The sequence below is a fragment of the Actinoplanes sp. NPDC051494 genome (genome assembly GCF_044454705.1).
GTDB lineage: Bacteria > Actinomycetota > Actinomycetes > Mycobacteriales > Micromonosporaceae > Actinoplanes.
In genome coordinates this window covers 1-57671 of sequence record NZ_JBITDZ010000004.1, presented here as the reverse complement: position 1 = coordinate 57671, position 57671 = coordinate 1, and the positions used below count along the sequence as shown (strand labels likewise).

Annotated in this window: 45 protein-coding genes and 1 pseudogene; 21 read left to right on the top strand and 25 right to left on the bottom strand. The window is 70.3% G+C overall.

The genetic code is table 11. The features are described from left to right. Positions 1 to 296 precede the first annotated feature (296 nt). The 4 genes from ACIA6A_RS16980 (at position 297) to ACIA6A_RS16965 (ending at position 4222) form a co-directional block, all read left to right on the top strand. The gene (locus ACIA6A_RS16980; RefSeq protein WP_396098600.1) at positions 297 to 962 is read left to right on the top strand and encodes an SDR family NAD(P)-dependent oxidoreductase; all 666 of its coding nucleotides are present in this window, start codon (positions 297 to 299) and stop codon (positions 960 to 962) included. 344 nt (positions 963 to 1306) lie between these two features. After that, positions 1307 to 2677, top strand: a complete 1371-nt coding sequence (locus tag ACIA6A_RS16975) for an alpha/beta hydrolase (RefSeq protein ID WP_396098599.1) — start codon at positions 1307 to 1309, stop codon at positions 2675 to 2677. An 89-nt stretch (positions 2678 to 2766) separates the two neighbouring features. Then, the gene (locus tag ACIA6A_RS16970; RefSeq protein WP_396098598.1) at positions 2767 to 3648 is read left to right on the top strand and encodes a sugar phosphate isomerase/epimerase family protein; all 882 of its coding nucleotides are present in this window, start codon (positions 2767 to 2769) and stop codon (positions 3646 to 3648) included. 43 nt (positions 3649 to 3691) lie between these two features. After that, positions 3692 to 4222, top strand: coding sequence for a nuclear transport factor 2 family protein (locus ACIA6A_RS16965; protein WP_396098998.1), 531 nt, complete (start codon positions 3692 to 3694; stop codon positions 4220 to 4222). A 144-nt stretch (positions 4223 to 4366) separates the two neighbouring features. Here ACIA6A_RS16965 and ACIA6A_RS16960 read toward each other — a convergent pair whose 3' ends face one another. The 5 genes from ACIA6A_RS16960 to ACIA6A_RS16940 all read right to left on the bottom strand — a co-directional run bounded on the left by ACIA6A_RS16960 (position 4367) and on the right by ACIA6A_RS16940 (position 9742). Then, entirely contained in the window at positions 4367 to 5083 is a 717-nt protein-coding gene (locus tag ACIA6A_RS16960) for an HAD family hydrolase (protein WP_396098597.1), read from the bottom strand. A gap of 244 nt (positions 5084 to 5327) precedes the next feature. Next, entirely contained in the window at positions 5328 to 5825 is a 498-nt protein-coding gene (locus ACIA6A_RS16955) for a GNAT family N-acetyltransferase (RefSeq protein WP_396098596.1), read from the bottom strand. Next, complete coding sequence (locus tag ACIA6A_RS16950) at positions 5822 to 6556, bottom strand: hypothetical protein (RefSeq protein ID WP_396098595.1); 735 nt, start codon at positions 6554 to 6556, stop codon at positions 5822 to 5824. The genes ACIA6A_RS16955 and ACIA6A_RS16950 overlap by 4 nt, the downstream gene beginning before the upstream one ends. A gap of 26 nt (positions 6557 to 6582) precedes the next feature. Then, the gene (locus ACIA6A_RS16945) at positions 6583 to 7452 is read right to left on the bottom strand and encodes an aminoglycoside phosphotransferase family protein (RefSeq protein ID WP_396098997.1); all 870 of its coding nucleotides are present in this window, start codon (positions 7450 to 7452) and stop codon (positions 6583 to 6585) included. 190 nt (positions 7453 to 7642) lie between these two features. Beyond that, positions 7643 to 9742, bottom strand: coding sequence for a sigma-70 family RNA polymerase sigma factor (locus ACIA6A_RS16940; protein WP_396098594.1), 2100 nt, complete (start codon positions 9740 to 9742; stop codon positions 7643 to 7645). Positions 9743 to 10076: 334 nt separating this feature from the next. On the opposite strand from ACIA6A_RS16940, the gene ACIA6A_RS16935 reads away from it, so the two are divergent. From ACIA6A_RS16935 to ACIA6A_RS16925, 3 genes and pseudogenes are all read left to right on the top strand, one after another. Continuing rightward, entirely contained in the window at positions 10077 to 11525 is a 1449-nt protein-coding gene (locus tag ACIA6A_RS16935) for a pectinesterase family protein (RefSeq protein WP_396098593.1), read from the top strand. A gap of 2 nt (positions 11526 to 11527) precedes the next feature. Next, positions 11528 to 11827 (top strand): annotated as a pseudogene (locus ACIA6A_RS16930) (RICIN domain-containing protein); the annotation flags it as partial. A 119-nt stretch (positions 11828 to 11946) separates the two neighbouring features. Next, entirely contained in the window at positions 11947 to 12996 is a 1050-nt protein-coding gene (locus ACIA6A_RS16925; RefSeq protein WP_396098592.1) for a hypothetical protein, read from the top strand. 84 nt (positions 12997 to 13080) lie between these two features. Here the strand turns inward: ACIA6A_RS16925 and ACIA6A_RS16920 are convergent, their stop codons facing one another. Next, on the bottom strand, positions 13081 to 13239 hold the full coding sequence (locus ACIA6A_RS16920; protein ID WP_396098591.1) for a hypothetical protein: 159 nt from the start codon (positions 13237 to 13239) through the stop codon (positions 13081 to 13083). Positions 13240 to 13301: 62 nt separating this feature from the next. On the opposite strand from ACIA6A_RS16920, the gene ACIA6A_RS16915 reads away from it, so the two are divergent. Beyond that, on the top strand, positions 13302 to 14231 hold the full coding sequence (locus ACIA6A_RS16915) for an alpha/beta hydrolase (RefSeq protein WP_396098590.1): 930 nt from the start codon (positions 13302 to 13304) through the stop codon (positions 14229 to 14231). Here the strand turns inward: ACIA6A_RS16915 and ACIA6A_RS16910 are convergent. The 3 genes from ACIA6A_RS16910 to ACIA6A_RS16900 all read right to left on the bottom strand — a co-directional run bounded on the left by ACIA6A_RS16910 (position 14226) and on the right by ACIA6A_RS16900 (position 16112). Beyond that, the gene (locus ACIA6A_RS16910; protein WP_396098589.1) at positions 14226 to 14606 is read right to left on the bottom strand and encodes a hypothetical protein; all 381 of its coding nucleotides are present in this window, start codon (positions 14604 to 14606) and stop codon (positions 14226 to 14228) included. The two genes, ACIA6A_RS16915 and ACIA6A_RS16910, sit on opposite strands and share 6 nt — an antisense overlap. Before the next feature lie 83 nt (positions 14607 to 14689). Continuing rightward, positions 14690 to 14836 (bottom strand): hypothetical protein, encoded by a 147-nt coding sequence (locus tag ACIA6A_RS16905; RefSeq protein ID WP_396098588.1) that lies wholly within the window; start codon positions 14834 to 14836, stop codon positions 14690 to 14692. A gap of 391 nt (positions 14837 to 15227) precedes the next feature. Then, positions 15228 to 16112, bottom strand: a complete 885-nt coding sequence (locus ACIA6A_RS16900) for a LysR family transcriptional regulator (RefSeq protein ID WP_396098587.1) — start codon at positions 16110 to 16112, stop codon at positions 15228 to 15230. A 115-nt stretch (positions 16113 to 16227) separates the two neighbouring features. On the opposite strand from ACIA6A_RS16900, the gene ACIA6A_RS16895 reads away from it, so the two are divergent. Next, positions 16228 to 16929: an ester cyclase gene (locus tag ACIA6A_RS16895; protein ID WP_396098586.1), complete on the top strand. Its 702-nt coding sequence runs from the start codon at positions 16228 to 16230 to the stop codon at positions 16927 to 16929. Continuing rightward, positions 16929 to 17852 (top strand): alpha/beta hydrolase, encoded by a 924-nt coding sequence (locus ACIA6A_RS16890; RefSeq protein WP_396098585.1) that lies wholly within the window; start codon positions 16929 to 16931, stop codon positions 17850 to 17852. Before ACIA6A_RS16895 ends, ACIA6A_RS16890 begins: the two co-directional genes overlap by 1 nt. 101 nt (positions 17853 to 17953) lie before the next feature. Here ACIA6A_RS16890 and ACIA6A_RS16885 read toward each other — a convergent pair whose 3' ends face one another. The 3 genes from ACIA6A_RS16885 to ACIA6A_RS16875 are packed head-to-tail and all read right to left on the bottom strand — an operon-like array spanning position 17954 to position 24613. Further along, on the bottom strand, positions 17954 to 18520 hold the full coding sequence (locus ACIA6A_RS16885) for a hypothetical protein (RefSeq protein ID WP_396098584.1): 567 nt from the start codon (positions 18518 to 18520) through the stop codon (positions 17954 to 17956). A 27-nt stretch (positions 18521 to 18547) separates the two neighbouring features. Then, the gene (locus ACIA6A_RS16880; RefSeq protein WP_396098583.1) at positions 18548 to 22747 is read right to left on the bottom strand and encodes an AAA domain-containing protein; all 4200 of its coding nucleotides are present in this window, start codon (positions 22745 to 22747) and stop codon (positions 18548 to 18550) included. Positions 22748 to 22798: 51 nt separating this feature from the next. After that, positions 22799 to 24613 (bottom strand): AMP-dependent synthetase/ligase, encoded by a 1815-nt coding sequence (locus ACIA6A_RS16875; protein WP_396098582.1) that lies wholly within the window; start codon positions 24611 to 24613, stop codon positions 22799 to 22801. Positions 24614 to 24697: 84 nt separating this feature from the next. Between ACIA6A_RS16875 and ACIA6A_RS16870 the strand changes: the two genes are divergently transcribed. Beyond that, positions 24698 to 25495, top strand: coding sequence for an ABC transporter ATP-binding protein (locus ACIA6A_RS16870; RefSeq protein WP_396098581.1), 798 nt, complete (start codon positions 24698 to 24700; stop codon positions 25493 to 25495). Further along, positions 25492 to 26823 carry a hypothetical protein gene (locus ACIA6A_RS16865; RefSeq protein WP_396098580.1) on the top strand — a complete coding sequence of 444 codons (1332 nt, stop codon included), beginning with the start codon at positions 25492 to 25494 and terminating at the stop codon, positions 26821 to 26823. Before ACIA6A_RS16870 ends, ACIA6A_RS16865 begins: the two co-directional genes overlap by 4 nt. A gap of 20 nt (positions 26824 to 26843) precedes the next feature. Here ACIA6A_RS16865 and ACIA6A_RS16860 read toward each other — a convergent pair whose 3' ends face one another. The 4 genes from ACIA6A_RS16860 to ACIA6A_RS16845 form a co-directional block, all read right to left on the bottom strand. Beyond that, entirely contained in the window at positions 26844 to 27332 is a 489-nt protein-coding gene (locus ACIA6A_RS16860) for a hypothetical protein (RefSeq protein ID WP_396098579.1), read from the bottom strand. A 400-nt stretch (positions 27333 to 27732) separates the two neighbouring features. Then, positions 27733 to 28608 carry an alpha/beta fold hydrolase gene (locus ACIA6A_RS16855; protein WP_396098578.1) on the bottom strand — a complete coding sequence of 292 codons (876 nt, stop codon included), beginning with the start codon at positions 28606 to 28608 and terminating at the stop codon, positions 27733 to 27735. A 122-nt stretch (positions 28609 to 28730) separates the two neighbouring features. Continuing rightward, entirely contained in the window at positions 28731 to 30158 is a 1428-nt protein-coding gene (locus tag ACIA6A_RS16850) for an RICIN domain-containing protein (RefSeq protein WP_396098577.1), read from the bottom strand. Between the two features lie 11 nt (positions 30159 to 30169). Further along, positions 30170 to 31585 (bottom strand): pectinesterase family protein, encoded by a 1416-nt coding sequence (locus tag ACIA6A_RS16845; RefSeq protein ID WP_396098576.1) that lies wholly within the window; start codon positions 31583 to 31585, stop codon positions 30170 to 30172. Positions 31586 to 31865: 280 nt separating this feature from the next. Between ACIA6A_RS16845 and ACIA6A_RS16840 the strand changes: the two genes are divergently transcribed. Together ACIA6A_RS16840 and ACIA6A_RS16835 are read left to right on the top strand one after the other, a co-directional pair. Beyond that, complete coding sequence (locus ACIA6A_RS16840) at positions 31866 to 35690, top strand: Pls/PosA family non-ribosomal peptide synthetase (protein ID WP_396098996.1); 3825 nt, start codon at positions 31866 to 31868, stop codon at positions 35688 to 35690. An 85-nt stretch (positions 35691 to 35775) separates the two neighbouring features. Then, entirely contained in the window at positions 35776 to 37116 is a 1341-nt protein-coding gene (locus tag ACIA6A_RS16835) for a M1 family metallopeptidase (RefSeq protein ID WP_396098575.1), read from the top strand. Between the two features lie 123 nt (positions 37117 to 37239). Here the strand turns inward: ACIA6A_RS16835 and ACIA6A_RS16830 are convergent, their stop codons facing one another. Beyond that, entirely contained in the window at positions 37240 to 38952 is a 1713-nt protein-coding gene (locus tag ACIA6A_RS16830) for a polysaccharide lyase family 1 protein (protein WP_396098574.1), read from the bottom strand. A gap of 50 nt (positions 38953 to 39002) precedes the next feature. Next, positions 39003 to 39896 carry an SMP-30/gluconolactonase/LRE family protein gene (locus ACIA6A_RS16825; protein ID WP_396098573.1) on the bottom strand — a complete coding sequence of 298 codons (894 nt, stop codon included), beginning with the start codon at positions 39894 to 39896 and terminating at the stop codon, positions 39003 to 39005. Between the two features lie 267 nt (positions 39897 to 40163). On the opposite strand from ACIA6A_RS16825, the gene ACIA6A_RS16820 reads away from it, so the two are divergent. Next, entirely contained in the window at positions 40164 to 40793 is a 630-nt protein-coding gene (locus tag ACIA6A_RS16820; RefSeq protein ID WP_396098572.1) for a hypothetical protein, read from the top strand. 58 nt (positions 40794 to 40851) lie between these two features. On the opposite strand, the gene ACIA6A_RS16815 is transcribed toward ACIA6A_RS16820, so the two are convergent. Further along, positions 40852 to 44274, bottom strand: coding sequence for a CARDB domain-containing protein (locus tag ACIA6A_RS16815; RefSeq protein ID WP_396098571.1), 3423 nt, complete (start codon positions 44272 to 44274; stop codon positions 40852 to 40854). A gap of 235 nt (positions 44275 to 44509) precedes the next feature. Here ACIA6A_RS16815 and ACIA6A_RS16810 point away from each other — a divergent pair, with 235 nt between their 5' ends. Then, on the top strand, positions 44510 to 45427 hold the full coding sequence (locus tag ACIA6A_RS16810) for an acyl-ACP desaturase (RefSeq protein WP_396098995.1): 918 nt from the start codon (positions 44510 to 44512) through the stop codon (positions 45425 to 45427). Positions 45428 to 45572: 145 nt separating this feature from the next. Here ACIA6A_RS16810 and ACIA6A_RS16805 read toward each other — a convergent pair whose 3' ends face one another. The 3 genes from ACIA6A_RS16805 to ACIA6A_RS16795 all read right to left on the bottom strand — a co-directional run bounded on the left by ACIA6A_RS16805 (position 45573) and on the right by ACIA6A_RS16795 (position 48613). Beyond that, positions 45573 to 47204: a protein kinase gene (locus ACIA6A_RS16805; protein ID WP_396098570.1), complete on the bottom strand. Its 1632-nt coding sequence runs from the start codon at positions 47202 to 47204 to the stop codon at positions 45573 to 45575. Between the two features lie 114 nt (positions 47205 to 47318). Beyond that, positions 47319 to 48101: a hypothetical protein gene (locus ACIA6A_RS16800; RefSeq protein WP_396098569.1), complete on the bottom strand. Its 783-nt coding sequence runs from the start codon at positions 48099 to 48101 to the stop codon at positions 47319 to 47321. After that, on the bottom strand, positions 48098 to 48613 hold the full coding sequence (locus ACIA6A_RS16795; RefSeq protein ID WP_396098568.1) for a SigE family RNA polymerase sigma factor: 516 nt from the start codon (positions 48611 to 48613) through the stop codon (positions 48098 to 48100). The genes ACIA6A_RS16800 and ACIA6A_RS16795 overlap by 4 nt, the downstream gene beginning before the upstream one ends. Before the next feature lie 77 nt (positions 48614 to 48690). Between ACIA6A_RS16795 and ACIA6A_RS16790 the strand changes: the two genes are divergently transcribed. Continuing rightward, entirely contained in the window at positions 48691 to 49752 is a 1062-nt protein-coding gene (locus ACIA6A_RS16790; RefSeq protein WP_396098567.1) for an FAD-dependent monooxygenase, read from the top strand. On the opposite strand, the gene ACIA6A_RS16785 is transcribed toward ACIA6A_RS16790, so the two are convergent. Further along, positions 49698 to 50861, bottom strand: a complete 1164-nt coding sequence (locus ACIA6A_RS16785) for an FAD-dependent monooxygenase (protein WP_396098566.1) — start codon at positions 50859 to 50861, stop codon at positions 49698 to 49700. The genes ACIA6A_RS16790 and ACIA6A_RS16785 overlap by 55 nt on opposite strands. Positions 50862 to 50978: 117 nt before the next feature. Here ACIA6A_RS16785 and ACIA6A_RS16780 point away from each other — a divergent pair, with 117 nt between their 5' ends. Next, on the top strand, positions 50979 to 51725 hold the full coding sequence (locus tag ACIA6A_RS16780) for a thioesterase II family protein (RefSeq protein WP_396098565.1): 747 nt from the start codon (positions 50979 to 50981) through the stop codon (positions 51723 to 51725). Positions 51726 to 51793: 68 nt separating this feature from the next. On the opposite strand, the gene ACIA6A_RS16775 is transcribed toward ACIA6A_RS16780, so the two are convergent. Next, entirely contained in the window at positions 51794 to 54763 is a 2970-nt protein-coding gene (locus tag ACIA6A_RS16775) for an EAL domain-containing protein (protein ID WP_396098564.1), read from the bottom strand. 127 nt (positions 54764 to 54890) lie between these two features. On the opposite strand from ACIA6A_RS16775, the gene ACIA6A_RS16770 reads away from it, so the two are divergent. Next, positions 54891 to 56486, top strand: coding sequence for a chitinase (locus ACIA6A_RS16770; RefSeq protein WP_396098563.1), 1596 nt, complete (start codon positions 54891 to 54893; stop codon positions 56484 to 56486). Here ACIA6A_RS16770 and ACIA6A_RS16765 read toward each other — a convergent pair. Continuing rightward, entirely contained in the window at positions 56476 to 56664 is a 189-nt protein-coding gene (locus ACIA6A_RS16765; RefSeq protein WP_396098562.1) for a hypothetical protein, read from the bottom strand. The genes ACIA6A_RS16770 and ACIA6A_RS16765 overlap by 11 nt on opposite strands. A gap of 27 nt (positions 56665 to 56691) precedes the next feature. Between ACIA6A_RS16765 and ACIA6A_RS16760 the strand changes: the two genes are divergently transcribed. Together ACIA6A_RS16760 and ACIA6A_RS16755 are read left to right on the top strand one after the other, a co-directional pair. After that, positions 56692 to 56928: a hypothetical protein gene (locus ACIA6A_RS16760; protein WP_396098561.1), complete on the top strand. Its 237-nt coding sequence runs from the start codon at positions 56692 to 56694 to the stop codon at positions 56926 to 56928. 72 nt (positions 56929 to 57000) lie between these two features. Then, positions 57001 to 57654 carry a hypothetical protein gene (locus ACIA6A_RS16755; protein WP_396098560.1) on the top strand — a complete coding sequence of 218 codons (654 nt, stop codon included), beginning with the start codon at positions 57001 to 57003 and terminating at the stop codon, positions 57652 to 57654. Positions 57655 to 57671 lie beyond the last annotated feature (17 nt).

Below are 57671 nucleotides of genomic sequence, written 5' to 3'. Positions count from 1 at the left end.
AAGTCCTGGCCGGGTCGCCATCCGGAAGAACTGCGCGGATCTGGTGGACCACCTCAATCCCGCCGGCGCCCCGGCGATGCTGTAAGCGCCGGCGCCGAACCCCAGCGACATCGTGTTCACGGCGTTCCTCGCGATTGACCGTGTTCCAGGAACAGGGTGTCACATAGGAGGGAAGTTGCTCGTGATCGCAGGTCTGAACACCGGGGGCGGTCAGGACGGCTCCCGCCTGAGAGCCCTCGGACACGGGCCACGGCCCCGACCGCGCGTTCGACCTGAACCCAACCAAGGAGTTCACTGTGCCCATCATCGTGATCGTCGGAGCCGGGCCCGGCCTGGGCATGGAGATCGCCCGAGCGTTCGGCCGGCGGGGTTTCGGCGTCGCCCTGCTCGCCCGCGACGCTGCGAAGTTGGAGACCCTGGTCGAGAAACTGGGCGCCGAAGGCATCGTGTCCGCCGGGTTCACCGCCGACATTCTGCAGCCCGACACCGTCACACAAGCGTTCATTCGGATCAAGCAGCGTTTCGGTGCCATTGACGTTCTGGAGTTCTCACCCGTCGACCGAGAGATGGACGCCGTAGGACTGTTCGAGGTCACTCCGAAGAACCTGCAGCCGCACCTCGACTTCTATGTCCACGGCGCGATCCACTGCGTGCGGCAGGTGGTCGACGACATGATCGCGGCAGGCAGCGGAACAATCCTGGTGACCACCGGCGGTGGCTCCATCACCCCCGTTCCCTCCCTCGCCAACATCAACCTGGCCGCGTCCGGCCTGCGTAACTGGGTCCTCAACCTGCACAACGTGCTCAAGCCGAAGGGCGTCTACGCCGCACATGTCGCGATCAGCACATGGATCGGCGGCGGACATCCGGATGCGGCCGCCGACGTCATCGCGAACCGTTACGTCGAGCTCTACGAAACCCGCATCGAGCCGGAGCTCAATCACCTCGCTCTTGACGCCTAGCGGACCGAGAGACGACCCCCGGCCACCGACCGGGAGATCAGGGCCGTCGTGGAGGGCACTCCACAACGGCCAAGAAGGTGGCGGTGGTCCGTTCGCGGGTTGACTGTGTGGCGACGACACGGTTTCCACTGGCCATCCCCGATGGCAACTCGAGGCACACTGTGGAGTTCGACATGCGTCGAAGGCTTGGTATGGCATTGGCAGCACTGGTCCTGACTGCGGCGTTCGGTCCGGCTGGCTTAGTGGCGGCGGCGAGCGTGACCGCCGAAACGACTAATCGTCCTGCGTGGGGCTCTTGCCCGCAGGAGGTTGCGGCGGAAGCTCCCACTCTTGAGTGCACCACCGTGTCGGTGCCGCTGGACTACCGGCGCCCGTCCGGGACGAAGATCGATCTGAAGGTGTCCCGGCTCGCCAGCGCGAACCCACGGGAGCGACGCGGTGTGCTGATGCTCAACCCGGGTGGCCCGGGCGAGTCCGGACTGGCGATGCCGGCCCAGCTGGTGGGTCGGGGCATCCCGAGCAGCGTTCTGGACGCCTACGACCTGATCGGCATGGACAACCGCGGCGTGGGCTACTCGGCCCCCGTCGACTGCAGGTTCACGTTCGAACAGGACTACGCCGGCAACGTCCCGCGCTGGGCCGAGAACGCAGCCGTGGTCGCCGAGAACGCCAAGGCGGCCAAGGCCGTCGCCGAACAGTGCGTGGCCAATGACAAAGACGGCCGGCTGGCGCACATCTCAACGGCCAATTCGGCGCGGGACCTGGACCGGATCCGGATGGCGCTGGGTGAGCAGAAGGCCAGCTTCCTCGGATATTCGTACGGGTCGGCACTGGGCGCCGCGTACGCCTCGATGTTTCCCGGTACCAGCGACCGGATCATCATCGACAGCAATCTCGGGGACACCGCACTGACCCGGGCCAGCCTGCGCCGGTTCGGGCTCGGTGCCGAGCAGGCGTTCCCGGACTTCGCCGCCTGGGCCGCGGAACGACACATCGCGTACGGCCTCGGCCGGACGCCGAAGGAGGTGCGTGAGACATACTTCGCCACCGCCGGGCGACTCGACGAGCAGCCGATCCCCGGCTTCGACGGTCGCATCTTCCGGCTCCTGAGCTACGGGTTCCTGTACAACAAGGCGAGCTACCCCCAGCTGGCTCAGCTCTGGCAGTCGCTGCAGAACCCCGGAACAGCCCCCCGGGGCACCACGGGGGCGACAGCGGCACAGGCCCACCCGCGCTCCAACGCCTTCTCGGCGTTCCTGGCCGTGACCTGTAACGACTCCGAGTGGCCGAGCGAAGTCCGGACGTATCAGCGCAGTGTCGCGCAGGACCGCAGGAAGTACCCGATCTTCGGCGCGGCGACGGCCAACATCAACCCGTGTGCGTTCTGGACGGCAGGGCCGTCCAAGCCCCAGGTCGAGGTCAACGACAACGGACCGGCCAACGTCCTGATCATGCAGAACCGCCGTGACGTGGCCACGCCGCTACTGGGCGGGCAGATCTTCCGCAAGAAGTTCGCCAACCGATCCCGGTTGGTGGCCGTCGACGACAACCAGCACGGCGTCTACGTCTATGGCGGCAACCCGTGTGCCCTCAACATCGGCACGTCATGGCTGGTCGACGGCAAGCTTCCGAAGGACACGAACTGCCCGGCCTCCCCGTCGTCCGGCGCGCCGACCGAGCGCGGGGCTCCGCAAGGCCCTTCCTTCACCCGCTGATCCAGCGGCATCCGCCGCAGACGTTCAGGGGCAGCGGTTCCGGGAGCGAGCCGCCTCACGTCAACCACTTCCCGCGGAAGGAACCGCTCATGACTGACGAGTCCACCCTCGACCTGGTCTTCTGGCCCGGGCCGGTACGGAACAAGCCGTTCGTCGAACACGTCCGCGCCGCGAAGGCCGGCGGATTCACCAGCCTGGCCGTCGGAGCGGACACCTACCGCGCGGCGACCGCTTCGGGACTGTCGCCGCGGGCCATCGTCGGCATGGCCGAGGAAGCCGGGGTGCCGATTCGGCACTTCGAGGCTTTCGCCGACTGGGCCCCGGTCGATCTCGCGGCAGGAGGCGGAGCCTTGAAGAACAAGTTCGACCCGGCGGGTGGAGACGCCTTTGCCATCGCGCAGCGGTTGGGCGTACGCACGATTCTTGCCTTCCCCGCCTTCGAAGTCTCCCAAGCCCCGCCGGTCGACGTCTTGATCGAGGGTTTCGCGCAACTCTGCGACCGCGCCGCCGACGCCGGTATGGACGTGCAATTGGAATTCGTCCCGGTGCTGGGCGTGCCCCACCTCTCCGACGCCTGGGCAATCGTGCGCCAGGCGGACCGGCCGAACAGCGGCATCACGATAGACATGTGGCACTTCTTCCGCGGCGACTACGACCTGAACCTGCTGCGTTCCATCCCGGCCCGGTACCTGTGGAGCGTGCAGCTCGCTGACGGCGCTCGCGAGCCGCAAGGCGAGAGCCTCGCCGACGACGGGCTGAACTATCGGGCCTTCGCCGGAGAAGGCGACATCCCGGTGGTGGATGTGGCGCGGATCCTGGCCGAGAAGGGCAACCTGCGCCAGGCCGGCCCGGAGACCTTCTCCCGGGTCGCCGACGCGATGGACCCGGCAGATGCCGGCCGGCGCGACGGTACGGCCGCCCGCACCGTCCTCGCCCAGGCCGGCATCAGGGTGCCGAAACAGATGATCTGACCCGCTGAGTCGTGTCACATCGGTAATGGTTCCCGTGGATCGCATGCCCGACCCCGGGCGCACGCGGGCTGCAGCCGGAACCTGGGCTGACAGTCAATCGTTCGAAAGCTGGAAGGGTGATCACGGTATGTCGTCCAACGAACGCATCGTCAGGGACTTGTATGCGGCGGCGGAGGCCTCGGTCCACGACACCGACAAGTTCGCGTCCCTCTTCGCCGACGACGGTTACTTCCTCGATGTCCCCTCTGGCAATCGGTGGTACGGACAAGACGTGCACCAACCCGTCGAGGCGCTCTTGGCGGCGTTTCCGGACTTCCACCGGGAGCTCCTACGGGTGTACGCCACCGATGACGTGGTCGTCGTCGAGTTGAAGCTGCAAGGTACTCACCACGGCGACTTCCGGGTGGCCGGCGGCGTACTCCCGGCTACCGGCAGACGATGTGATGTGCCCTGTTGCGACGTATTCCATCTTCGGACCGGCAAGGTTGTTGCTTTTCACTGCTACAACGACGTTTCCATCTGGCTTGATCAGCTCGGCTCGCCTCATCACCTGAAAGCGTCGTCGAAGAATTAGTGCCGTGATTCGTCGATGCGTGAGCATCAAATGCTTAACTGTTCCTAACACGATCGCCGACTGATCAACTGGACCACCCAGGGATCGTGTTAGGAACAGTAAGGCGTCCCCCGCCCGCTCACGGAACCTCTGCGGTGTGGTCGGTTACGCGCCGCTCGTGAGGGAGCCGACCGCGGCGTGAACCTCGTCTGGGTCGAGATGGTCGAGGATCGCGTCAGGACGGTGAGCGGCCAGCTCGTCGCGGCCGGCTCGATGAGCGACGACCATGACCCGAAAGCCGCCGTGCCGAGCGCCGGCGATGTCATTGGGAGCATCCCCGATGACGACTGTCCTGGCCGGATCCAGCTGGCGACCATAGATCTCGGAATACCGACTCGCTACCACTGCGGGCAACTCGAAACGATCACGAGCATCCGAGCCGAACCCACCGATTCGCAGATCGAGGAACTCGTCAAGCTCCGACACCGCAAGCTTGACCTCCGCGGCCGAACGGACATTCCCGGTCAGCACCGTCTGAACGAAACCGCCGCGATGCAGCGCAGCGATGCTCGCCTTAGCGCCCGGATATGGCGGCTGCACCTCAGCGAGCTCCTGCCGGCCTTCGTGCATGACCGCGGCGATCGCTTCGTAGAACCGCGGTATGCCGGCTTCGGCCATCGAGATGTCGACGCCCGATGCGATCGCGGTATCAACGACGATGGACTCGTCGGTGTACCCGTGCACCTTCTTGTCCGGGAAGACGACATCGGACTCTGTGATCCCGTATGTACTAGCGATGGCCCGGGTCAGCCAGCGAAGGTCCGCGGGGATCAAAGTCCCATCGACGTCCCAGATGACCAGACCAGCATCGCCACCACTCATAGATTCATCGTTGCACATCAGCGAGCTCCGGAGCATGCGCTCACCAGCGCGGGCTTACAGCAGCTAGCTCACCGCCCGCCGTAGGCTGGCCCGTGACTAAGAACGCGACCCGGAAGGCTCCGAGGAGATGGTCTGCTGGGCCGCGATCAGTTAAATGCTGCGCCGTCTCACGCGCGGCGAGTCCGACCACCGCCATCAACGCTGGACGCTGCAAACAGGCCCGAAGTGCAACTCTCTAAAACACTCACTCACGGCCGAGCTGCATCCTGGATAGCCGGACGAGAGCATCCCCCTCGGCCCGATACATGACCTTAGCTGACGCGCGGCTAACCCCCAATTTGTTGTAGAACTTCTGTGCGTCACTGTTGTCGGTGTCAGTAGTCCATTCTAACCGGCTGCTTCCGGATTCCACGGCGATGGAACACAACCGCGACATGAGATGGGCGCCGACGCCGCGACGTCGCTGAGTTTCTCGGACGTAAAGCTCTTTTAAGAATAGTGATTTGGAGACGCCGGCTGCAGGCCAGAGAAAAATGTAGCTGGCGAAGCCTTGCGGCTTGTCATCCTCAAGGGCTAAAAGAACTCGGGCAGCCGGGGCATCAGTGAACAACAGTGACTTGATCTGCTGCTCCCATTGCTGACGTGGAGGAAAGTCGACAGTTCCATAGAACCGCTCAACGTCGTAGAGAAAGTCGGCAACGGCCGACAGATCGCTGATGTCGGCGTGGCGCAGGGTGATCACCGAGGAAACTCCATGTTGTCAAGACTAATTGTGGCCAGATAGTCATGGGCGTCGCGAACTGCAGAAGAACTGGTCTCGATGGCGGGTACCAGACTCAGGACCGCCTCGGCGCGGGTAACGACGAGACGGTCGTGCTGGTCGGCGGTAAGCCGGCTGAGGACATGCTGTACGTGAATGGAGCCCGCCCGGAAATCCCCTCCGTGAATCAGGCAGGCAGCCCGGTCCAGGTGGACCAGCGTCCTGTCCAGGTAGTTGAACTCGGGGTAGAGCTGCATGGCTCGATCTTGGGCTGCCCACGCGGAGGCGCTGTCGCCTAGGTGTGTGTAGGCGTTCCCGGCGTGGAATCGCAGCTGAGCCTCGTCGTAACCGAGCGCTGAGGCTGACGTTTGCTCCGTGCCAAGATCGGCGAGTAATTCTTCTGCCCGGCCAAGGGCGAGCTGCGTGCCGGCAGCGTCGCCGATCGCCGCACGTGCCCGGGCCTCGAGCGCTGCGGCGAGAGCGGCGCCGACCCCGCCGCCCGGGCCGGCCTGTTCCTGAGCACGTTCGGCGGCGGCGATCGCAGAGCGAGTCTCGCCGGCATAGAAATACCGGTAGGCCTCCTGTGCCCATACCCAGGAGCGAGTGGCGGGATCCCCGCACTCGGCGGCGGCGATCCGTGCGGTTCGACCCCACTGTCGCGCAGCGCCGAGGTCGTTGATCTTGAGCAGTGTCAGGCTGAGCAGCCCGGCCATCTGCGCGGTGATACGGGTGGCGCGCCTCAGCCACGGCCCACGGTCCGGCGCAATCCGGTGACCGCGTCAGCGGTCTGGTCATCGAGCCACTGACGGTGCTCGCGGTCGTCGACCACGTCGAACAGACTCTTGTAGAGCCGCTGTTCACGAGCGAACCACAGGACCCGCATCGCCTGGTAGGTGTGCAGCGATCCGGTGGCCTCGACGATCTGGGCGCACCGCTGCTCGGCGCCGGGATCGTGGCGGCCCAACCACAGCCCGAGAAGCGCAAGATCAGCGCCGGGCGGATACATGCCGGTGAACTCGAAGTCGATGAAAACCAGCGGTTGCCCGGGGTCGGTCAGGGCGTTACTGGCCAGCGGATCTCCATGACCGAATACCAGGGGAGTATCGGTGACAGCGTCGAGCAACGGTTGCTGAACGTCGCCGGGCAGGTCCCCGGTGGCGGCATAGCGGCGGATACGGGCCGGCCAGTCGGTGACCGGCGTGCTCAGCATCCCCGGGGGAGGCTGCCAGGCGGCGAACGCCGTCAGCGCGTCGATCATTCCCGTCACGACGGGCTGCGGTAGCCGGGGCGGGTACCGGTCGGTGTGCGGGGGAGCACCGGGTAGCCGCTCGATGACCAGAAGACGGGGGCCGGCGTGATGCAGCCGCGGTACCCGCCACGGCACCGGCGTGGTGGCGAACTCCCGATAGGCGCCGACCTCGTGCGCGAAGCGTTTGCCCCAGTGCCGTTCGGAGCTGGTCAGCTGCTTGGCGACCACGTCCCGGCCATGCCGGCGGCCAGCAATGGTCACGGCCTTGTCGGTTCGCCGTAGCTGCTCAACCTGCTGCAAGCCGGGCAGATTATCGAGGGTGTCGAGGTCGGTAAGGAACTTACCGGGCGTGCTGGCCATCTCCTCCACACGCCCATCCTGCTGACCGGCCTGACGTACGTCGAGTACCCGGCGCGCCCGAGTGACCCTCGCTGGTGGCAAAACAACCCCGGGCGGCGGTGATCGGGCGGAGCGGTCAGCGGGCGACGACCGTCCTGACGAGCTGTGGCCCGCTGCGGGGCGGCCCGGTGATGGTGGTGGGCCGGGCGGGTCAGGTGCCGTTCATGGAGGCGCCGTTGCCGTCGCCTGTCTGCAGGAAGCCGGTCGGCGGCAGGGCACCTGTGGTGGTCCGCGGACCTTCGGCTTCGGCCGGGTCGGTCGAGCGGAACGTGGCCGGCTGTTGCCCGCCGGTGCGGGTTGGCGTGGCGGCCTGGTTCAGCTCGTACGGCCGGCCGTTGTCGACGGACACGTCGGCGCGCACGGTGGCCGGGGCGTCCGGCAGGTGGAACCCGGTGCCGCTGTTGCGCCAGGCGGTGTTGTTGGTCAGCTCCAGCGCGGCGGTGTTTCCCTCGTCGCTGAAGCCGTTGCTGCCGTTGGCCCACGCCGCGTTGTGCCGCAGCTTGTGCGCGGCCACGGCCGTCGGGGTGCCCCCGCCCAGCACGAAGCCGGTGCCGCCGTTGCCGTACGACCAGTTGTACTCGATGGTCACCGGCGAGCCGAATGCGCCCAGGTCGAGTCCGGCGTTACCGTTGCCCGCGAACCGGTTGCCGCGCACGACGTTGCCCGCGCCGGAGCCGAACTGGATGCTCAGCCCGGTGCCCGCGCCGGGGGCCCGGTTGCTGGTGAAGTCGCTGTCGAGGACCTGGTTGCCGGTCGTGCCGTCGCCGCGCAGCATGAGCCCGGACCGGGCGTTGTCGTGCATCGACAGTCGCCGGAAGACCGTGTCCCGGCAGCCCAGGCAGACATAGGCGTGGTCGGCCGAGCCGGTCACCTCGAGGCCCTGCACGGTCCACCAGGAGGCGCGCTGAGCGAACGCCCACTGGCCGGCCGACAGGCCGGAGGCGTCGACGACCGGGCGCTCGTCGCGGTAGTTGCTGAGCACGATGCGTCGCTGGGCGGTGCCGCTGGTGGTGATGTCGATCCCGGCGGCGGGCCGGTAGGTGCCGCCGCGCAGCGCGATCGTCTGCCCCGGGCGCACCTCTGCTACGGCCTTGCCCAGCGTGGCATAGGGCCGCCGGAGGCTCCCGTCGCCGTCGTCCGAGCCGTCCGGCGCCACGAAGATGTCGGCCCGCTGCACGCCCTGGCCCTGGTCGGCCGGCGGCGGGGTCGTGCTGGTGGCCGGCGACAACGACGGCGACCGCGTCGTGGCGGCGGTGGTGGTCGCCGTCGCAGGCCGCGGGGTGGTGGTGGACACCGGCGGCGGCGGGGCTGCCGCGATCGGGGCGTCCGGTGGCGCGGGGGAGTAGTGCACGGCGTAGACGAACCCGACGGTCGCCAGCACCGCGGCGGCGCCGGTGGCGGCCAGCGCCTTGTGTTGCAGGAAAGTCGGCAGCACGTGGGTGGGCGTGGCAGCGGCCAGGCCGCCCACCTTCGCGGTAAGCGTGGCCGGCACCGGGAGCATCGCGGCGCCCAGCAGCAGTTGCTCCGGGGCGATCAGCCCGCGCCCGCTGGTGACGCAGCGTGGGCACTCGCGTACGTGCCGGGTCAGCCGCTTGCGCCACAGTGGGTCGGCGATGCCGTTCCAGCGCCGGACCAGGCCGGTCAGCTCGGGGCAGCGGGGGCGGGCGTGCAGGGCGCCGACCACCGCTCGTACGGAATCGAGCTGGGCCTTCATCCGCTGCACCCGGACCGCGGCATGCTTGGGGCGCACGCCCAGCGCGTCGGCCAGCTCGGCGCGGCTCAGCTCGCCGGCTGCCTCCTGCCACCACAGGCCGAGCAGCCGGCGGTCGTCGTCGTCCAGCCAGCGGGCCGCCTCCACCAGGTCCCGGCGCTGGGCGTCGGCGACCAGCTCGGCGGTGGCGCGCTCGGCGAAGTCGCCGGCCGGGTCGGCCAGCTCGGGCTGCTCGGCCACCAGCCGCAGCCGGGCGGTCCGCTTGTCGCGCAGGTAGAGCTGGATCTGCCGGTAGGCGATGGCGATCAGCCACGAGCGGAACCGGGCGGGCTCGCGCAGGCTCGGCAGGGCCCGCAGCGCGCGCAGCATTGTCTCCTGCACGATGTCGTCCACGTCGGGGTGCCCGTCCAAGGCGCGGCCGACGATGTTGTAGATCAGCGGCAGGTGCTCGGCGATGAGCTCTTCGGTGGCTCGGGCGTCGCCGGCGCGGGCCTGGCTGATCAGCCGGGCGACATCGAGCGCCGTCTGACTCTGCGTCACCGTCGAGTACCAAGCCTTTCTGGTCGGTCGTGGACCGCGCTGATCGTCGCGGGTCGGCAACCGCTCATAAATATCGAAAATCACCGTTGTTTTGAGACTTTTCCGCCGGGTCAGCATGTTGGCACGGCCCCGGACAGGCTGTAAGGCGAGGGTCGCCGGCGTGGTGCTCGTGCACGCCGGGGGCGTGGCGGGAACCCCGCCTCGGCGCTCGTAAGAACCCGCGAAAGTTTTTGCCGCGTTTCTTGTTGTCACTCGGCCGCCGCCGCATCTACCGGTACAGGAACACCGGCGGCCTCCCCTCGGCCGTCATCCCCGCACGTAAGGAAGGTCTGCGATGGCAGAGAAAAAGTCCAGCAAGCGGATGCTGTTCGGCGTGGCGGCCGCGCTGGTCGTACCGATCGGTCTCGTCGGCTGGTCGATGTTGCCGTCGGACGCGGCGGCCGCTCCGGTCGCCGGCGGCACCTACCAGGTGGCCGTGAAGAAGAGCGGTCTGTGCATCGACGTGCCGGGCGCGTCGAAGGACAACGGTGCACTGCTGCAGCAGTGGGGTTGCTCGGCCGGGGCCGGCTGGCAGCAGTTCAAGCTGGTGGCGGCGGGTAGCAACTTTTTGATCCAGAACGTGAGCAGCGGCAAGTGCGCCGATGTGCCGGCGGGGTCGAAGACATCGGGTCAGCGGGTGCAGCAGTACACCTGCGTCGGGTCGCAGACCAATCAGCAGTGGCGGATCACCGCATCGGGCACGGGCACGTTCCAGGTCATCAACGTGAACAGCGGGCTGTGCCTCTCCGATCAGGGTGCGTCGACCGCGAGCGGTGCGGCGATCATCCAGGAGACGTGCACCGCCAATTCGAACAAGCAGTGGGCGTTCACCCCGGTCACCGGCGCCACCCCGCCGCCGGCCGGCTCGTTCACGGTCGCGGCTGACGGCTCCGGTACGTACAAGACGGTGCAGGCGGCGATCGACGCGGTCGGCGCCGGCAACGCCAGCCGTAAGACGATCACCATCAAGCCCGGGACGTACCGGGAGACCCTGTCGGTGCCGTCGACCAAGCCCTACGTCACGCTGCAGGGCGGCGGTGACTCCGCCGACGACGTGGTCATCGTCAACGACCGGCCGGCCAGCACATACGGCACCAACGGGTCGGCGACCGCGCACATCGTCGGGCACGACTTCGCCGCCACGAACCTGACGATCTCCAACGACTACGACGAGACGAAGGGCAACTCGCAGGCCCTGGCGGTCGCCCTGGAGTCGGACCGGTCTGTGTTCAGCAAGGTGCGCCTGCTCGGCGACCAGGACACCCTGCTGGTCAACAACAGCGCGCGGGCGTACTTCACCGGGTCGTACGTCGAAGGCACGGTGGACTTCATCTACGGCGGCGGCATCGCGGTGTTCAACGCCAGCACGATTCACGAGAAGCGGTCGAGCGGCGGCCCGATCACCGCGGCCTCGACCCCGGCCACCCAGGCGTACGGCTTCCTGATCTACAAGTCGACGATCACCGGCGCGACGGCCAACTCGACCCAGTTCGGGCGGCCGTGGCGGCAGGACGCGCAGGTCCTGATCCGCGAGTCGAATCTGAGCGCCACCATGGCCACCGCCCAGCCGTGGGTCGACATGTCCGGCAGTACGTGGCAGAACGCCCGGTTCCTGGAGTACAAGAACACCGGCGCGGGCGCCACCAAGAACGGCAACCGGCCGCAGCTCTCCGACGCGCAGGCTGCCACCTACACCCCGCAGAAGTACCTCGCGGGCTCGGACAACTGGAACCCGGTGGGTTGATCATGAAACTCTCGAAGAAGCGCACCGCCCTGATCGCGACGGTGCTGGCCGTGCCGGCCGCGCTGATCAGCTGGTCGATCCTCCCGTCGAGCGCGGCGACCGCCCCCACCGCGGGGAGCACCTACCAGCTCGTCGTCAAGAAGAGCGGCCAGTGCATCGACGTGCCGGGCGCCTCGAAGGACAACAGCGCCCTGCTGCAGCAGTGGGGGTGCTCGGCCGGCGCCGCCTGGCAGCAGTTCAAGCTCGTCGCGGCGGGCAGCAACGTCCTGATCCAGAACGTGAACAGCGGCAAGTGCGTCGATGTGCCGTCGGGGTCGAAGACCTCCGGCCTGCGGCTGCAGCAGTACACCTGCGTCGGGTCGCAGGCAACCAGCAGTGGAAGACGGTCGCCAGCGGCACCGGCACCTTCCAGATCGTCAACGTGGCGACCGGCTTGTGCATCTCCGACCAGGGCGCCTCGACGGCCACCGGCGCGGCGATCATCCAGGAGACGTGCACGGCCAACTCGAACAAGCAGTGGACGTTCACCCCGGTCACCGGCGCCACCCCGGCGCCGACCACCTCGGGCCGGACCTGGGCGAACACCCCGGACGGTTTCGCCTCGACCGGCGGCGGCACGACCGGCGGCGCGGCCGGCGCCACGGTCACCGTGAAGACGTTCGCGGACCTGACCAAGTACGCCACCGCGGCCGAGCCCTACGTGATCAAGGTGGCCGGGGCCATCACGTTCACGCCGAAGGGCACCGAGGTCAAGATCACGTCGAACAAGACCCTCGTCGGCGTCGGCACCACCGGCCAGATCGTCGGCGGCGGATTCCAGCTCGTCCCCGGGGTCAAGAACGTCATCATCCGCAACCTCACCATCCGCGACACCCAGATGACCGAGGACGACCCGGACGACAAGACGTACGACTACGACGGCATCCAGATGGACACCGCGGACCACATCTGGATCGACCACAACAAGATCACGCGGATGAACGACGGCATGATCGACAGCCGCAAGGACACCACGTATCTGACCGTGTCCTGGAACGTGCTCGACACCGGCAACAAGGCGTTCGGCATCGGCTGGACCGACCACGTCACCTCGCGCATGACGATCCACCACAACTGGATCAAGAACACCCACCAGCGCAACCCGAGCACCGACAACGTGCTCTACGCCCACCTCTACAACAACTACCTGCAGAACATCACCTCGTACGGCAACCTGTCGCGCGGCGGCACCAAGATGGTGCTGGAGAACAGCTACTTCGACAACGTCGCCAACCCGTACAACGTCGACGACCTGACGAAGGGCCAGCTCAAGCAGAGCGGCAGCATCGTCAAGAACTCCACCGGCAAACAGGTGACCAACGGCTCCGCCTTCGACCCGAAGAGCTTCTACCCGTACACCCTCGACGCCGCCGCCGACGTCCCGGCCCTGCTCGCCAAGTACGCCGGCCCGCAGGCCACCATCGGCAACTGACCAGTAACGGGAACCAACGCGGGGTGGCGCTGTCCGGGGACGGCGCCACCCCGCGTGGTCGATCCCGCTCGAGACCTACCTCGGCTACCGGACTTCGAAGCCTTCGTTGAGCTTCCCGGGTGTGAACCCGGCCTGCTCACGTTCGGCGTGCTTGGCGTGCACAGCTTCGGCGGTGTCCTGCATGATGCCGAAGTGAAACTGTGGCGGGTACGCCGACAGGGACTCAAAATCGAGATCAACCACCGCTCACACCCCGAGCTCACCTCGTTCCTGGCCACCTCATCACGCATCACGAGAGGCGCACGATGCCCCGCCGAACGTTCAACCCCGTCTTCTGGGCACTCGCCAACATCGGCTCCAGAGTACGATTCACACCCGCGATCGCCCAGGGCCTGACCACAGCGGCCCTGCCGGCTGAGGAGCCGCTGCTGATCCCCACTCGGCACGGCACGCTGCGAGCAGTGGTGATCCGGCCCTCGACGAGGAACTCCGCGCAGGAAGACACGCTGCCGCCCGTGATCATGCAGCTCCACGGAGGCGGCTTCCTCAACCGATACCCAGAGCAGGACCGTCACCTCGCAAGATACCTGGCCGCCAACCTCGGCGCGGTCATCGTGCTCCCTGATTACTCCACCGCCCCGAAAGTGCAGTACCCGGTCGCGGAAGAGGAGATGCACGACGTCGCCCGATGGGTCCAACGAAACGGTGACACCAACGGGTGGGACGGCGCCCGCCTGCTGCTGTCAGGAATCAGCGCCGGCTCCAAACTGGCCATCAACGTGTGCCAGCAGATCCACGCCGTCGGAGGCCGCCGGCCGCTCGCGGTTTCGCTGATCGTGCCGGTCACGGACATGAGCCGCACGGACCGAACGTCCAGCATTGCGCGGCCCGCGATCAGTCCCTTCGTTCAGCGAATGGTGAGCTGGGCTTACTTCCCTGACGCCGCACGGCGGCGGGAACCGTTAGCGGCTCCACGCCATGACGCATCCCTGCCCCACTCGATGCCGCCCACCCTCATCCAGACCGGCGAATACGACACTCTCGCCGCCGAGGGCAGGGACCTCGCTCAGGTCCTGCATGCTGCCGGAGTTGAAGTCCTCCACAAGGAGTACCCGCAAGCCGACCACGACTTCTACACCAGCAAACCGGTCGCTCGCGTACACGAGCTGCTGGCAGAGATCACCACCTTCTTCGCCGCCCATCTGGCCTCACGCCTCCAAGAAGAAACGTCATGACCCACGAGCATGCGGCCCGTGCGCCGGGATCGTCTTCTTACTCTCGAGGGATGGGTACGGACTTGCTCGGCCCGTGACATCGCCTACCGCGGTGAGCCGGCCGGAAGGATCGCGGGAGTCGGCGAACGACGGGCTGCAGATGTTGCCCGCCCACGCCTGCTCCAGTGCTGTCAGCCCGGTGCGGTCGGGGTGGGCCGGGAGGGTGGCGTCCAGGCGCACCGCAGCATTCGTGTCGGTCTGGCGGTAGTAGGCGGCGGAATCGGTGAGCCCGTCCTGGTCGGCGTCCAGCAGCGTGCCGGCCTTGTTCAGGTTGGCCTGGGCGGCGGCGAACGCTCGGGGACCGCTGATGCAGGTAACCCCCGATAGCGCGGGCATCCTCGCCGGCCCGGCAGACCTTCCGGGATCACCGTGAACGTCATGAACTGCCTTTCCTCCGTTGACCTGCACTGACGTCCTTCTCAGGACACCAGTTCTGCCACCACGACGATTTTCAGGATGCCGAGAACGGTGCAAGCCCACGCCCACCCGAGACGCTGCCGCCCGGCGATGACGTCCTTGGTCAGCTGGACGACGACGCCCAGTGCTCCGCCGGCGATGAGGAGCACGACCCCCGGTGTGGCAGCTCATGACAGGCGACCACCCACCCACCATGAGGAAGACCAGGGCGAGCGCGAAGATGCCACCCAGGATGTTCAGGGCAGCGGCGTAGAAGCGGATGCGCCCGACAGCGTCGCTCTCCGACTCCACCGCGAACTGGTGCCGGAGCTCGTCACGAGATGCAGCTCGGTCCTCTCCGTCACGCCATCTCGCTGTCCCGTTTCTGCATGCCAAGTCACGGTAGTTCTGCAGGACGGCATAGCAGTCGAGCCTTTCTTGACAGCGGCCATACCTGCTCCTGAATGGCAACGCCGTGCTTGCCGCTGTCGTCGCCGACCGGTTCATCGCCGCTGGCGCCCTCGCGCGGTCTGAGAAAGTGCCCGCGCTGCGTAGTGCCGACTACTGGGCTCGGGTGGAATCGGCTCCGAGGGCCGCAGGGAGCCGGCCCACGGTGGTGGCTGCTCCGGCGGTCCAGATCACGACCAGGGGCAGCAGGAGGTCGTCGGCGAGGGGGAGCTCGACCGTGCGCCCCGGCCGTTGCCAGCCTTCCGGCCCGATCGCGATTGCGCCGAGCTCGGGCAGGTCACTCAAGGCCGAGGCCATGCCCATCGTCAGCGACAGCACGAGTTGCACCATGGCGCCCGCCGCGGCGAGACGGCCGACGATCAGGTCGGTCAGGGGTGTGCCGGGTGGGCTCCAGACGAGCAGCCGCTCGCCGTCGAGCTCGGCCGACGGTACGGGGGCCGTCCGCTCCGCGAGGCGGTGCCCGACCGGCACGTACAGGCGGGCCGGGGTCACCGCCAGTCCGGCGCTGTCCAGGGCCGAGGAGTACGGGGCGGTCCGGACGACGGCAAGGTCGATCTCCCGGGACTGCAACGCCGCCACGGCCTGCTCCGGGCGCAACTCGCTGAGCGCCACCGTGAGCCCGGGCGCGCCGGCCCGCAGGGCGCTGACCACCGCGTCACGTTCACCCGGGCCCAGGGCGGGAGAGACACCGACCCGGACCGTGCCGGCGCGGCCGCTGCCGATCTCATGGACCCGGTCGACCGCGGCCGCCACGAGCGGCAGGATCCGCCGGGCGTCGTGGACCAGCGATTCACCCGCCGCGGTGAGCCGCACCGTGTGGGTGGACCGTTCCACCAGCTCGGTGCCGAGCTCCTGCTCGATCTGGCGGATGACTTTGGACACCGCCTGCTGGGTCATGAACAACTTCCCCGCCGCCCGGGTGAAGTTCAGTTCGTCGGCCACCGTCACCAGGATCCGCAGCTGCCTCAGCTCAGGCACGACGACCCCCTGGTTGTGACTTCATCACCGATGGTCGTTTCCGTTCTTCCCCGACGCCTCACACACTTTGTGAAGAACGAAAGCAGCATCCCACAAGCGAGAAAGCAGAGCTCACATGGCCGTTTACAGCTTGACCGAAGTCAAGGTCCTCGACGGCGAAGGCGCCCGGGAGTACGCGGAGATCGCCCAGTCCTCGGTCGCCGCGCACGGCGGGAAGTTCCTCGTCCTCGCCTCCGCCGCCGAGGTGGCCGAGGGCGACTGGCCGCAGGACCAGCTCGCCGTCATCATCGAGTTCAACGACAAGGCGCAGTTGCACACCTGGTACGACTCGGCCGAGTACGCCCCGGCCCGCAAGATCGCCGCCACCGCGCTGGATCGCCGGCTGGTCTTCCTGGACGGGTTCTCCCCGGTCCCGGTGGCCGACCCTGAGACGCTGGTGCGCCGCTTCTACGCGGCGATGACCACCGGGGACGTAAGCGACGCGGGCGACTACCTCGCGGGCGACTGGCAGGACGTCCCGCTTCCTGTCGGCACGCCGGCCGGGATCGACGGATACCGCGGCACCGTGGCGTTCCTGCGGTCGGCTTTCCCCGACCTGGACGCCCGGATCGAGGACGTCGTCGTCTCCGGGGACCGGGTGGCTGTGCGTGTCCTGGCGACCGGGACCCACCGGGGCGAGATCCTCGGCATCGCGCCGACCGGCCGGACCGTGGCGTTCCGCGCATTCGACTTCCACCAGATCAAGGACGACAAGATCATCAGTACGTGGCACCTGGAGGACTTCCTCGGCCTCCGGCTCCAACTCGAGGCCGAGTGATGACCGACGACCATGCGGGCCACGTCATGGACGCCATCGCCGCGGCTCTGGGCCGGCTGCCCCGCTCGCCGATCATGCACTATCCGTCGGAGCGCGGACTGGAATACGAGGACGTCACGTTCCCGTCCGCGGACGGTGTCCCTCTCGAGGGCTGGTTCCTCCCGGCGCCCGGCTCCAGCCGGCTCGTCATCGTCAACCACCCGATGTACTTCACCCGGTCCGGTCTACCCGCCCACCTGGAACCCTGGAAGTCGATCTGGGGGCCGAGCGGCAACGACATCGAGGTCGACTTCACCCACGACCTGGCGATCCTGCACCGGGCCGGCTACAACGTCCTGACCTACGACCTGCGCAGCCACGGGCTGAGCGGCACCGGCAACGGCGGTATCGCCTCGGCCAGAATCTTCGAGGCCCGCGACGTGCTGGGTTCCCTGCGCTACGTCGCGGCCCGGCCGGACACCCGGGACATGGCGGTGGGGTTGTTCAGCCGTTGCCTGGGCTTCAACGCGACCTTGTACGCGATGACCCTCGACCCCCGGGCGTTCGCGAACGTCCGCTGCCTGGCCGGACCGCAACCGGTCACCGAGGAGATCATCCTGGGGCGGGTGCTCGCCGTGGCGGGCGTGCACGCGGACCCCGATGAGCTCGAGCGACGCGTCCGGCTGGCCACCGGCATCGGCTTCGCCGCCCGCGCTCCTCAGACCTGGGCCAGGCAGTGCACCGTCCCGACGTACGTCTATCAGGTCCGCGATGACGTGCTCACCGTTCCTGAGGACGTGCAGACGATCTTCGAAAATATCCCGGTCGCCGACAAGCGCCTGAGCTGGATCGAGGACTCGACGATCCGCTGGGACGGTTACCTGGAGTTCCAGCGCCGGCCGGAACCGGTGCTGGACTGGTTCGCCGCCCACCTCTCGCCCTAGGTTGAGTGCGGTGGTGGCCTTGGCGTTGTGACAACGACGCGGCCCCTCCGTCCACATGATCTGAGCCGTCCCCGGATGCTCGACCGGTGGGTCGGCCTGGATCACCGCATGGAGTGCAGGAGGCCGAGTTCGGGGGCCAGGGCGCCGGGTTGGTTGAGGGACAGGAAGTCCTCTTCCACGGCGGCCAGGGGGAGGGTTCCGGCTCGGACGGCCTGGTGGCGGACCGCGGACCAGAGGAAGACGTCGAGGTTGTCGAAGCGGGTGTCGCCCTCGACCACCTCTTCCTCGTGGAACCAGGTGGCCACCTGGCCGTTGGTGAGCAGGACGTAGAGGCTGCCGCTGCCGTCGGCGCCCAGGGAGTAGACGTCGTCGTCGGTGAGGGGGGTTTCGTAGTCGGCGTCGACCAGGGTGCAGTCGTTGGCGGCGAAGTCGAAGCCGTAGGACCAGTCGGCTATGTCGAGGAAGTTGGGCATGGTGCCGGACCGTACGCGTCGGTCGAAGGCGGTCAGGGCTGTTGCCGCGGCGGGCGGCAGGCGGGGGAGGAACGGCTTGATCGGCCTGGTCTTGCGGGGGATCTTCACGGGTGGGCGGTCGGCGAGCCAGCGGGCCAGGTCGGCGTCGAGGTCGCGGTCCACGTATCCGGTCAGAGCATCCAGGTCGAGAGCCATCGGCGCAGTGTAGTCACCATCCTGGGGTCAGGGGAGGGGTCGGATTCCCCGGCGTTCGAGGGTTGCCCAGAGGTCCCGGAGGACTGCTGCCTCGTCGATGATGAACAGGGACTGGGGGATGCGGAAGAATTCCCAGCCGCAGCGGCTCAGTTCTCGCTGGCGGGTCATGTCCGCCTCGTACCTGTCCGGGCCGGACCAGGTGTCGCCGTCGCAGACGATCGCGAGGCGGGTGTCGGCGCCGACCACGACCAGGTCGAGGGTGTAGCCGATGGTGGTCTCGTAGTGGGGCACCACGGTGAAGCCCCGGTCGGTGAGGCGGTCGTGGACGCGCTGTTCGAACGGGGTGCCCACCCTTACCGGCGCCTGTTCCTCCGGGGCCGGGCGGGTGGCGGCCACGTCGTAGCAGTAGTCGAGGAGTTGGTGGCGCAGGTCCTCCGGGTCCTCGATGTCGCTGGTGCGGATCGAGTGGAAGACCCACATCTGGTCCTTGGCCCGGGACGCCGCCACGTTGTAGCGCTGCAGGTACGTCTCCGTCGTCGCCGAGCTGAGCCGCCGGCCGGCCTCGACCGCGGTGACCATGCTGAGGAACATGACGTCGCGTTCGGAGCCCTGGAAGTCGGCCGAGTCGCCGCAGCGCAGGTCGCGGCGTTCCCATTCGGCGGGATCGAGGCGCTGGAGCAGCATGCTCTCGATGAGTTTGGCCTGGTGCGGGCCGCGCAACGAGATGACACCGAACGTCAGGCCCTCATAGCGGGGGTCGGCGAGGCATTCGACGATCTGGTCGGTGACGGCCTCCGCCTCGGGTGGGTTCGTCTTGTCGGTGGTGCCCTTGACGAAGCCGGTGGGGACGAAGACCGGCCGGATCGGGTCGAGCCGGTCGGCCCCGTACTGGCGGACCGGGACGAGGCGGATGTGCTCCGGCTCGTACGCGATCCGGTTGGAGAACTCGATGATCTCCGGGACGCAGCGGCGGTGCTCGACCAGCGGGATCTGGCCGCTGAACCGCATCTTGGCCTCGTCGAACAGGCTGCGCTGCGGATCCTGCCAGGAGGCCCGGTACGGGTCGTCGAACAGGTACTGCGCGGCGAGGTTGCGCAGGTCCTGCTGGTCGACACCGACCGCGGACGGGGATACCTGCCGGTCGTCGCCGATCACCACGATCGTCGGGGCGAGGTACTGCAGGAACGTCGCGGACAGCCCGGCCTGCGACGCCTCGTCGACGATGACGACGTCGAACATGTCCGGCTGCACGCGCAGCTGCTCGGCCACCCGGTAGATCGGCATGATCCAGACCGGGACCGACGGGCGGCAGCGGTCCATGGCCTGGCGGATCTCGGCGCGGCGCTGGGCGGCGTACTTGGCGGTGCCTTTGCCGAGGCGGCGCACCAGTTGGCCGTACTGCTGCAGGTTTGCCCGGGCCGATCCGGTGATGCGCTCCGGGGAGGCCGCGTGCCGCCAGGCCCGCGCCGCCGCGAGTTCCTCGACGTGGCCGCGGATGGCGGTCTCGGTCTCGCCGGCCTCCTTCTGCAGACGGTTGAGGTCGGCCGGTCGCTGCCGGGCCAGCCACGCGCCGACGACCAGCCATTCCCAGGCCTCGTCCCAGCCGGCGAGACGCTCGTCCCAGGCCGGGTCCGGCGCGGTCGCGGCGATCGCGTCGCGCAGTGCCGGTGCCCGGTAGCCGAGCGCGGCCGCCAGGTGGTCGCGGTGGGCGACCAGGGCACGGACCTCGATGAGCCGGACGAGCCGGTGCGTGGCGATCCCGTACGCGCGGGTGTCCCGGTTCTGGACCGCGGCCACGACGTCGTGCAGGGCGGGTGCCGGGCTCGGGTCGTCGAGCAGTGGCAGGACCGGCGCCGCGGCGGCTTCCACGGCGGCGCGGGCCGCGTCGAACCGGTCCTCGGCGGCCGCGGCGTCGGCGAGACCGGCGTACGCGCGGACGTCGGCCCGGTCAGCCGGCGGCAGCCGCAGCGAGGCCAGGTGACGGTCCTGTTCGGTGTACGCGGTGGCGAGCGCGAGCACCCGGTCGAGGTGCTCCAGCTGGGTCAGGTGGTGGGCGAGGCCGTCCCGCGGGGACAGCGCCGGCCAGGCCTTCTCGAGCGCGCCGAGCAGCGGCTGGAGCCGGGCCCAGGCGAGGAAGCGGTCCAGGGCCTCGGGCGTGGTGGGCGGGTGACCGTCGACGCGTACCTGGTCGAGCAGGTCCCGCGCGGCCTTCACCGGCTTCGCGGCGAGCAGGCCCCGGGCGGCCGTACCGTCGTCGGCGACCTTGATCCGGCCGCCCGCGCTGAGGTGCCGCAGCAGCTGTTCGGCCTGCGTGACCAGTGGCGTCAGGTCGGTGCCGTGCACGGCGACCCGGGTGTCGCCGAGCATCCGGGCGTGCGGGTCGGCCTCGTCGATCAGCGTGCGCACCTGCCGGGCCCGGTCGTGCCAGGCCGGGTCGGTCAGCGCCGCGGGCAGCCAGGCCGGGCCGCCCCGGGCCAGTTCCTCGGTGCGGTCGGCCAGGCGGTGCATCTGCTGCCGCAGGGCGTCCCGGTCGGTTGGTGCAAGGGCCCGGACCAGCGGGTACGCGGCATGGGCGCGATGTGCGTGATGGTTCTCGCGCTGCGCCCAGGCGGCGGCCTCCGCGGTCACCGCGGCGGCGAAGTCCGCGACGGGTACCAGGTCACCGGGGTCGGGCAGCGTGTCGTAGGCGGGCCCCTCGTCGGCGCTGAGGTCGCTGTCGCGCAGCAGTTTCAGCCATTCGGCGGCCTTCGCGGCGGTCACCGGCGGTTCCTCGTCCGGTGCGGCGGGGGACCAGGCCCGGATCCAGCCGTACCGCGGTTCGGCCGCGCGGTGCGCGGCGGCGATCGCGGCGAGCGTCCCCCGGTACGGCCCGCGCTCGTGCCGGGTGATCTCGGCGGACCGCACGTCGGCGAGGCGCCGCTTGACCGTGGACAGGTGCCGGCGCAGTTTGTCGACGGCCATCAGGTGGTGCTCGACCGTGCGGGTGTGGCGTTGCTCGTCGTAGTCGACGGCCTGCTGCGAGATCGTGTCGACGGCCACCTTGAGGTCGGTCAGGTCCTCGCGGGACGCCCCGACCACCGCCACGGACAGCGGCCGGATCGCCTCCGGCAGTTTCGCCCGGACCTCCTTGAGCGCCCGTTCGGTCTGCGCGGTGACCAGCACCCGTTTGCCCTGGGCGAGCAGGTGGCTGAGCAGGGCCGCGGCGGTGTGCGTCTTGCCCGTACCCGGCGGGCCCTGCACCAGCGTCTGGGCGTGCTGGTCGACCTGCAGCAGGATCTGCAGTTGCTGCTCGTTGACCGGCAACGGCAGGAACACCTCGTCGTCGACGGTCACCATCGCGCCGGGGGTCGGGTCGGCGCGTACCGCGGGCCGGTGGTCCGGGTCGACCAGCGGCAGGATGCCGTCCGGCACCACCTGCGACGCGATCATCTGGGCCCGGATCGTCTCGAGCAGTTCGACGACCCCCTGCCGGTCGCGCCGGCGCAGCACGATCGCGGGCGCCAGCGTGACCTCGGGGGTGGCCGGTGTGCCCCGGCTCGGCGGCTCCGACTCCAGGTACAGCGCTTTCGGGTCGAGGCTGTTCGCGACCCGGTGCAGCAGCTCACCGATCGCTTTGCGGTGCAACGGGTGCTCGGTGTACGCCCGGGCGACGTCGCGTGCCTCGGTTAGGTGCCGTGAGCTGGTCAGTTCCGAGTCGAGCATGTCGAGCTCGATGCGCAGCGCGTCGGTGTCCTCGACGGCGTGCATGCGCAGGGTGCCGCTGACCGGTTCCAGGACGATGGTCACCGGCGTCGTGACGAGGTGCCGGCGGACCGGCGCGTGGCCGTCCGGGTGCCACACCAGACACCCCATGGCCAGGACCAGCTCCTGCTCCTCCGGGTTGGTCGCGGCTTCGGCCTGCATCGCGAAGAGCTTGGCGTACGCGTCCCGGACCGGCTTCTCGGCCCGTTCCCGTTCGGTCCACGCCCGTAGGCCGGCGTCGCTGTCCTCCGGGGCGGGGCTCGCGTCGAGGCGGTCGATGTGCCCGATCTCGTCGCCCGGCCCCGGCGCGTCCGACCAGTGCGCGAAATGCACGGCCGGATGCCGGGGCAGGTCGTCGGCCCACGCGAGCTGGTAGCCCTCGTGGGTCCGCGCCGACGAGGTGGTGGCCTGTTGCGCCCGGGCGAGAAACTCGAAGAGCCGCACCGCGCGATCCAGATGGCTCGTCTGATCCGTCACTACCTGCACAACCGGACCATAATGCCGGGGTAGCTCCCCGCGCGGCCCGATCGTCCAGTATCACCCCAGCTGGGCGACGCTGCCCGCGTACATGTCGTCGATCCGGTCGGCGAACGTGCTCTCCACGACGCGGCGCCGGACCTTCATCGACGCGGTCAGGTCACCGTCCTCGATGGTGAGGTCGCGGGGCAGGATCGTGAACTTCTTGACGGTCTCCCAGCGGTTCAGCTTGGCGTTGAGCTGCTCGACGTAACCCGCGACCAGCTTCTCGGTCTCCGGGGCGGTGACGACCTGGTCGTACGGCCGGCCGCCGGCCCAGGCGACGATCGACTCCTCGTCGAGGGTGACCAGCATCGTGACGTAGTTGCGGGACTGGCCGATGACGATCGCCTGCGACGCGTACGGGCAGACGGCCTTGAAGAGGTTCTCGATGGCACTGGGCGCGATGTACTTCCCGCCGGACGTCTTGACCAGGTCCTTCTTGCGGTCGGTGATGGTCAGGTAGCCGTCGTCGTCGAGCGTGCCGATGTCGCCGGTGCGCAGGAAGCCGTCCTTGGTGAACGTCTCGCTGGTCGCCTCGGGGAGGTGATGGTAAGCGCGCATGATCGACGCGCCGCGCAGCAGGATCTCGCCGTCGGAGTCGATCGTCACCTCGAGGTTGCCGAGCGGCTGCCCGACCGTGCCGATGCGGTTCGCGCCGACACGGTTGACGAAGCTGACGGCGCTCGACTCGGTCAGACCGTACCCCTCGAGGATCGGCAGTCCGGCGGCGGCGAAGAACTCGGCGATGTCCCGGCTCAGCGGCGCCGAGCCGGAGACCAGCACGATGCCCTTGCCGCCGAGCCGGTTCTGCAGCTTGCTGAACACGAGCCGCTCGGCGAGCGCGTACCGCACGGCCAGGAAGTAGCGGACCATGCCGCCGTCCTGCTCGATGGCGACCTTGCGCTTGCCGACGCGTACCGCCCAATGGAAGATCTTGGCCTTGAGTCCGCCGCCGGCGATCGCGGTGGTGACGGCCTTGTTGTAGACCTTCTCGAAGATGCGCGGGGCGGCGCACATGAGCGTCGGGCGGACCACCGCGAGCATGTCGACGAGTTTGTCCACCCGGCCGTCGACGTAGGTCGGGACGCCGACGTGGATGACGCCGCAGAGCAGCGACTTGCCGAACGAGTGCGACAGCGGCAGCCACAGATACTGCAGGCCCTCGGGGTCGAACACGCCGACCTCGTCCTGGGCGACGGCCTGCCACACCCAGCCGCCGTGGGTGAGTTCGACGCCGCGGGCCCGCCCGGTCGTGCCGGAGGTGTAGATGAGGCTGGCCAGGTCGTCCGGGCCGATGGTGGCGACGACATCGGCGATCAGCGTGGGCTCGGCGGCCAGCGCGGCCCGGCCGCGTTCCTCCAGGTCGGCGAGCGTGAGCTGGGTTTCCGACTCGGGCGCGCCGTCGAGCAGCACGACGTGGGTCACGGCGGTCCGCGCCCCGGCGATCTTGCGGGCCTGTTCCGGGTTCTCCGCGATGAAGACCTTCGACCCCGAATCGGCCACGATGTACGCGGCGTCGGCCGGCTCGGTCGTCGGATAGACCGTGGTCGTGGCGGCACCCGCGCAGTTGACCGCGAGGTCGGCCAGCACCCATTCGAGGCGGGTGCCGGACAGCAGCGCCACCCGGTCCCCGCCGGTGACGCCGAGCGCGCGCAGCCCGGCCGCGATGACGGTGACCCGCTCGCCGGTCTGTGCCCAGGTCAGCCACGTCAGACCGGTGTCGTCCGGGGTGGGCACCGCGAACGCGTTGCGGTCGGGACTGTCACGCACCCGGTGGAACAGCATCTCCGGAACTGAGACGTACGGGGCATAACGGTCGCCATCACTCTGCATTGATCAACACTATCGATCTCTACTATGTGACCCGGATCACGCCAAGTCGAGAACCGTGCCACGATCCCGGTCGTCTTACCGGCCGTGAGACGAACTCTGGAAGCGGTCGACGACGTGGCGCACATCTGGGCGGTGCGAGCCGAGGGGCTACAGGTCCGGGCCGGGCGGCACCTCGCCGTCGACGGGCTCGATCTCAGCCTGGGCACCGGCGTGCACGGGCTGCTCGGCCCCAACGGCGCCGGCAAGACCACGCTGATGCGCGCGCTGGCCACGGTCGTGCGCCCGGCCGGTGGGCAGCTGCGCCTGCTCGGCCGGCCCGCCGACGCCCGGGGCGGCCTGCGCCCGGTGCGGCGCCGGCTGGGCTACCTGCCCCAGCATTTCGGGTTCTATCCGCGGTTCACCGTGCGCGAGTTCGTGGAGTACATGGCCTGGCTCAAGGAGATGCCCAAAGCCGAGGTGCCGGCCGCGGTGCAGCGGGCGGTGGACCGGGTCGGGCTGGGCGCCAAGGCCGGCGCCCGGATGAAGACCCTGTCCGGCGGCATGCTGCGCCGGGCCGGCATCGCCCAGGCCATCGTCAACGACCCCGGCCTGCTGCTGCTCGACGAGCCGACCGTCGGTCTCGACCCGGAGCAGCGTCTCGACTTCCGCGAGCTGCTGCGCGACATCGGCACGGACAGCTGCGTGCTGGTCTCCACCCACCTCGTCGAGGACGTGGTCGCCGCCTGCACCGACGTGGTCATGATCAACGAGGGCAGGCTGCTCTTCCAGGGCACCCCCGACAGCCTCATCGCCCAGGGCGACCCCAGCCACGCCGGCGACAGCCCGGCCGAACGGGGCTACTCCGCGATCCTGCGCCGCCACCGCGCGGAGGCGGGTCGATGAGCCGCGTCCTGCGTCTTGAGCTGCGCCGCTCCGCCGCGGCCGGTGTCGCGCTCATCCTGGCGCTGGTCGGGGCGGCTATGCTCTACGCCGCCACCCAGCGGTGGGCACCCGGGTGGATGGCGCTGGCCGTCGTGCAACGGGAGTACACCGTGCTGCTGTGGCCGCTGACCCTCGCCGCCGGCGCCTGGCAGGGCCGCCGGGACCACCGCTCGAAGGTGGACGAGCTGTTCGGCACCACGCCCCGGCCCTATGCCCAGCGCATGCTGCCGATCGCCGGCGCGATGGGCCTGGCGGTCGCGTTCGCCTACGTCGTGGGAACGGCGGCCGCCGCGCCGTGGATCGCCGACACGGCCACCCGGCTGCCGTTGGCGTTCTTCGTCACCGTGGCCGTCGGCGCGCTCTCGCTGGCCGGGGCGGCCTGGGTCGGCCTGGCGGTCGGCCGGTTGGCGCCCACGGCGGCGACCGCGCCCGCGCTGGCGGTGGCCGGCTTCGCCCTGATCATGTTCGGCCCGTTCGCGGTCGGTGACCGGGACTGGCTGGCCATGGTGTTCAGCCCGACCTGGGGCATGAACCTGTACTACGACTACCAGACGATCGCCGACCGGGTCAGCGGCGCCCAGGCCGTCTGGTTCGCCGCCCTCGGCCTGGCCGGCGTGCTGCTGCTCGTCGCCCGGAGCCGGTGGTCCCGGACGGCGGCGCTGCTCCCGGTCGTGCTCGGCGCCACCGCCGCGATCGCGATCATGCCGCACGACGACGAGGTGCTGACCCCGATCGACCCGGTCGCCCAGGCCCAGGTATGCACCCGCGACGCGCCCCGGGTGTGCGTCAGCCGGGTCCACGAGGCGGTGCTGCCCGAGGTGGCTCCCCGGGCCCGGCAGGCGCTGGAGATGCTGTCGAAACTGCCCGGTGCACCCGTCGGCGCGCAGGAGGACACCACCACATACGGCCCCGACACGTCACCACCCCGGCGCGCCGACCTCCTGCTCCTCACCATCCGGATCGACGCCGAAGGCGGACTCGCCCACCGCGACGTCCTGCTGCCCGAGGCGGTCGGCGCGGCGTTCCAGCCCCTCGCGGACTGCGACAACCGGGGCTACCGGACCCCGGTGGCCCGTGCGGCCGCGTTCTACCTGATGGGCACCGCACCGCTCTCGGCGGAAAAGACGAACCCCGAGACCATCTCCGAGGACCCCGAGACCAACGTCGAAGCGGTGGCCCTGTGGCAGGGCCTGCGGCGGCTGCCCGCGCAGGAGGCGCTGGCACGGGTGGCAAAGGTCCGTCGCGCGGCCCTGGACTGCGGCGAGCTCGAGGGGCTGCTGTCGCGCTGAGACAGCGTCGTGCGGGCCGCTCAGGGGCCGGTGGCGACGGCGATACCGTTGGGCTGCAGCAGCCGGCCGAACTCCGTCGCCAGCACCGCCCCGGCGTGGCCCGCGACACTGAAGCTCCGCTCCGCGCCGTCGGCGGTGCTGATCGACACGGTGACCTCGCCGTCGGCTACCGAGCTGCGCGCCGCCGTCACCGTGTCCGCGGTGATGACGTCCCGGTCCTCGCCCCGCTGCCGCAGCACGGAGGCCAGCCACCAGCAGCCCGCCCCGAGCCCGCCGGCCACGAGCACCACGACGGCCGCGATCCACATCGTGGGCCCCAGGACGGGGACACCCCGGTTGTCCGCGTTCATCGCCACCGCGGCCAGGCTGAACGCCACGACCAGGGACCCACCGCACACCCGGGCGGCCCGCTGCCGCACCGCCGAGATCGCGCGGACCTCGACCCCACCGGGCCCGAACTCCAGCGAGACCCATTCGCCGGTCCCGGTCCGCACCCGCGCAAGTCTCATGCCGGTCACCCTAGCCGCCGCCGCACGCGGGGATCGAAAGTGTCAGAGGTGCGGGGCCAACGGCCGGTACACCCCGAGCGGTGAGAACGGGGTCTGTGCCCGCACCGGCGACCGGGCGACGTCAAAGCTCGGGGGTGAGGTCTTCACCCTCCTCGACTACGTGCTGGGCCCCGGCAAGCAGGATGTACGGGTCGGCCTTGCCGGTCATCCGTCTCGGCAGCCGTGCGATGCAGGACGGGTGGTATCCCTACCGTGACAACGTCGTTGTCCGGATCCGCGAACGTCCGCTCGCCCCGCTGTCCCGGTTCGATGTCCCGGTACCCGCGCGAGCGGACGCGTTGCTCCGTCGGGTGCCGAGGCGCCGGCATCGTGGTGACAGCCACCCGCCGCTGCCGGGTCTCTAGTTGTGCCCCGCGTCGAGGACCTCGCGGAGCCGGGCCGCGAACTCCGCCGGCTTGCCCGCGTAGCCGTGCTCGCCGCCGAGGAAACCGCCGTGGTGGCTGGGGAAGACAGCCGGTTCCTGGCCGAGCAGGGACGCCAGGCCGATCGCCGTACGCGCGGTGTACGTGCCCGCCGTCTCCTCGCCGACCGCGACCACGATCCGGGTCGGGGCGGCCGTGAGCAGGGCCGCGTCCGGCCGGTAGTCGGTGACCGCCCAGGAGTTCTTCGACAGCAGCGGATCGTCGCGGGTGCCGTCGTCGCCGGGCGGCATGCCGAACATCGCCGGGTCGGGCAGCGGCTGGGCGAAGTAGTCCTCGGTGAACTCGCCCTGCCAGGAGGTCATCGCGATGAACGCGGCCATGCCCGCGCTCGTGCCGTTCGCCTGGTAGGCCTCGTGGAAGCGGGCCCGGGCCCGGTCGGCGTTCGCGGCGTCGGGGAGCACGGCGTTGACCGGTGGTTCGTGGGCGACCAGGGTGCGCACGTCGCCGGGGTGGGTCGCGACCAGGTCGAGGCCGGTCACCGCGCCGCCGCTGCTGGCGAACACGTCGACCGGGCCGGCGCCGAGGGTCTCGATGATCAGGTGCAGGTCGGCGGCCTGGTGCTGGGGTGCGTGGTCGGTCCGGCCGTCCTTGCGGGTGCTGCGCCCGAGGCCGCGCGGGTCGTACGTGACCACGGTCCGGTCCGGGAAATGCCCGGCGAGCGACGTGAAGCCCTCCGCGGTCATCGGCTGGCCGATCATGAGCAACACCGGGAGCCCACCGGCCGGCGGCAGCGGGCCGCGCACGTCGTAGACCAGGTCGGCACCGGGGGTGACGAGAGTGTGCGTTTGCGTCATGCCGAGGAGGCTACGACCGCCGGGCCGCCGATGGACCCGGACACTCCGCGTCGTTCGCGGAGCTCAAGCCGGCGGAGCGCGCCCGTGCGGGACCTGCCCCCGCGACGGGCGCGCCACCCGCGTCACATGCTGATGGACGCCTGCGGGCCGGTGTACGTCCTGGTCAAGGTGGGCACGTTCGCCGCCGGATCCAGGGTGTACGAGTAGAAGCTGCTCGGTGTGAACGCGGAACCGAGGGTCTCCTGCCGCCCGGTGGAGCTGACCACGATGCTGCCGCTCTGCTTGAGCTGGGCCGTCGCGTCGGGGTAGTACGGGTTGGTGACCTTCTCGAAGTAACTGTTCTCCAGCACCATTTTCGAGGCGCCACGCGCGTAGTTCCCGTACGAGGTGACGTTCTGGAGATAGTTGTTGTACAGATGCGCGTACAGGAGATTGTCGGCACTGGGGTTGCGCTGGTTGGAGTTGTAGATCCAGTTGTGGTGGATCGTCATGCGGGCCACGACGTTCTCGGTCCAGCCGATGCCGAACGTCTTGTTGTGGTCGCCCATCCGGTTCCACGACACGGTCACGTAGTTCGTGTCCTTGCGGCTGTCGATGTATCCGTCGTTGATGTTCGTGAACGTGTTGTGGTCGATCCAGACATGGTCGGCGGTGTCCATCTGGATGCCGTCGTAGTCGAAGTCCTTGTCGTCCGGGTCGTCGGAGGCCACCGCGGTGTCACCGATGGTCAGGTTGCGGATGATGATGTTGCGGATGCCGGTGCCGAGGAAGAACCCGCCGTTCCTGATCCGGCCGGTGGTGCCGACGCCCACGATCGTCTTGTCGGACCTGACCGGGAGCTCGTAGCCGTAGGTGGGCACGGTGATCGTGCCGTTCACCCGGATCACGTACGCCTCGGCCGCGGTCGCATACCGGAGCAGGTCGGCGTACGTGGTGACGGTGACCGTGGTGCCGCCGGCGCCCCCGGTCGTACCCTGGGCGAAGCCGTCCGCGGTGTTGGACCAGCTCCGCCCGTCGCCGCTCACGGCGTTGAACGACCACTGCATGCGGGCGATGTCGGCGCAGGTCTCCTCGACGATCGGGTTGTTGCCGGCCGTCGAGCCGTCCTTGTCGCTGACGCACAGTCCGCTGGCGACGCTCTTGACCAGGAATTTCCCGGCTGCGGCGGTGGACGCGGTGAATGTCCACAGCTGGTTGGTCTTGGTGCCGTCGCCGCATCCGTACTGCTGCAGCTGTGTACCGGACACGGTGGAGGAACTCGGCACGTCGACGCAGCGCGTGCTCCTGGCGTTGACCAGGTTGGCCTGGGTGCCGCCCTGGACCTTCCACTGCTGGTTGGTTGCCGTGCCGCACGCCGACTGGATCAGCAGTGCGGAGTTGTCGGCCGACGCCCCGGTCACGTCGACGCACTTGCCGCTGGCGGCGGACGCCAGCTGATAGGTGCCCCCGGGGACGGGCGTGGTCGCCGCCTCGGACGGCATGATCACGAAGCCGGCCATCGCGGTGGCGGTGATGACGGTGAGCGCTCCCGCGTACCAATTCCTGCGCATTGTTGGTCTCCTCATCCGACCGGGTTCCAGCCATCGGTGCCGGCCAGATATTTCTGCGGGGTGTAGTTCGCCGCGGCGCTGTCACTGAGCTGCGGGCGGTTGCTGTTCGTGGTCGCGCCCGAGCCGGTGTTCCGGTACTCGGAGAAGCGCGCGTTCTGCCACGTGTTGGCGGACATGTCGGTCCAGGGCTGCGCGGACCTGATGGTGGCGCTGAGGTTCGACTCGCGGTACAGCACCTGTGCGGCCTGACCCCACGGCCGCCCGAGCTGGGTGACGTTGTTCGCGGCACCGGTGATCGTGCTCTTGTAGAACAGGATTCCGTACGTCTTCGCGGCATCCGTGTTCGCGGCGGTGATCGGCCCGCCGGTGCTGCGCTTCTCGTGGATGCTCGAACTGGTGAAGACCGCGGTGGCGCCACCGAAGATGAAATCGACGGTGCCTTCCACGTACGAATTGACGTAGTACTGCCGGTAGTTGTTGACCAGCAGCGTGTCCTGGGCGCCGAGGAACCGCACGTTCGAGAACACCGACCGGTCGGCGTTGACGTTGGCGGCGACCGCCTGGCTGCCCTCGCCGTAGTCGTTGCTCATGGTGAGGTTCGCCGCCGCGAAGTCATGACCGTTGACGAAGACCGTGGCGCTGCCCGACGTGCCGTACCCGCCGGCCGAGCTGTGGTTGTTGACGATCACGGTCTGGCTCGCGGAACCGCCGAGACCCTGCAGCGTGACGTACGGCTTGTTCGACGGGACGGTCACGATCTCCCGGTACGTGCCGGCCTTGATGGTGATGGTCCGCCGTACGGTGTTGTTCGCCGGCACCGCGTCGATCGCCGCCTGCACCGTCGTGTATTGCCCGGTGCCGTCCTTGGCGACGGTGGCCGCGACGCTGCCGCCGCCCACCTGGTTGAACGACCACTGCATGCGGGCGATGTCGGCGCAGGTCTCCTCGACGATCGGGTTGTTGCCGGCCGTCGAGCCGTCCTTGTCGCTGACGCACAGTCCGCTGGCGACGCTCTTGACCAGGAATTTCCCGGCCGCGGCGGTGGACGCGGTGAATGTCCACAGCTGGTTGGTCTTGGTGCCGTCGCCGCACCCGTACTGCTGCAGCTGCGTGCCGGAGACGGCCGAACCGCCGGGCACGTCGACGCAGCGCGTGCTGGTGCCGTTGGCCAGCGTGAACGGCCCGGAACCGGCCACCTTCCACGACTGGCTGGTGGTGGTGCCGCAGGCGGTCTGGATCAGCAGGGCGCTGTTGGCGGTGGACGCCGAGGTGACGTCGACACACTTCCCGCTGGCGGCGGACGCCAGCTGATAGGTGCCACCGGCGACCGGCGTGGTCGCCGCCTCGGACGGCACGCCGGCCAGCGCGACCACCGCGCCGGCCACCGTCGCGACCAGGGCGATCTTGCCTGTCTGGAAGCTGGACACAGGCCTTCCTCTCTGTGGGGGCTCTGTGCCGTAGATGCCGCGCTCCCGCCGCGACAACAGAAACTCGCGCAACAAATCGACAGGCGTCTCTGCGGCAGGTCTCCGGCCACCCGGGCACCAGCACGCGACCCTGTGTCCTCCGACACGAATCCGTAATACGAGCGTTGTTCAACCCGATAGCCAGTAACGTTGAACGCTGCCCACGGCATTGCGACGACGACGTGCAGGCCAGGCTGACGCTGACCCCGTGAGGGGTGGAGATGGAGCTCGCTCGGTGACCGTGACGACTGATCTGCGCCTGGTACATCTTTGCGAGATCGCCGACGCACCTTTCGCTCCGGCAGTTTTCCCCTCCGAGTCGGCGCCCCTGCGGCGCACCCTCCTGGACATCCTCGACGAGACCGTCGGTGCGCATCCGGGGGCCCCGGCGCTCGACGACGGCACCCGGGTGCTGACCTACCGCCAGCTGGCCGACGAGGTCGGGGCGCTGCGGGACACGCTGGCCGGGCACGGGGTGGGTGTCGGCGACCGGGTCGGCGTACGCGTCTCGTCGGGTTCTGTCGATCTTTATCTCGGGATCCTCGGGGTGCTCGCGGCCGGCGCCGCCTACGTGCCGGTCGACGCCGACGATCCGCAGGAGCGGGCCGATCTGGTCTTCGCCGAGGCCGGGGTCTGCGCGGTGCTCGGCGACGGCCTCGCCGTCTCGGTGGTGGGCACGCCGGGCAAGCAGGACGGCCGTCCGGGTCCCGCCGACGACGCGTGGATCATTTTCACGTCCGGATCGACGGGTACGCCCAAGGGGGTCGCCGTCACGCACGCCGCGGCCGCCGCGTTCGTCGATGCCGAGGCTCAGCTGTTCCTCGCCGGTGAGGACGTCGAGGGCATCGGGCCGGGTGACCGGGTGCTCGCCGGGCTGTCCGTGGCGTTCGACGCGTCGTGCGAGGAGATGTGGCTCGCGTGGCGCCACGGTGCGTGTCTGGTGCCCGCCGCCCGGTCGCTCGTGCGCAGCGGGGTCGATCTCGGGCCGTGGCTCGCCGAGCAGCACATCACCGCGGTCTCCACCGTGCCGACGCTCGCCGCGCTGTGGCCGGTCGAGGCGCTCGACGACGTACGGCTGCTGATCTTCGGTGGTGAGGCCTGCCCGCCGGAGCTGGTGGAACGGCTCGCCGTCGAGGGGCGCGAGGTCTGGAACACGTACGGGCCGACCGAGGCGACCGTGGTGGCCTGCGCCGCGCGGATGACCGGTGAGGGACCCGTGCGCATCGGGTTGCCGCTGCTGGGCTGGGAGCTCGCGGTCATCGACGCGGCCGGCGCACCCGTGGCGATGGGGGAGACCGGCGAACTGGTCATCGGCGGGGTGGGGCTCGCGCGGTACCTGGACGACGCCAAGGACGCCGAGAAGTTCGCCGCGCTGCCGTCGCTGGGCTGGGACCGCGCCTACCGCAGCGGGGACATCGTGCGGGCCGAGCCCGAGGGCCTGCTGTTCATGGGGCGTGGCGACGAGCAGGTCAAGCTCGGCGGGCGCCGGATCGAGCTGGGCGAGGTCGACGCGGCGCTGCAGGCCCTGCCCGGGGTCGCCGGTGCGGCGGCCGCGGTCAAGAAGACCGCCGCCGGCAACCAGCTGCTCGTGGGTTACGTGGTGGTCCGCGACGGCGAGGAGTTCGACACGACCGCCGCGGCGGCGCGGATCCGGGAGCAGTTGCCGGCCGCGCTCGTACCGCTGCTGGCCGTGATCGATGATCTTCCGACCCGGACCTCGGGCAAGGTGGACCGGGCCGCGCTGCCGTGGCCGCTGGTCACCGCACCGGACGACGGCGCCGAGCTGACCGCGACGCAGGAATGGCTGGCCGGCGGCTGGGAGGCGATCCTCGGGATGCGGCCCGCCGAGGCGGGCGCCGACTTCTTCACCCACGGCGGCGGCAGCCTCACCGCGGCCCAGCTCGTGGCGTGGATCCGGCGCACCCACCCACAGGTGTCGGTCGCCGACATCTATCAGAACCCGAGCCTGTCCGGCCTCGCCGCGGTGCTCGACGCGCTGGACACCACCGCGACGGTTCGCGCCGAGGTCCGGCCTACGCCGCGCCGGGCCGGTTTCTTGCAGGCCCTGCTCATGCTGCCGATGCTCGCGCTGGTCGGGCTGCGCTGGGTCACCGTGCTCGCGGTGCTGAGCAAGCTGGTGCCGCTGGCACCGTCCGTCTCCTGGTGGTGGATCGCGGCCGGCTGGCTGGTGCTGTTCAGCCCGCCCGGTCGCATCGGCCTGGCCGCGGGCGCCGCCCGGCTGCTGCTGCGCGGCGTCGGCCCGGGCGACTACCCGCGTGGTGGCAGCGTGCACGTGCGGCTGTGGGCGGCCGAACGGTTCGCCGAGCTCACCGGTGCGACCAGCGTCGCCGGGGCGTCCTGGATGATCACGTACGCCCGGGCGCTCGGGGCGCAGATCAGCCCGAACGTCGACCTGCACTCCGCGCCGCCGGTCACCGGGCTGCTCAAGCTCGGCCGGGGCGCGGCGATCGAGCCCGAGGTCGACCTGTCCGGCCACTGGGTCGACGGCGACGTCGTGCACATCGGCAAGATCCGGATCGGGGCCGGTGCCCGGGTCGGGGCGCGCAGCACGCTCACCCCGGGTGCCCGGGTCGCCAAGAACGCCTGGATCGCCGCCGGCACCACGGTCGTCGGTGCCGTCCGGGCCACCAAGATCCCCGCGGAGTGGCCGCCGGCCCGGACCCCGGCGACGCGGCTGCGCTCCGGTTGCTGGGCGGCCGCGTACGCGACGACCGCGCAACTGCTGGGCCTCGTGCCGGTCGTGGCCGCGCTGCCCGGACTGGTGCTGCTCGGCTGGGCGGTCACCGCGGGTCACGTCGTCGCGGCGGTGCCGGTCGCGGCGGTCTCCTGGTTTCTCGGCTACGCGCTGCTCGTGCTCGTCGCCGTACGGGCGCTCAGCATCGGGCTGCGCGAGGGCTACCACCCCGTCCAGGGGCGGGTGGCGTGGCAGGTGTGGGCCACCGAGCGGCTGATGGGCATGGCCCGGGTGGGGCTGTTCCCGATCTACGCGAGCCTGTTCACACCGGTGTGGCTGCGCCTGCTCGGCGCCAAGGTCGGGCGGGGCGTGGAGGCTTCCACGGTGCTCGCGGTGCCGTCGATGACCACGGTCGCCGACGGGGCGTTCCTGGCCGACGACACCATGGTCGCCACGTACGAGCTGGGCCACGGGTGGCTTCGGGTCGCCCCGGCGCGGATCGGCAAGCAGGCGTTCCTCGGCAACTCGGGGATGGCGGCGCCCGGGCGGTCCGTACCCAAACGGGGTCTGGTCGGGGTGTTGTCGTCGGCCCCGCGCAAGGCGAAGAAGGGCTCGTCGTGGCTCGGTGCGCCGCCGATGCCGCTGCGCCGCACCGTCGAGGCCGCCGACGCCGCGCTCACCTACGACCCGCCACTGCGGCTGAAGCTGGCCCGCGCCGCGATCGAGCTGTGCCGGATCATCCCGGTCATCCTGGCCGCGGGCCTGGCCGTCGCTGTCCTCGCCGCCCTCGTGACGGTGTGGCGCACCGCCGGCGGGTGGGCCGCCGCGCTCGCCGCCGGGCCCGTCATGCTCGCCGCCGCACTCGTCGCCGGTGCCCTGTCGACGGCCGCGAAATGGCTGCTCATCGGCCGTTTCCGGGTCGCCGATCGGGCGCTGTGGACGTCGTTCGTCTGGCGCAACGAGCTCGCCGACACGTTCGTCGAGGTGCTCGGCGTGCCATGGCTGGCCCGGTTCGCCACCGGCACTCCCCTCATCACCGCGTGGTTGCGTACACTCGGCGCCAAGATCGGCCGAGGGGTGTGGCTGGAGACCTACTGGCTGCCCGAGTACGACCTCGTCGGCCTGGGTGACGGTGCGACGGTGAACAGGGGGTGTGTGGTGCAGACCCACCTGTTCCACGACCGGGTCATGAGCATGGACGAGGTGACGCTCGGCGCGGGAGCCACCCTCGGCCCGCACAGCATCGTGCTGCCCGGCGCGAGCATCGGCGCCCGTACCACCGTGGGCCCCGGCTCCCTGGTCACCCGTGGTGACGAGGTCCCCGCCGACAGCCGGTGGCTCGGCAACCCGATCGCCGCCTGGCAGGCATGACCGACCGCACCGAGCAACGCCGGCCGTTAGCGGCGGGCGGCTCGCCACGGCGAGGGCCGGGCGGGCTTGCCATGGGAGGCTCAGCATGACCCCGAAGCTTCCGGGGCCCCGGGGCGCCAAGCCGGGTGCGGACCGTTCGACCGACTCGTACCTGCCCGAGCACGGCAACGGCGGCTACCGGGTCGCGCACTACGACCTCGACCTCGACTACCGGATCGCGTCCAACCGGCTCGGCGGCAAGGCGGCCATCACCGCGGTCGCCGAGCAGGCGCTGTCCCGCTTCACCCTGGACATCGGCGCGTTCCGGATCCAGGACGTACGGGTCGACGGCTGGCCGGTCAAGCACGCCCACCGCGGTCACAAACTCACCGTCCGCCCGGAACGCCCCATCGACGCCGGGGACACGTTCCGGGTCGACATCCGCTACTCCGGCCCGCCGCGTCCGGTCTCGGGCCGGTGGGGCGACATCGGCTGGGACGAACTCACCGACGGGGTGCTGGTGGCCAGCCAGCCGAACGGCGCGCCGTCCTGGTTCCCCTGCAACGACCGGCCCGGCGACAAGGCCACCTACCGGGTGGCCCTCACCGCCGCGAACCCCTACACCGTCCTGGTCACCGGGGACCTCGTCTCCCGCTGGCGGGGTGCGGGCACGACCCGATGGGTGTACGAACGCCGCGAGCCGACCGCCGCGTACCTCATGAGCGTCCAGATCGGCCGGTACGAACTGGTCGACCTGGCCGTCGGCGGGGTCCCGCAGCGGGCCGCGATCCCGGCCGGGCTGCGCGCCGGGGTGGCGCACGACTTCGGCCGGCACGGCGAGATCATGGCGACGTTGCAGCGCTTCTTCGGGCCGTACCCGTTCAACGAGTACGTCGTGGTGGTCGCCGACGACGACCTCGACGACCCGGTCGAGGCGCAGGGCATGGCCGTGTTCGGCCGTAACCACATCGACGGGCTGCGCACCTATGAGCGGCTCGCCGTGCACGAACTCGCGCATCAGTGGTTCGGCAACAGCCTGACGGTCGCGGACTGGCGGCACATCTGGCTCAACGAGGGCTTCGCGACGTACGCGGAATGGTTGTGGTCGGAAGAGTGCGGTGACCGCCCGGCGGACACCCTGGCCGCCCAGTGGCACGCCCACCTGGCGCTGCACCCGGCGGGCATCACCGTGGCGAACCCCGGCGTCGCCCGCATGTTCGACCCGCTGGTCTACAAACGCGGCGCCCTCACCCTGCACGCGCTGCGCAAGAAGATCGGCGCCGGTTCGTTCTTCCCGCTGATCCGCTCCTGGATCACCGACCACCAGCACGCGACGGTGACGACCGAGGAGTTCAAGGCCCACGCCCAGCGCTTCTCCCGCGAACCGCTGAACGACCTGTTCACCACCTGGCTCGACACCCCGGCCCTGCCGCCCCTGCCCCGGTAGACACTGCCCCGGTAGACACTGCCCCAACAGGGCTGTTCCGTGGTCCGGCCTGCGGGCACGGAAGACCCCGCCCGGCCCCGGATCAGGTACACCGTGGGCTGAGCGGGGCCGTCGTACCTCAGATCAGATCTTGCCGGTGCCCACGCCGGCCTTGACCAGCGCGGAGACCGAGGCGGCCGGGTCCAGGGTCACCGCGTACGGCGCCTTGGTGAACGTGCCGGCCTGGGTGATGACCGGGGCCTCGCCGCCGAAGTCGTTGCCGGTGGCGACCGCGAAGCCGTCCCGGTCGGAGTCCTCGGTGGTCCAGACCGGGAGCTTCACGCCGACGAACACGTTGTTCTGCACCAGGCACCGGGAATCCATGAGGCAGTGGATGCCGCTGGTCTTCGCGTTGGTGAACAGGTTGTTGTACAGGTGCACGGTGCCGAAGCGGACCCGCGGCAGGCGCGACGCCACGTTGTCGAACCAGTTGTGGCTGTACGTGATGTGCAGCGTGCCGGTGTCCTCGGCCGCGTTGTTGTCGCTGTGGCCGATGAGCGAGCCCTTGGCGTGGTCGTGCAGGTAGTTCCACGACGCCGTGACGAAGTCGGTGGCGTGCGTCAGGTCGAGCATGCCGTCGTAGAAGTCCTTGTCGTGGCTGGTGTCGTTGAACAGCTCGTTGTGGTCGACCCAGATGTGGTCCGACTTCTGGGTGGCGATCAGGTCCACCGGCGCCTGCGCGAACGAGATCTTCAGGTTGCGGACGATGACGTTGCTGGCCTTCTTGATGAAGATGCCCGCACCGGTCAGGCCCGCGTTGGCGCCGACACCGACGATGGTCTTGTCGGAGGAGACCACGACGGTGTCGGTGCCGGAGCCCTTGAGCACGCTCGAGAGCTGCAGGACCTTCTTGCCGTCGGACTTGGCCTCGGTGATCAGCTGGTCCAGCGAGGTGATCTTCACGGTGGTGCCGCCGGCGCCGCCGGTCGTGCCCGCGCCGAAGCCGATCGGGCTCGACTCGAACGCCCCGGAGCCGGGGGCCGCGCTGGTGGGCACAGCGCTGGTGGGCACAGCGCTGGTGGGCGCGGCGCTGGAGGGCACAGCGGTGGTCGGCGCGGCCGTGGCCGGCTTGGTGGTCGCCGTGGCCGTGGGCTTGGCGGTCGCGGTGGCGGCCGGCTTGGTGGTGGCGGTCGCCGTGGGGGCCGCCGCACCGGTCGTGACCGCCACGTTGTCGAACTGGGCCGTGGCGTCGTACGTCTGCAGGCCGATCTGGCCCTTGGTGAACGAGGTCGACGTCGCGGCCAGGACGGACGCACCGTTCACCGAGCCGGTCAGGCCGGTGCCGCTGACGGTCAGGCCCAGGGTGTACGACGTGCCCTTGCTGACGGTCAGCGCCGCCTCGTCGAGGACCGTGGCGGTGCCCGACTTGACCGATTCCAGCCGCACCTTGCCGGCGCCGGTGAGCGCGAGCCGGTAGAAACTGGTCGAGCTCGTCGAGCGGGCGACGATCCCGGCGTACCCACCGGAGGCGACCGCGATCGGCTCGACGTCGGCCGTGACCGTGTAGTCGGTCCAGCCGGTCAGGCCGGCGAACTGGCGGGCGAGCGTCGCACCGGTCTTGGTCTGGCGCAGCACCTTGCTGTCGTCGCTGACCACCGACCAGGCGCCGCCGGACTTGCTCCAGCCCGCGGTGTCGCCGTCCTCGAAGGTGTCACTGAATCCGGCCGCCGCAGCGTTGTCGGCGTCGGCGAACGACACCGATGCCGCCGCGCCGATGCCGGCCACGACCGCGGCCATGCCCGCGGCGAGGAGAACCTTCCGCTTGCGCGGTGCCTTCTGTGTCGGTGCGTTGTCCATGGCCCCCAGGTGTCAAAGCGGGCCCCGGAAGTTGCGGGCCGTGGCCTGGATCACACGACGGCGGGGCCGGCCCAGGCGGTCACCGGCAGGCCGCTGACGCCGACGTCGGCGAGGAACAGACGACCCGACGACGGGTACGCGGTGAGCACCTCGGCGTCCAGCCCGGCGGTGGCCGTGGTGATGAGCAGCCGGTCGAGATCGTCCCCGACGAACGCGACGCTGGTGGTGTGCGGAGCCGGCACCTCGACCACGCCGGCGAGCCGCGCGTCCGGGGTGTAGCGCCGCACCTGGCCGGCCCCCCAGATCGCGATCCACAGGTGCCCCTCGGCGTCGGCGCAGAGCCCGTCGGGCAGCCCGTCGGTGATCCGCAGCCACTCCCGCCGCGGCCCGGTCGCGCCCGTGGCAGCGTCGTAGGACCGGGCCCAGACGACCCCGGGAACGCTGTCGACGCTGTACAGCGTCGTCCCGGCCGGGTCGAACGCGAGCCCGTTGGACAGCGTCAGGTCGTCGTCGAGCACGGTGACGGTGGCGTCCCGCTCGATACGCAGCAGGCTCTCCCCGCCGCGGGAGTCGTCCAGCGCGAGCGTGCCGATCAGCAGGTTGCCGGCCGGATCGCAGGTGCCGTCGTTCAGCCGCCGCCGCGACCCGGAGGCGACCACCGCCGGCCCGGCCCGGTGCTCCCCGGACAGCACGACGGTGAGCGCGTGCGCGCCCGCGACGAGCAGGTCACCGGCGGGCGAGCAGACCACGGCGCCGACCGTCCGGTCGATGCGGTGCGAACGGGTCCGGACGACCTGGTCACCGTCGAGCCGGCCCTCGTGCACGGTGCCGGCGTTGACGTCCACCCAGAGGATCCGGCCCCGCGGTGCGTCCCACAGGGGACCTTCGCCGAGCTCGTACCCGTCGGCCGAGGCAACGGCGGCCTGCCATTGATCGGTGGCCACCGGCCCACGGTAACCGATTTCCCGGCCCGGCGAGAGCATATCTGTGGCGGCGTCGACCGCCGCATTGCCGCCCGGAGCGCGTCCAGGTATGGCGCGTCACGTCGCCGCCGAGTTGGATCGGAGAGGATTTCAGATGCTTGGCGAGCACTCCGAGGAGACTGTGTGGTCAATGACCGGAAGTACGGGCGAGGAGTGGTCCCGGCCTTGAGTGTCCTCTCGCAGGGTACGTGCTATTGGCCCTCCTGTGACGAGCCGATCACCAGGTTCGTGGACGGCATTCCCGTGAACAACTTCGAGATCGCGCACATCCGTGCTGCGAACGAGGGTGGGCGGCGCTACGTCAGGGACATGACCGACGAGGAGCGAAACAGCTTCGACAACCTTGTTCTGCTGTGCGGCGTTCACCACAAGGTCGTTGACAAGATCCGCCCGGACGACTTCACGATCGAGGAACTGCAGGACTGGAAGATCATGCGTGAGGGGCCGGGATTGGGGGCGCTGCGCGGTCTGCGAGGTCTGACCGAGGAACGGCTGCAGGAGCTGATCGGAGGCTCCTTTGCGGAGTTCACGGACCAGATCGAAGGTGCCATCGATCGCCTCAGCGCGATCGATACCGAGGCTGCCGACTTGTTGCGGCCCTTGGTGGAGCGGTTGGCCGAGTTGAGGTTTTCACGCAGGTATCCGGACGAGGACGTGGCCGACACGTTGTTGAGGGCAGCGCAGAAGCTGGGTCACCTCGAGGACTCCGCAGCGAGCCTCAATCATGCGGTGACCAAAGCAGCTGCTTTGCAGGATGTCACCAGTACGCTGCTCGCCATCACTCGGCAATTGGGAGCTCTGCTTGACGGATTCGACGGGGTGGAGATGCGCCTCGGTCGGTTCCGCAGCGGGATGTAGGACGGTGAACCCCCGCGGCCGCCCCGGCCGGATCGGTCGGGGCGGCCCTGGTAAGCGGTCAGCTTCCGGCGATGGTGAACTGGGAGCCGGGCTGGATGACGACGGTGCCGTCCGCCGCGTTGGTGATGGTGACGTTCGACAGGGTCGCGGAGCCTCGGGCTCCGCTCATGGCGAGGATGCCCGCGCCGTGGAGGGACCGGTCGATGCGGACGTTGGTGATGGCGACGCCGGGCATGGTGCCACCGCCGTTCTTGAACTGGATGCCGTCGTACGTGGAGTCGACGATGTCGGTGTCGCGGATCGTGACGCCGGTGATGTCCTTCGTCGACGGGAACAGCGTGATCGCGCCGAACTCCTGGTCCTCGTTCCAGAACGCGCCGCCGGTGCGGTACAACCCGTTGTTCGCGATCAGTGTGGTGCCGCCGAACGGGAGCGGGCTGTGGTCGGTGGCCAGCATGATGCCCGGGTAGTTCATCGTGTCGGACACCAGGTTGTTCTCCACCGAGTTGTTCGACCCGCCATAGACGGCGATGCCGTTGGCGCGCCACGGCAACTGGACCGTGTTGTTGACGAAGTGGTTGTCCGACGCGATGTCGACCGCCTGGTCCTTCACGTACGGGTTGGCCCAGACCGCCAGCGCGTCGTCACCCGTGGTTCTCAACGAACTGTTGAACACCCGGGAGTTCTTCGTACCGTTGCTGAAGTTGATACCGTCCGCGAACGTGTTGCGGATCCGCATGCCGGAGAACTCGAGGTTGTCGCCCGGGTTCCAGTACGCGGGCGTGTCCGAGTAGTCGCGGCCCACCCACGCGCCGACGTTGACGTGCTCGATCCACACGTTGCTGATCTTCGTGTTCTTGCCGAACCGGCCGTTGAGCCCGTGACCGCGGTTGGCCCGGTTCTGCGTGTTGCCGAAGATGGCCAGGTCGGAGATCTGCGTGTTGTCGTCGATGTCGAAGCCGACGTTGCCCTCGTGCGGGTGGTTGATGTTGCCGGTCACGTTCTGCGGCTGGGTGTTCGTGTACAGCTGGGTGTGCCACATGCCGGCCCCGCGGATCGTGACGTTGCGCAGGCCTTTCTGGTTGTACTGCCCGCGTGCCGGGTCCGGGGAGAGGATCTTCTGCTCCTGGCGCCACTGGCCGGCCGGGATCCAGACGCAGCCGATCACGCCGTTCTCGTCGTCGGTCACCGCCCGCTGGATCGCCGCGGTGTCGTCGTTGCCGTCGTCGGGCACCGCGCCGTACGCGGTGATCGACGTGCACCCGGCCGGCTGGCTCAGCGGCGGTGCCACCTGCTCCAGGTCGACGAGGTCGATGATGTGGAACGCCGCGGTGTCGGCGGCGTCGCGCTGCAGCTTGAAGCGGGTGCCGGCCGGGTACGACCGGTCCAGCAGCGCGTGCGACTCGTCGAACAGGCGCCGGGCGTCGGCCGACGGCGTGTTGGACAGCGACTCGGTGTCGTCGGTGGTGCCGTACAGCCAGCTGTTGCGCGACGACAGTGTCAGTTTCCGGGCGAACTGGTCGTTGATGTACAGGCTGATGGTGTACTCCTGGCCACCGCCGCCCGAAGCGTCCGGCACGGAGTTGCGCACCACGATCGAGTTGGCCGCGTTCGTGGACGTGACCTCGACGAACTGGCCGGTGGCGGTCAGCCGCACCGACCTGCGCCCGGACGACTCGGTGGCGAAGTTCGTGTGCCCGAACGTGCGCAGCGCGTCGCTCTCCAGCAGCGTGCCGGAGTAGGTGCCCGCTTCCGCCTCGTACTCGGTGTACGGCACCGCGGCGCCCCGCCCGACCACCACCGCGCGGCTGAACGTGTTGTTGTTCTCGTTGGTCTCGGTCACCGCGTTGGTGGCGTCCGCGGTGGCGGTCACCGTCGCACCGCCGCTGGTGGCGGTCCAGGTGCCACTGATCACGACGGTGGCGGTCGCACCCGCGGCGACTGATGGCGTGCTGCCGTTCAACGTCGTGTTGACAACATTGAGGCGGCTTGTTGAAACATCGAGGCGGCTTGTTGAGGCGCCCGCGGCACTCGTGCCCCGGTTGGTGACCGCCACGGTGAAGGACACCGCCGCGCCGACGGCCGGGTTGGCCGGGTTCGTGGTGATGCCGGTGACCTGCAGATCGGGGCCGGGGGCCGGGCCGATCACCAGCGGCGTCGAGGACTTCGACACGTTGTTGTCCTCGTTCTGTTCGACGACCGTGTTGTCACCGTCGACCACCGCCTCGACCGGGTAGCTGCCTGCGGTGGGCGTCCCGGCGCTGACCGTCACCGTGGTGGAGGCTCCGGCGGCCAGCGCACCCACCGCCGCACGCCCGGCGACGGTTCCGCCCAGCTTCACGTCGACCGTGGTGGCCGCCGCGGCGGCGGTGCCCTGGTTCTTCACGGTTGCGGACACGGTCACCGGGGTGCCCTCCGACGGTGCCGCCGGCGTCCACGTCGTGCCGGTGACGACGAGGTCCGGGTTCGCCGCCCACGCACCGATGACCTGCAGGTCGGCCACCTGCGCGCCCGGGGCGCCGGTGTTGGTGGACACCTGCAGGCGCAGGTCGGCGACGCGGCCGGTGACCGGGATCGTGACCGTGTTCTGGTTCGTGGCCGGGTTGAACGGGTAGTCGGCGCGGGCCTTCAGCGACGTGAAGCCGGTGGCGGCCCGGGCCCGGCCGAGGACCTCGATGCCCTGGGTGCGCGTGCCCCACACCGGATCCGGGTTCAGCTTGACCACCACGCCGGTGACGTCGGCGTCGGCGCCGAGCTTCACGGTCAGCGTGGCCGGGAAGCCGTTCGACTCCCAGTAACTCGTCGCGCTGCTGTCGTTGGCGTTGCCGGCGACGAACGACTGCACCGAGGAGGACGCCTCGATCGCTTTGCCGCCCGCGAGGTTGCCGCCGGCCGGGGGATCGCCCGGGTCCTCCGGGGTGGTGCCGGTGCCGTAGACCTCCAGTTCGGCGAGCTGGGCGGCCGGCCATCCGGTGTTGGCGGTGACGTTCACCCGTACAAAACGGGTGTCGGTGCTGGTGACGTTGATCGTGACGGTGTTGCCGGTGGCCGGGTCGAACGTGCGGCCGGCCGACGCCGACAGCGTGCTGAAACCGGTGCCGTTCGTGCTGCCCTGCACGCTCAGGGTCTGGGTGCGGGTGCTCCACGCGGCGGCGGGCGGCAGCTTGAGCACGACCTGGTCGACGGCGACGGCGCTGCCCAGATCGACCTGCACCCACTGCGGGAACGCGTTCGAGGGGCTCTCCCAGTAGGTCTGGGCGTTGCCGTCGGTGACGCCGGCCGCGGGGTACGGCCCGTTGACGGCGCTGGCCGACGCGGCCTTACCAGCGGCGAGGTTGGGCCCGGCGGCGAGGTTGGACCCGGCGGCGCGGTCGGGCCCGGCGGCGTGGTTGGGCCCGGCGGCGTGGGCCGGCCCGGGGGTGAGTATCGCGGCGGCGGCGAGGACACCGGCCGCGACGAGAGCGAGGGGTCTGCGTTTCATGGCGGTCCTGGTTCTGTGAGGAAGACAGAGGGGCACGCGCGGTATTTCGGGGGATGCCGCAGAAATTTCGCGGTGGCTGTCCATTTCTTGCGGCGCGGACATTCAATGTTTCAGATGTGTCACTGCTTCGTCAACGATGTGAACGGGGGTGCGCGTAGGTTGTCATCCGGCCCGTCATGGCAGACGATGGCGCACGGCCCGGATACCCGGGCACCGAGGGAGGACAAGCGTGGTCATGGAGCAGAAGGCGTTGCTCATCGAGCTCGAGCCGGTGGTCGAGGCCAACCTGAACCGGCACCTGTCGCTGGCCAAGGAGTGGTTCCCGCACGAGTACGTGCCGTGGAGCGACGGCCGTACGTTCGACGGGCTGCTCGGCGGGGAGCCCTGGCGGGCCGACGACTCGGCGCTGCCCGAGGTGGCCCGCACCGCGCTGATCGTCAACCTGCTCACCGAGGACAACCTGCCGTCGTACCACCACGAGATCGCGACGCTGTTCGGCCGCGACGGGGCGTGGGGCACCTGGGTGCACCGGTGGACCGCCGAGGAGGGCCGGCACGGGATCGCGATCCGTGACTACCTGACGGTCAGCCGGGCCGTGGACCCGATCGAGCTCGAACGGGCCCGGATGACCCACATGCAGTCCGGTTACGAGAACGCCCACGACGACGTGCTGCCGTCCATCGCGTACGTGGCGTTCCAGGAGCTGGCCACCCGGATCTCGCACCGCAACACCGGCACCGCCACCGGCGACCCGGTCGCCAACCAGCTGCTCGCTCGCGTCGCCGCCGACGAGAACCTGCACATGGTCTTCTACCGCGACCTGCTCGACGCGGCGTTCGAGCTCGCCCCGGACCAGGCCATGCGCGCGGTGACCGACGTGGTGGCGAAGTTCGAGATGCCCGGCGCCACCATCGAGGGCTTCGGCCGCAAGGCGCTGTCGATCGCGCTGGCCGGCATCTACGACCTGCGCCAGCACCACGACGACGTGCTGGCCCCGGTGCTTCGGCAGTGGAACGTCTGGGACCGTGACGACCTGGGCGCCGAGGGCGACAAGGCCCGCGAGGACCTCGCCGCGCTGATGAGCACGATGGACACCCAGGCCACCCGCTTCGAGGAGAAGCGCGAGGCCCGCCGCCTGCGCCTGGCTAGATAGCGGTCAGAGCAAACGGCAGAACAGCACCTCCGGGGTACGCGACGAGCCGATCCGGCCGGTGGACGCGATGCCGGCCGGGCACTGCGGCCTGGTCCGGCTGATGCCCTCGGCCATGGGCAACGAATCGATCGTGGTCAGTATCCAGTCACTGATACCACTTCTGATTGGTGGTTCCGGCACACTCCCAGATCTGGGCCGGGACACCGTTGCCCGGATCGGCGTCGGGCACGTCGACGCACATGTCGACCTGGATGCTCACCAGGTCGGCGGCCGCGTTGAGGGTGAAGCGCTGCGCGGGCGACCCGGAACACGTCGCGGTGGTCAGCCGGGAGCCGCTGCTGGTGCCGGTGAGCTGCACACACCGGCCGAGCACGCGCATCGTGCCGTCGCCGGGGAAGCTGAACCGCTGGTTGTCCGTGCCCTCGCACTGCCACAGCTGGATGGCGCCGGAACCACTGTCGCGGTCCAGGCAGGTGCCGGTGCCCTGGCTCCGGACCGCGGTGCCGGTCGCCACCGGGGGAGCGTCGCTGGTCGCCGGCGTGGTGCCGGGAGCGTCGGCGGCCTTCGTCGACGGCGACAGCGACGGGCTCCTGCTGGGTTTCGCGGACCTGCTGGGCTTCTTCGAGGACGGGGTCCTGGAACTCGGCAGCACGTCAGGGGCGGCCTGCCGGCTCTCGACGGCGACCGCGACGGGCGGCGCGGCCGGCGACGGGGCGGCCACGGACGCGTCGGCGGTGCCGGCCGGCCGGTCGCCGAGCAACGGCCACGCCACGAGGCCGGCCACCACGACCGCGACGGCCGCGGCGATCGCCCAGCGCCGCCGCGAGGGTGCGGCGCTGCGCCCGGCCTCGCCGACGGTGGTGGTGGCGGCGGACTGGGCGGCGGCTGCGGTGGTGGCGGCGGCTCGGACGGCGGCGGTGTCCGTGGCGGTGGTCCTGATCGCGGCGGACGGGGGAGCCTCGCCGGCGGCCGCCGCGCGGAGCAGCATCAACGCCTCGTCGGAGGTGGCCCGTTGCGCCGGGTCCTTCTGCAACAGCGCCGCCAGGACCGGCTCCAGCACACCGGCCCGGGCGGACACCGGCGGCGGCTCGACCATGAGGGCGGCCAGGGTGGCCATCGGGGAGGACTTGTCGTACGGCGGGCGGCCCTCCACCGCGGCGAACAGCGTCGCGCCGAGCGACCACAGGTCGGCCTTGGCGTCCGCGGGTTCGTCGAGGGCCCGCTCGGGGGCGAGATAGGACGGTGAGCCGAGCACGATCCCGGTCCGGGTCAGCGCGGAATCCCCGGCCATGGTCGCCAGGCCGAAGTCGGTGAGCACCACCCGGCCGTCGTCGCCGAGCAGCACGTTGGCCGGTTTCACATCCCGGTGCAGGATGCCCATGGCGTGGGCCGCGCGCAGCCCGGCCAGGATGTCGAGGCCGATCCGCGCGGCCCGCCGCGGGGCCATCGGGCCCTCGCGGCGCAGCACGTCGTACAGCGACGAGGAGCGGACCAGTTCCATCACGATCGCCGGGGTGCCGGCGTTGTCGACGCAGTCGAAGACCCGGACCACGCAGGGGTGGGTCACCTGGGCGATCGCCTGTGCCTCGCGGAACGCGCGTTCCCGGACGTCGCCGAGCTCGGTCGCCGACATGCCGGCCGGGGTGATCTCCTTGACCGCGACGTCCCGGTTGAGCAGTTCGTCGCGGGCCTTCCAGACGCGGCCCATGCCGCCCTCGCCGAGGACGTCGAGCAACCGGTACCGACCGGCGAGGAGGTTGTTGGATGATGGGGGCACCGCGGCACCGTACCGGTCGCCGGGACTGGTCCCGGGCACAGTGGACATGCGTCAATATCTCTTCTCTGGTCGGCCGGGCACGCGCTGTGTACAACGGGTGCCCGGCCGCTCAGTTCACCCGATCACGAACGGCTTGCCCACCGGGAGCACGGCGCCGCTGTCGTCGTACGCCGTCCAGCCGGACACGTCCGGGCTCTCACCGGGCGTGTACTTGTGCAGCTTGTAGTTCGGGTGGTTCACGTCGGGCTTGAGGAACACGTCGTCGAGAGTGAACCAGAACAGCACCACGTTCGCGTCCTCGCTCCACGTCGCGGTGTGCGCCGTCACCACCTCGCCGCGGGACCGGACGGTGATGGTGGCCGCCGGGCCGACGTAGTACCCGTACATCGGCAGCGCGGTCTTCCCGTCGCTGGACGTCATCCCGATGGCGTGGAAGCCGGGGGTGTTGTCCGGTGCCTCGTTGTCGAAGTTCTGGTGGCAGTTGCGCAGCTCGGCGCCGGCCGCCTGGACGCAGGCCCGCACCCCGAACGTGATGTCCGGGTAAGCCGGGTTGTCGTTGTGGAACGCGGTCACCACGATCTTGTTGCCGCCGGACCGCATACCGGTGTCCGCGGGCTCGCCCCACATGCTGTCCGGCGTGACCGGTCCTGTCGGCGCCGGCCACCGTACGGCCTGAGGTGCCGCCGCGGCCGGAACGGCGGGCGGTGCCTGGGCCCGCCAGACGGTGGCCGTCGCGCCGACGGTGATGACGAGCGCGGCCGCGGCGACCGTCACGCTCGCCAGGCGCCGTTTGACCCGTAGCTTGCGGCCCGCGTCCATGATGTCGTCCAGCGCGGGGGGCAGCCCGTCGTCGCCGCCGTGCAGGGCGGCCCGGAAGGTGTCGAGGTCGGTGGTCATCGCAGTGCTCCGTTCGTGAGGGGCTCGCTGGGAGCCAGGCTGATCCGTAGTTTCGCCAGCGCGCGGGCGTTGAGGCTCTTGACGGTGCCCAGCGCGACACCGAGCTCCGTGGCGGTCTCCTTCTCGCTGAGGTCGAAGTAGTGCCGCAGCACCACCACCGCCCGTTCCCGCTCGGCCAGGCCCGCGAGCCCGGCCAGCAGCCAGCGCTGGTCCGTGACGTCGCCGGCGACGTCACCCGCCGACGGATGCTCCGGGATGCGCTCCAGCTCGCGCGCGTCCTCCCGCAGCGGCCGGCGCCACTGGTCCTTCAGGTGGTTGACCATCGCCCGGCGGGTGTACGCGTACGGATCCTGCCGCTGCACCCGCCGCCACGCCGCGTACGTCTTCACCAGCGCGGTCTGCGCGGCGTCCTCGGCCTGCTGCCGGTCGCCGGTCAGCAGCAGCGCCGCCCGCCGCAGCCGGTGGAAGCTCGCCGCGGCGAACTCCGCGAACTCCGCGTCACCGCGTGCCATCAGGCGTTCTTGTCTCTGTCATGTCATCTGGACGCGCGGGGCGGCGCAAAGGTTCGCGCCCCGGCTACGTTTGCGCGATGACCGTACTCATCGCCGGCGGTGGCGTCGGCGGCGCCGCGACCGCGCTCGCCCTGCACCAGGCCGGAATCCCCGCGGTCGTCCTCGAGGCGCACGCGTCCGGCGGTGACGACGCCGGCGCGTTCCTCACCGTGATGGCCAACGGCATGGCCGCGCTCGACGCGATCGGTGCCACCGAGGCCGTGACGGAGGCGTCCTTCCCGGCCCTGGCGGTGGAGCTCGTCGACGCCACCGGCACGTCGCTGGGCCGCCGCCCGATCGCGGGAGCGGCCCGCACGATGCGCCGGGCCGGTCTCTACCGTGTCCTGCAGGATCTCGCGGTGGCCCGGGGCATCCCGGTCCACCACGGAAAGCGCCTGGTGACGGCCGTCGGCGGCGACGACGGTGTGCGGGTGACGTTCGCGGACGGTTCCCGGGCCGAGGGGGACATCCTGGTCGGTGCGGACGGCATCCACTCGGTCACCCGCAGGCTCATCGACCCGGACGCCCCGGCGCCCCGGCACACCGGCCAGCACGTCGTGTACGGCTACGCCGGCGGCAACCCGGCGGACGTCCCGCCGGACACCTACCGCATGATCCAGGGTGGCCGGTCGTTCTTCGGCTGCACCGTCCCCGGCGACGGCCGCACCTGGTGGTTCGCCCGGCTCCCGGCCGGCGAGCGGCCCACCGGCTCGTGGCGTGACCTGGTGCTGGACGCGGTGCGCCCCGATTCCACCCCCGCGGCGGCGATCGTCGCGGCGACCGACGCGGCGGCGGTCGTGGGAGGGGACTCGTTCGACATCCCGACCACACCCCGCTGGCACAACGGGCGCATGGTGCTGGTCGGCGACGCCGCCCACGCCGCCTCCCCGGCCGCGGCCCAGGGCGCGTCGATGGCCCTCGCGGACGCCGTCGCGCTGGCCGGGGCGCTGCGAGAACACCCGGATCCCGCGTTCGCGTTCGCGGCCTACGAGGCGAAGCGCCGCGCGGAGACCGAGGAGACGGTCGCCGCCGGCGCCCGCCTCAATCAGAAGGTGGCGCCCAGCGACGGCGGCGCGCCCTCACCCGTCCACCAGATGTAGCCGTCCGGTCGGACCACCACGTCCGGCCCGCCGTCCGTGACCAGCACCGCCCGTCCGGCGTGCAGGCGGTCGCCCAGCTCGGCCACCCGGGTGCCGGTCAGCGGATGCGCGGCCGGATCCGCCGGCGGGTAGTGCACGTCCAGCCCCGACAGCCGCCGGGCGATCAGCGCCGACATGTCCGGGAGGCGTCCGAGCAGGTCGCTCAGCAGCGCGCGCAGGGCCAGGCCCTCCGGGGTGGTGGCGGTGATGAGCGCGGTCTGGGCGAGGATGTGCCGGGCGACGTCCGCACCCCACGGACGGCGCTCGGCGTCGTACGTGTCCAGCAGGTCCTCGGTGGCCCGCCCCTGGACCACCGCCGCGAGTTTCCAGCCGAGGTTCATCGCGTCCTGGACGCCGAGGTTGAGACCGACCCCACCGGCCGGGAAATGGATGTGCGCGGCGTCCCCGGCGAGCAGGACCCGGCCCCGGCGGTACGTCGCGGCGACCCGGGTCGCGTTGCCGAACCGGGTCAGCCAGGCCGGGTCGCGCAGGCCCAGATCGGCGCCGGCGATCCGCCCGGAGACTTCGCGCAGCTCGTCGAGGCCCAGCTCACGGCGGCCAGGCTCCTGGTCCAGCGGGTCGTACCCGGCGACCCGGACCAGCCCGCCGGGGATCGGGGCGACCATCATCGAGCCGTTCTCGTTCACCACCGTGAAGCCCGGGCCGGGCGGGTGGTCGGCCACCACATCCCCGAGGTACGAGAAGATCCGCGAGCCGGTGCCCTCGAACGCGATGCCCGCGGCCCGGCGCACGACGCTGGTCGCGCCGTCGGCCCCCACGACCCAGGCGGCCCGTCGCTCGCCGCTGTCGGTCAGGACGCGTACGCCGTCGTCGTCCTGGGAAAGGCCGGTGACCGTCTCGCCGCGCACGATCGTGGCGCCGAGCGACAACGCCCACTCCTCGAGCAGCTCCTCGGTGCGCTGCTGCGGCAGCGACAGCACGAACGGGAACGGCGAGTCGAGGCCGGTGAAATCGATCCGCTGCTCCAGGAACCCGAAATGCCAGCTCGGCACCACCAGCCCGGCCCTCAGGAACGGCCCGGCACCGACGACGATCACCTCGATGGACACAGCTCGATACCAGGGCGCGTCTGACGGATCACGACGGGCGGTTTCGCCGATTTCGGCCCCTTGCTCGTATCCTGCTGACGTGGGACTCGCCCGATCCCACTGACAAGTTTGGAACACATGACCGACGACAGCCGATGGCTGCGGCGTTTCCAGCCCGCCCAGCCCGGGGCGCCCCGCCTTGTCTGCTTCCCGCACGCCGGCGGGTCCGCGAGCTACTTCCTGCCCGTCGCCCAGGCACTGGCCCCCCAGGTGGAGGTCTTCGCGGTGCAGTACCCCGGACGTCAGGACCGGTTCACCGAGCCCCGGGTCGAGGACATCGCCACCATGGCCGGCCGCCTGCACGCTGTCATCACCCGCTGGGGCCCCGGACCACTGACGCTGTTCGGCCACAGCATGGGCGCGATCGTGGCGTACGAGGTCGCCCGCCGCCTACGCCGCGACCGCCCCGACCAGGAGCTGCACCTGTTCGCCTCGGGCCGCCGCGCCCCGCACCGGACCCGCTCGGAGCCGGCCCTGCACACCCTCGACGACGCCGGCCTGATCACGATGACCCGGGCCCTGGGCGGCACCGCCACCGCGGTGCTGGACGACCCCGACATGCTCCGGATGATCCTGCCCGCGCTGCGCAGCGACTACACGGCGATCGAGACGTACCACTGGGAACCGGACGGCGCCCCACCCCCGTGCCCGGTCACCGCACTGACCGGCGACAGCGACCCCCGGACCACCCCCGAGGAGGCCGCCGCCTGGGAACAGCACTCCCAGCACCCCTTCGACCTCCAGGTCCTCCCCGGCGGCCACTTCTTCCTCACCGACCAGGCCCCCGCCGTCCTGTCCCTGCTCCGCGCCCACCTCGGACGGTGACCCGACATCGTCCGCCGGTTCGGGGCCTGGGCGGAGCCGGATTGACCGGCCCCGCCCGGGCGATGCGGTCAGCGGCCGGCGGCGTCGGCGAGGGCCCGTTCGAGCGGCACCGGACGGCCGAGGTAGAAACCCTGGCCGAGGGGGACGCCGCATTCGGCGAGCGCGTCGCGCTGCTGGGCCGATTCGATGCCCTCGGCGATGACCGTGCAGCCGTTCTTGCGGGCGAAGTCGACCAGGGAGCGGATCGACGCCCGGCGGGCCTGTTCGGTCTCGACGCCGGCCAGGGCGGCCCGGCCCAGTTTGAGGAAGGCCGGCTTCAGCGATTCCATCCGGGCCAGGGTGTCGTAGCCGCCGCCGGCGTCGTCGACCGCGATCCGGACCCCGGCGGGTACGTGGTCCAGGTCCGCCCGGGTGCCGTCGGTGATCTCCAGGACCAGCGGGCGGGTGCTCTCGGCCAGCAGCGGGCCGAGTTCGCGGGGGCGTTTCAGCAGGTCCGCCGAGACGTTGACGGACAGCCACGTGCCCTCGGGCAGGGCGCCGGCCGACGCCAGGGCGGCCCGGATCAGGGCCGCGTCCAGGTCGATGTGCCGGCCCTGGGCCTGTGCGGCGGCCAGCCCGCGCTCGGGTCTCGTCCCGTCGGCGAAGCGGGTCAGGGCCTCGTAACCGACCACCGTGCCGGTGCCCAGCTCGAAGATGGGCTGGAAGACGGTGAAGAAGGTGAACTCCTCGAACGAGTTGGAGCCGGTCTGCGGCCCGCGCCGTGACGGAGTCTGCGCCGACCGGACCGCGACCAGGCCGGAGGAGCCCTTCTCGGAGTGGTAGTGCAGGACCGACGCCCAGTCACCGATCGCGCCGGTGGGGGCCAGCGCGCGGGACTCGGCGTGGCCGGCCGGGGCCGGCCTGGTGGCGGCGTTCCGGCTCGGGCGGGCCGGGCGGTAGAGCCAGGTACGCAGATGGGTGAAGAAGTCGACGATCGTGTTGCCGACGCCGACGTACGCGACCATGGCGTAGGTGGCCAGCACCAGGTTCAGGCCGGCGAAGACCAGGTTGTCCCACTGGCGCAGCTGGACGTCGCGGACCACGGTGTACAGACAGAACGCGATCAGGGCGATGGGGGCGAGCAGGTAGGTGGTCGCCGATGTGGTCCGGTCACGCACTTTCGGCGTACGTTTGAACGCGCTCTTCTCCCCGGTCAGCAGCTGGAGGATCGAGGCGAAGCTGCCGGAGAGGTTGACCGGCAACAGGATCAGGTTGAAGCCGTACACCCGCAGCACGTCGAGGCGTTTGTACCCGCACGCCTTCAGGTCGGCGCTCATCATGAGGAAGTACGGCACCGACACGAGCAGCAGGATCGGGTTGAGCAGGTCCGCGTTGAACGGGTAGACGAGCATGACCACGAGGCACACGGAGCTCCAGAAGATGGAGGCCATGTAGTTGACCCGCAGGAACAGCTCGCCGAAGCGGGCCTTCGACTGGTCCTTCAGCTTCGACAGGATCAGCAGGCCGCCGTTGGCCCACCGCTGGCGCTGGATGCACAGCGAACCGAAGTCCGGCGGCGTCGCGCTGTAGGCCAGGCGTTCCGGGTAGTTGTACAGCGTCCATCCGTTGACGCGCAGGTCGATCGTCGACTCGGTGTCCTCGATGACGGTGCGGTCCTGGATGTATCGGCGGATCTCCCAGTCGCCCTCGTACGCGATCTCGCGGATCTCGTCCAGGGCCTTCTTGCGGATGACGGCGTTGGCGCCGACCCAGAACGTCGCGTCGTAGTGCGTCATGCCCTGGTGCACGATGTGCTGGATGTCGGTGGTGGCCCCGGAGATGCGCTCGATGCGGGTCGCGGAGCCGGGGAACGCGCTGTACGGCGTCTGCGCGACCGCGGTCCGCTCGTGCGCGCCCTGTTCGAGCATGTGCACGAGGCGCAGCGCGTACTCGGGCATCAGCACGCTGTCGGCGTCGAGGGTGAGCACGTAGTCCGGGTCGGGGATGCTCAGCTCGGCCTGGCCCGGGCCGGCCGGCACGAGGGCCACGCCCAGCGGCGTGCTGACCTCCTGGTACCCGCCGCCCATGAGGCCGATGTAGCTGTTGAGGTTCATCGCCTTGTTCGGCTCGTGCGACAGCGACACGTACCGCTTGCGCTCGAAGCTGGTCATGGTGGCGTCGAAGATGGCGAGCAGCCGGCGGTACAGCTGGGTGAGCCGGTCCACGGACAGCGCCGCGTCCTCGTCGGCGCCGCCCTCGAGCGCCTCGGCGATGGTGGCGAGGTCCTCGGCGATCGCGTTGACGATGTGGTCGACGAAGAAGACGTCGGTGTGGTCGACCATCTCCTGGCGGTGGCCCAGCGCGTACAGCCAGCCGGCCGCGAACCGGTACTCGGCGGCGAGGTCGCGCATGGCCGCGACCGACGAGGAGCTGTCGTCCTCGAACGTCTCGTAGGCGGCGCGCACCCGTTCGTACGGGACGGCCAGTTCCGCCTCGATCGCGCCGGGCAGGGCCCGCGCGGAGAGCAGCAGGTCCCGCGCGGCCCGCGTCCTCGGCTGCTGCGGGTCGTCGATGAGCAGGACCACCCGCAGGCCCGGGTATTCCTGCAGCGCCGCCGAGAGCAGGGTGGTGCGGATGACCCGCTCGTCCTCCTGGTACGACGGCACGAGCACGGTCATCGACGGTGTCCTGCCCTGCAGGTACGTGTCGAGCACGATCCGCGGTGCCCGGTGATGCGCCCGGCTGCGGTAGAAGAAGCCGATCCGGGTGATCAGGTACGCGGTGGCGGACGCGGCGAGGCCGGTCACCACGATCATGTACACGATCGCCTCGATGACCAGCCGGGCCGTGTCGGCCCTGCCGGCGATGAACTGCTGGATCACCGTGCTGACGATGTAGCAGGCCCAGACGGTGATGGTCAGCACGATCGCGAGGCGCCCGCGGTTGATCCGGCCCTCGGACACGGCCGGCGGGACGAGCGGGTGGGGTGCTGACCGCCGGTCGGCACCCCATTGGCGCCTGGCGCCCGGCCTCGGCGGGTCCACCGACTTGCGCTGCATGGAGTAGCCCTTCGCTGGGGGTGCGACACGTCTGTTCGACCCCCTCAATCGGCGGCCCGGCGACGTCGCATGAAGGTTTTGCCCCGGCCGGCCTTCAGTCGGGGGCTCGGATGCCGATCCGATGGCCATGCTCACCACCGAAGCCGTACGGCCGGACCACGACCCTCTCGCGGATCCGGACTGGCAGGAGCCGGAGGCCCCGGCGCAACGGCTGTCGTGGCTGCGGCTCGGCATCCTCGTCCTGGTGCTGGCCGGGCTCGGCGGCGGTGGCACCTTCGCGGTGCTGCACCTGCGGGACTCCGCCGGCACGCCCGCCAAGTCGTGGGCCGTGCCGTACGTGGACGTCACGCTGACCCCGACGTTCGAGTTCCAGGACCCGGAGGCGAACCCGGCGAACGACGTGGCCCTCGCGTTCGTGGTCGCGGACCCGAAGGAGGGGTGCACGCCCAGCTGGGGTGGCGCCTACACGATGGATGAGGCGTCCGCGTCGCTGGAACTGGACCGCCGGATCAGTCAGCTCCGGGCGGCGGGCGGCAATATCATGCTCAGCCTCGGTGGGCTGATCAACAACGAGCTCGCGGTGAGCTGCACCGACCAGGCGAAGCTGACCGACGCCTACCGGCAGCTGGTGCAGCGGTACGACCTGGCGACCCTGGACCTGGACATCGAGGGTACGGCCGTCGCGGACGTGGCGTCCCTGCAGCGCCGAGCGGCCGCGCTCGCGACCCTGCAGACCGAGCGCGCGGCGGCCGGGAAGCCGCTGGCGGTGTGGCTCACGTTGCCGGTGGCGCCGGAGGGGCTCACCGCCGACGGGCTCACCGCGGTGCGCACGACGCTGGAGGGTGGCGTCTCGCTGCGCGGGGTCAACGTCATGACCATGGATTACGGGACCGGCGGCACGAACCCGGACATGCTCGAGCTGAGCACCCAGGCGCTGGAAGCGACCCACAAGCAGCTGTCCGACCTCTACCTGCGCCTCGGTGTGCAGCTGACGTCGCCGCAGGTGTGGTCGCGGATCGGCGCGACGCCGATGATCGGGCAGAACGACGTCGACGCCGAGCGCTTCACCGTCGCGGACGCCCAGGGCCTTGCCACGTTCGCGGTCGACAAGGGCCTGGGCCGGGTGTCGATGTGGTCGCTGAACCGCGACGCCAAGTGCCGCGGCACGTTCACCAACGTCGTGGTGCACTCCAACACCTGCAGCGGGGTGTCCCAGGAGGCGCTGGCGTTCTCCCAGGTCTTCGTCGGCCTGCCGGGCAGTGCGGTCGGCACGTCGGGCCGGGACTCGGTGGCCATCTCCGACCAGTCGGCGATCACCGACGACCCGGCGAAGAGCCCGTACCCGGTGTGGCGGCTCTCCGCCCAGTACGTGGCGAACTACAAGGTCGTCTGGCACGGCGTCGTCTACGAGGCGAAGTGGGCCAACCAGGGCAACGACCCGTCGTCGTCGGGCGACGCCGGCACCCCCACGCCGTGGTCGGTGATCGGGCCGGTGAGCACGACCGACGTGGCCCCGAAACCGACCCCGACGGTGACCGGCGTGACGGATCTCTGGAACGAGACGACGGTGTACGCCCGGGGCGCGCGCGTCGTGTTCGACGGCCTGCCGTACCAGGCCCGCTGGTCGAACACCGGCGACGCCCCGTCGACGGAGTACCCGATCGGCCCGGACGACCCGTGGCTGCCGCTGTTCACCGTTCCCGGCGAGCCGGTCACGTCCTAGGGAACAGACCGGCGATCCCGCGGCGGACTGACTCCTCCAGCTCGTCGCGGGTCGCGCCGTCGCAGGCCGGCACCGTGAGGCCGTGCCGGAGCATCCAGGTGTGCCGGGCCATGGCGGCCGGGTTCTCCCCGGGCCCGAGGTCGCCGTCGCGCCGGGCCTGCTCGAGCCGGGTGGTCATCAGCGTGACGACCTCCCGGCCGGGCCGGTGGCGCGCAAGGGTGTGCCGCAGAGCCGGCAGGCGCACGCGCTGCTGGCCCGGGGGAGCGCGGCCCTGGAGGACCTGCTGTCCGGGTTCGTCGACGACATGACGGCGGCGGGCGCGGCCACCGGTGACGGCCAGAACGACTTCCGGTGGTACCTCGACGGGCGCCGGTCTGGCTGCGTGACCTGGGTCTGGCGGAGGTGCCGGAGACCGTCGTGCGCACCGACGTCGGGTACGTGACCCGCCGCTACCGGGCCGAGCTGGAGCCCGGGCAGATCGGCTGCATCGTGGCGCCGTACCCGGGCCGGCATCGTGGTGCGCCAGGAGGGCGACCAGGTCGTGGTGCTGCTGGCCGGGATGCTCGGCGAGGAGCCGCCGACCGGCCACGCCGGCCTGCTCGCGTACGCGGAGAGCCTGCCCGGCCACGAGATCGCCGACGTGGTGCGGTCCGGGGTGCCGCTGGGGGAGCCGGCGAAGATGCGCTACCCGGCGAGCGTGCGGCGCCACTACGAGAAGCTCGACCGGCACCTCGGCGGCTTCCTGGTCATCGGGGACGCGCTGTGCAGCTTCAACCCGGTCTACGGCCAGGGCATGACGGTGGCGGCGCTCGAGGCGCAGGCGCTGCGCGAGCTGCTGGCCGCGGGCACCGACCGGCTCGCGGAGCGGTTCTTCACCGCCGCGGCCGGTCTGCTCGGCGCCCCGTGGACCCTCGCGGTCGGTGGTGACCTGCGGTTCCCCGCGGTGGCCGGCCGGCGGCAACCGGTCGACGGACTGATCAACCGCTACCTCGACCGGTACCGCCGGGCCGCGTCGGTGGATCCGGTCCTCGCCGGGGCGTTCCTGCGGGTGTCCAACCTGCTCGCTCCGCCGGCCGCGCTGTTCGCCCCCGGCCTGGTCCTGCGGGGGGGGGGGGGGCCCGGGGGGGGGGCCCCCCCCCGGCGCGCCGGGGGGGTGGGTGTATGGTAGTGTGTTGTTAAGAGGGG

Excerpts from the sequence above, each read along its gene's own strand:
- ACIA6A_RS16850 (WP_396098577.1), bottom strand. The coding sequence starts at position 30,158 with ATGCGCAGGAATTGGTACGCGGGAGCGCTCACCGTCATCACCGCCACC.
- ACIA6A_RS16775 (WP_396098564.1), bottom strand. The coding sequence starts at position 54,763 with ATGCAGCGCAAGTCGGTGGACCCGCCGAGGCCGGGCGCCAGGCGCCAA.
- ACIA6A_RS16865 (WP_396098580.1), top strand. The coding sequence starts at position 25,492 with ATGAGCCGCGTCCTGCGTCTTGAGCTGCGCCGCTCCGCCGCGGCCGGT.
- ACIA6A_RS16875 (WP_396098582.1), bottom strand. The coding sequence starts at position 24,613 with ATGCAGAGTGATGGCGACCGTTATGCCCCGTACGTCTCAGTTCCGGAG.
- ACIA6A_RS16855 (WP_396098578.1), bottom strand. The coding sequence starts at position 28,608 with ATGACGCAAACGCACACTCTCGTCACCCCCGGTGCCGACCTGGTCTAC.
- ACIA6A_RS16885 (WP_396098584.1), bottom strand. The coding sequence starts at position 18,520 with ATGGCTCTCGACCTGGATGCTCTGACCGGATACGTGGACCGCGACCTC.
- ACIA6A_RS16795 (WP_396098568.1), bottom strand. The coding sequence starts at position 48,613 with ATGGCACGCGGTGACGCGGAGTTCGCGGAGTTCGCCGCGGCGAGCTTC.
- ACIA6A_RS16970 (WP_396098598.1), top strand. The coding sequence starts at position 2,767 with ATGACTGACGAGTCCACCCTCGACCTGGTCTTCTGGCCCGGGCCGGTA.
- ACIA6A_RS16910 (WP_396098589.1), bottom strand. The coding sequence starts at position 14,606 with ATGCCCGCGCTATCGGGGGTTACCTGCATCAGCGGTCCCCGAGCGTTC.
- ACIA6A_RS16830 (WP_396098574.1), bottom strand. The coding sequence starts at position 38,952 with ATGGACAACGCACCGACACAGAAGGCACCGCGCAAGCGGAAGGTTCTC.
- ACIA6A_RS16935 (WP_396098593.1), top strand. The coding sequence starts at position 10,077 with ATGGCAGAGAAAAAGTCCAGCAAGCGGATGCTGTTCGGCGTGGCGGCC.
- ACIA6A_RS16800 (WP_396098569.1), bottom strand. The coding sequence starts at position 48,101 with ATGACCACCGACCTCGACACCTTCCGGGCCGCCCTGCACGGCGGCGAC.
- ACIA6A_RS16815 (WP_396098571.1), bottom strand. The coding sequence starts at position 44,274 with ATGAAACGCAGACCCCTCGCTCTCGTCGCGGCCGGTGTCCTCGCCGCC.
- ACIA6A_RS16890 (WP_396098585.1), top strand. The coding sequence starts at position 16,929 with ATGACCGACGACCATGCGGGCCACGTCATGGACGCCATCGCCGCGGCT.
- ACIA6A_RS16770 (WP_396098563.1), top strand. The coding sequence starts at position 54,891 with ATGCTCACCACCGAAGCCGTACGGCCGGACCACGACCCTCTCGCGGAT.
- ACIA6A_RS16790 (WP_396098567.1), top strand. The coding sequence starts at position 48,691 with ATGACCGTACTCATCGCCGGCGGTGGCGTCGGCGGCGCCGCGACCGCG.
- ACIA6A_RS16945 (WP_396098997.1), bottom strand. The coding sequence starts at position 7,452 with ATGGCCAGCACGCCCGGTAAGTTCCTTACCGACCTCGACACCCTCGAT.
- ACIA6A_RS16915 (WP_396098590.1), top strand. The coding sequence starts at position 13,302 with ATGCCCCGCCGAACGTTCAACCCCGTCTTCTGGGCACTCGCCAACATC.
- ACIA6A_RS16835 (WP_396098575.1), top strand. The coding sequence starts at position 35,776 with ATGACCCCGAAGCTTCCGGGGCCCCGGGGCGCCAAGCCGGGTGCGGAC.
- ACIA6A_RS16860 (WP_396098579.1), bottom strand. The coding sequence starts at position 27,332 with ATGAGACTTGCGCGGGTGCGGACCGGGACCGGCGAATGGGTCTCGCTG.
- ACIA6A_RS16765 (WP_396098562.1), bottom strand. The coding sequence starts at position 56,664 with ATGACCACCCGGCTCGAGCAGGCCCGGCGCGACGGCGACCTCGGGCCC.
- ACIA6A_RS16965 (WP_396098998.1), top strand. The coding sequence starts at position 3,692 with ATGCCCGACCCCGGGCGCACGCGGGCTGCAGCCGGAACCTGGGCTGAC.
- ACIA6A_RS16780 (WP_396098565.1), top strand. The coding sequence starts at position 50,979 with ATGACCGACGACAGCCGATGGCTGCGGCGTTTCCAGCCCGCCCAGCCC.
- ACIA6A_RS16810 (WP_396098995.1), top strand. The coding sequence starts at position 44,510 with ATGGAGCAGAAGGCGTTGCTCATCGAGCTCGAGCCGGTGGTCGAGGCC.
- ACIA6A_RS16895 (WP_396098586.1), top strand. The coding sequence starts at position 16,228 with ATGGCCGTTTACAGCTTGACCGAAGTCAAGGTCCTCGACGGCGAAGGC.
- ACIA6A_RS16950 (WP_396098595.1), bottom strand. The coding sequence starts at position 6,556 with ATGGCCGGGCTGCTCAGCCTGACACTGCTCAAGATCAACGACCTCGGC.
- ACIA6A_RS16960 (WP_396098597.1), bottom strand. The coding sequence starts at position 5,083 with ATGAGTGGTGGCGATGCTGGTCTGGTCATCTGGGACGTCGATGGGACT.